The following is a 57,671-nucleotide window of genomic DNA, read 5'->3' on the forward strand; positions in this document are numbered from 1 at the left end:
TTAAATGGCTTGAGTCCAATACAATATCGAACTCAAGCCGCCTAATCAAAAAAGTCTAAACTTTGGGGAGCAGTACAAATATCCGCTTATATCTCCCCAAATCATTTAAAATCAAAAAGTGATCAAATCAGCGTAATCAGTGAAATAAGTTTAATCCTGAGTAAGACAACCTACGCTACAATCGCCATTATCTGAAGGGTTTAAACGAAACGTGTTGCGCCAACGCCAGCATCGGCCGGTCGCCTTCACTATCGCCGTAGGCGTATATTTCGCGGAAGTTTTCCAGGCGGTAGGCTTCGCGGATGCGGTTCACCTTTTCTTCGCCATTGCAGTTGATACCCTGTATTTTACCGGTGATGACTTTATTTTTTACTTCGAGACGCGTAGCCAGGCAAATGATGTTTTCTCTCCGGCACCACGGCGCTACCCAGTCCTGTGCGGAAGCGGATACTACTACCACATGATGACCCTGTTGCTGGTGATTTCGTATAGCCGCCAGCGCTTGCGGGCGAATTAAAGCCGGCAGCTTTTCCCGGCAGAAGCTTTCACAGCCTGCAGAAAAATCGTGGGCAGACATCTCCCCAAAAAAATATTCCAGCACTTGTTCTTTCATCTGCTGCGCCGGCATCATTTTTAATTTGAAGCGCAGCAGTGGCGGCAGCAATTGAATGACGCCGGCATACATGGCGGCGCGGCCCCTGTGATGGCGGATAATTTCCCATAGGGTGTCCCTGGTAGTAATGGTACCGTCAAAGTCGAAAAAAGCGATGGTCACAGGGAGAGTTTTTTGAAAATACCTTCCGGTATTAATTTGATAATGAGCATAATGTATCGCCAATGCCACTTTACATACAGCACATTCTTTTTGCGGTTCACTGCTTTGAAAACAGCGGTAGCTACTGCTTCCGGTTGAGCTGTGAGCAGTGGTGGGAGCGTCAGGTGCTGGGTCATACGGGTGTTCACAAAGCCCGGTTGCACACTCATCACGTGAACGCCACTACGAAAAAGACGGTTCCTTAATCCGCTCAGGTAAGCGGTGAAACCAGCTTTCGCGCTGCCGTAGATATAATTGCTCTGGCGTCCTCTTTCACCGGCTACAGAGCTGATACCCACAATAGTTCCCTGCTTCCTGGCCGCATAGCTTTCGGCTACGATGTTCAATATAGACACGGCGCCGGTATAATTGCTGTTGATAACGGTGGCGGCTTCCTGCCAGTTTTGCTGCGCTTTTTCCTGGTCGCCCAGGTAACCAAAAACGCAGATGGTGATGTCCGGTGGAACAGGGAGGCTGTTATAAAAAGCAGCATGCGATTGGTAGTCGGCAGCATCAAACACATGCGTGGTGGCTTTAACGCCATAACGTACCTGCAGATCCTGTTGTTGAGGAATCAATGCGGCAGTGTTCCTGCCGGCCAGTTGAATATCATATTTTTCAGACGCAAACTTCCGGGCAATGGCAACGGCCATGTCGGAGCCTGCGCCAAGTATTAAAAGGGTAGGCATGAGTGTACTTGGTTAATCAGGGTAAACTATTTTGTCAATAATAAACGCTCCGATTGCAGGGATTCAAAACGCGCGTTGTTGTTATATTGTTTTACAATTTCGGCAAACCTGCCGGCATTAGGATAACTGTTCCAGAAAATTTCCTGCTTCATCCGTGCATCCTTCGACAGGTACAAACGACCGCCGTATTGCAGTACAATTTCATCCAGCTCATCCAGGAATTCAAATAATCCTTTGCGGATGGGGAAGTCCAGCGCCAGGGTATACCCTTCCATCGGGAAGGAAATAAGGCTATCTTGTTTACCAAATACCTTTAGTACTGCGAGGAACGAACCCCAGCCTTTATCGCTGATCCGTTGCAGGATAGCCACCAGGCCATCTTTCTGTTCCAGGGATACTACAAACTGGTATTGTACAAAGCCTGCCTTGCCATACCCGCGGTTCCAGTGAAGGATGGCGTCCAGCGGATAAAAGAAGGGTTCATAAGGGATTACCTTGTGCATCACCTTCTTATAATTCTTCCCGTAGTATAACCAGTTAAACGCCTTTACGGTAAAAGTGTTCAGCACAAAGGAGGGAAGGTTGAACGGGAGCGTGAGTTTTCGTTTAGCCGGAAGGGTAAGAGGGGCTTTCTGTTGCTCCGCACTGAGTTCTTCCGGGGTGGCATGTTCGCCCACAATCAGGATACTCCGGCCAAAAGAATCGCCTTTCTGGAGGCAATCGATCCACGCCATAGAGTAGGTGTAGTGTTTATATTCATCAAACAGCCGGATCACTTCTTCCAGGTTTTTCGCCTTCAGTTGTGTCTGGCGTATATAGGCAGTAGCCACTTTTTTAAGGCCGAATTTCACCCGCGTGATCACGCCGGTAAGACCCATGCCGCCACAGGTAGCCCAGAAAAGATCGTCGTGTTGGGTGGCGGAACAGCAAATGGTTTCGCCGTTGGCGGTGAGTACATCCATATCAATGATGTGACCGGAAAAGGCGCCGTCTACATGGTGGTTTTTTCCATGTACATCAGAAGCCACTGCTCCGCCTACGGTAATATATTTAGTGCCGGGGGTTACCGGTAAGAACCATCCTTTCGGAACAATAATATCCAGTATCTGGTCCAGCGTTACGCCTGCCTGTACATCCATGATCCCGTTGGCCGTGTCAAAGGAAAGCATCTTATCGTATTTCAGCATGGATATGCTGTGCTTCCCCAGGGAGGCATCGCCATAACAGCGGCCATTGCCCCGTGCAATCATGTGGGTATTGGCCACCACGTATTTGCGAAGTTCATCTTCCTGGGTAAAAGCATTTTCGTCGCTGTCAACTGCAGGGAAGTTCCCCCAGTTGGCTAACCGTTTTTGCATTATTCAAAAAAAGTTTTATCTGTCGGTAAATAAATTAATACATAAAAACTCAGGACCCACAGGAGGATGGTTAATTGAATAAAACGGTCTTTATATAGGATTTTGGTTGGAGAACCAGTACTGTTCTGTACGTAAGTTATTTGCAAATATCGTAATAATCCGCCAATTACAAACAGGGTGGTGTAATAAAGACGGTAAGTATGGAACCTGGCCTGGGTTTCAGGAGAAATGGTATACATCAGGTAGGCAACGATGATAACCGCAGAAACAAGCGCCAGCATCACGTTCAGGAAATCCATGTTGTAACCCCGCGACGCTTTGCGCATGTCTTTCCCGGAATCGAGTTTGATCAGGATGTCGTCCCGCCGTTTGGCAATGGCCATAAACAGCGACAACAGGAACACCATAATCACCAGCCACTCCGACAACGCCACCTTGGCGGCTACACCGCCGGATTTAACCCGCAGCACAAATCCGGTTGACACAATGATAATGTCAAGAATGGAAATGTTCTTTAAGCCAAGGCAATACAGGATGTTTAGCACAAAGTAAATACTCAGCACAAAAACAAACTTTTCTCCCACCATAATGGCCAGCGCATACCCAGCGAAAACGCAGATAATAAAGAGTGCAATGGCGGCCGACCGGCTGATGGCCCCCGAAGCCAGGGGACGCATACATTTTACCGGATGCAGGCGGTCTGCCTCAATATCGCGGTAGTCGTTCAGTATATAAATACTGCTGGCAATAAAGCTGAAGGCGAAGAATCCCACCAGGACATCAAGCAGTTTATCAGTATTAAAGATTTCACCCGCAAAGAACAGGGGAATAAACAGGAAGGCATTCTTTACCCAGTGTTTGGGTCTCAGCAGCTTTAAAAATTTCACGGAACCTGGAGTTGTTTGGTAGTTAGATGGGGCTAATTTACAATTTATTCAATTACTTTTGCAGCCATTCATATTACTGAATAGTCAGCAATTACAGCGAATCCCAATCTACTATGCCGAAATTTTCACTGAACGGCCGTCGCCCGGCCATTGCCGAAAGCATTATTATTATCGCACTGGCCCTGGTGCCGTTATTTGTAACATTCCCGTACCGCGTTAATATTTTTCTCTCCTGGGAAGGAGCTTACCGGATATCATCCGGGCAAATTCCTTTCAGGGATTTCGGATCACCACTTGGTTACGGCTTCTGGATCTTCCCGGCCATCTTCTTTAAACTATTCGGACCTGAACTCATTTCCCTGGTAAAGGCGCAGGTGCTCCTGAATATCATGGCCGGCTTTGCTTTCCGGTCCATCATGAAAAGTATGGGCGTGCAACCCGGTGTCAGGTTGCTGTCTGTGCTGGTATTTGTGTTGTCCTATTCCTTCTTTAATTTCTGGCCCTGGTATAATCATACGGTGATTGTATTTGAACTGGTGGGACTGAGCTTCCTGTTCCGGTCCTTCTTTTCGGATAGCCGTTTACGTAGTTACCTGTTGATGTCCGGTGCTGCCTTCTTTATTTTCCTGTCTGTTTTCACCAAACAGGATGGCGGTGGAATGGCGTTTATGTTAAGTCTCCTGTTCCTGGCCTATAACAGTTTCCAGACACGCCGCTGGCTGGACCTGCCCATCTTTGCTGGTATGTTTGCGGTGATTGCCGCCATCATGATCCTGCCGCTGATGCCGGGATTCGGATACTGGTTTAACCACGGGCAGCCGCCACACAGCTCCCGCCTGGCCTTCAACGACTTCACAGACGAAATATTCGGCAGCTCCAATTGGATCAAGGCATATGTGGTGCTGGTAGTGCTGTGTATTGTGGCCAAGGTGAAAGCATGGGGCTCTTGGTTGCAGCAGCGCCGCGAGGTACTGTTTGCTTTGCTTACACTGGGTATATTGGGCGAAGCCGCCATTTTCCAGGTAACAAGCTACACCCCGCCGGATAACAATATCTTCTTCCACAGTTTCGCGTTTGCCTTTATCGCTTCTTATTTATTGGATTTACTAAAGATAAATATCAACTCGTTCCGCCCGTTGTTAGGGGCCACCTTCCTGGTGCTTTTCTGGTGGTCTGGTACCTGGTGGAAATACATAGGCCGTTTCACGGACCGCTTATTTCCGGCACAGGAAACCGTGGCAATGGGAACGCCCGGTCATGAGAATGTGGTAAACCGGCATAACTTTATGCTGAATAACGATACCACCGATGTGCCGGTGTCGTCCTGGGTTTTCTCAAATCTCCGTCCGTTCCGCAAAATATACATGCCCGCTTCCACGGTAAAGGGAATGGAAAAGATCATGGCGCTGCCGGTCGTAGCCGAAAAGAGAGGGGATATCAAAGTACTGAACATGTCCGAGCTGACTCCGCTGGCCGCCGCAATGCCTTATAAATTGGAAACCGGTCCCGATTACCCGTTATGGTATCACCTGGGAGTAGGGATGTTCAACAGGCAACTGGCCACCTTTACTCAAAAGGTAAGAGACCATCATTACGACCTGGTAATATATGAGTACGCCCCTAACTTAAACAACTTTTACCCCTTTGCATTGAGGGGAGAACTGAAGCAATATTACCACCAGGTCGACAGCTTCCTTGCACCCAGAAGACCTACTAATGCAATTATTGAAGTATATATTAAATAAATAATGTAACTTATAAGGTCATCCGGCAAAAATACTGCCCGTTATTAATTACCGCATATTAAAATACCATCATTATAAAGTAAAAAGCAGCTTCAGAAGAAGCTGCTTTTTACTTTATAACAAATTGATAATCATTAATATGACACTCTTATGTTAAAGTGTTGTTCCAATCAGGCAAACACCCTCATTTTAGCTCTTTTTTAATTAACCAGTAAAATAACTTTTACCGGTTAATAATAAGATTTATCTTCGCTGTAGCATCCAAAAAAAACAAAAAAAATCAGCGTAATCAGCGTAATCAGTTTAATCCTGGGAAAGACAAAATACGCGCTAATCAGCAATCCTGGGAAAGACAAAATCCGCTCATGGCATCCTCCAAATCCATCACATCACTCCGGCTCGACGGCGGCATCCTGTGTCTCGATTTTGTGAACACGATCGACAACCGCAAGAAAGGAATATCGCACGACTATCTCAACGGCTTCAAAGAGCTGTTGCAATGGTATGGTCACACCCGTGCTTTATCTCCCAAAATTATCCATACCCTGGAACGGCTGGCGAAGGATTATCCGCAGAAGGCAACCATGGTTTTTGAGAAAAGCATTGTTTTAAGGGAGTTGCTGCACCGGTTGTTTATGGCAGGTATTGCCCGGAAGCAACCTGCTGCGGCCGACAGTATGCAGTTCAATACCTATATCGGGGAGGCCTACGGTAATATAGAAATCAGCTGGCAGGCAGGCGTTGGCACTTTGCAGTTCAATGCCCCTGTACTGGAGCAGGTATATTGGTGGCTGGTAAAATCGGCAGTGGAATTGTATACCTCCGGCAAGCCGGCGGAAGTAAAAGAGTGTCCCGCTTGCGGATGGCTTTTCCTGGACAAAAGCCGCAACGGCTCCCGCAAATGGTGCAGTATGAGCACTTGCGGGGATGTAAGTAAAGTAACCCGGAACTATCAGCGTACCAAAAGAAAGAAACCATGAACAAAAAGACAGGCGTATTGTCCTCCAAAATGATCTTTTGCCTGTTGGCAGTATACATCATATGGGGTTCCACTTACCTCGGGATGAAGATAGCGACGAAAGTAGTGCCGCCGTTTTTGTTGTCGTCGATGCGTTTCCTGGTAGCAGGAGGGCTCTTGCTGTTGGTAGGTTGCCTGCGGGAGAAAACCTGGCCCGGGCGCAGGGAGCTTGTCTCTGCCTGTTTTGTAGGCGTGCTGCTTATTGGCATCGGGAACACCACGGTGGCCCTGGCCGTACATCATATGCCTTCCGGCATTGTGGCGCTGATAGTAGCTGCCATGCCCGCCTGGATCATGGGGATGGACTGGGCATTTTTCAGCAAACAACGCCCTTCGGCCATGACTATGCTGGGGATCGTGGTAGGGTTTATTGGTCTGTTCCTGTTGTTTAACCCGTTTGTTCATCACGAAGCACGACAGTTTCCTTTATGGCCGGTAATCGTTATCGTGGCGGGAAATATTGCCTGGGCGGTTGGAACGCTGCTGGTACAGCGGCTCCCGATGCCTACACAAATTACCAGCACCGCTATCCAGATGCTGGCCGGCGGCGTATTTTCCCTGCTGATGAGCTTTGTGCTGGAACCCGGCGGACTTGCTACCCTGCCTTTGATGACTGCGGAAGCCTGGCAGGCTTATCTTTATCTGGTATTGATCGGGTCATTGGTGGGATATACTTCTTACAGCTGGCTATCGAAAAATGCGCCGCCGCGGCTAACGGCTACTTATGCTTATATTAATCCTATTGTGGCCCTGTTCCTGGGATGGGCTATCGGTAATGAAGCGATTACTTCGCTGGTAGGCATTGCCGCTACTATCGTCATCTGCGGTGTAGTGCTGATGACCCTGGGCCGTAAGTCAAAATAGGGTAGTAGAGATATTTCTACTTCCTTTTCCCCCTGATAATGTTTATCTTGCATTTTCACACATATACAGGTGTAGCCCTTATCCGCTCCGGATAAACCCTGTTGATGAACCATAGCCATTGTAGCAGCATTGTATTTATTTATATATGTAGGTTCCGCTCTTTTGGGTGCATTTTTTGTTTTGTTGGGTGCTATTCCAATTGAATGTAATTAGATAATAGATTATATAAACTGACTATGCGAAAGACCATTATTGTATCGAACAGGCTGCCAGTAAAGATTTCGGAAACAGAGGGGGATTACTCCCTTCAACCCAGCGAAGGGGGCCTGGCAACAGGCCTGGGCTCCATCTACCGCGAAGGAAATAATATCTGGATAGGCTGGCCGGGACAGGAAATCACAGACCAGAAGGAACAGGAGAAAGTAACAAAAAAGTTGCGCAAGATGAACCTGATGCCGGTATACCTGACACAGGATGAAATCAACAACTTCTACGAAGGCTTTTCTAATGAAACACTGTGGCCGGTTTTCCACTATATGGCTGTTTATGCCCACTATGAACAATCCTATTGGGACGCTTATTACCAGGTTAATAAAAAATTCAGGGATATTATTATGAAAGTAGCTGAACCCGGAGACACCATCTGGATTCATGACTACCAATTGCTGCTGCTGCCCGGAATGATCCGCGCAGAGATGCCGGAGATCTCCATAGGCTTCTTCCAGCACATCCCTTTTCCTTCCTTCGAATTATTCCGCCTTATCCCATGGAGGGCCGAAATCCTGGAAGGGATGCTGGGCGCCGATCTGATGGGGTTTCATACTTTTGATGATACGCGCCACTTCCTGAATGCCGCCAGCCGCATCCTGCCGGTGACCACCACCGCCAACGTAGTGTCTTATAACGACCGCGCCATTGTAGTGGAAACATTTCCAATGGGGATCGATTATAACAAGTATGCAGAAATGGGCAATGACCCCGAAGTACTGCAGCAGGTAAAAAACCTGAAGGAAAACTTTCACAACGACCGGCTTGTGCTTTCCATCGACCGGCTGGACTATAGCAAAGGAATCCTGCAACGGCTCCAGGCTTTTGAACTGCTGCTGCAACTCCATCCTGAATATATCGGCAAGGTGGTGTTGTATATGATTGTGGTGCCTTCCCGCGACCAGGTGCCCCAGTACAAAGAGCTGCGCGATGAAATAGATAAACAGGTAGGAAATATCAATGCCCGTTTCCGTACGCTGGCCTGGCATCCTATCCAGTACTTCTACCGTTCATTTCCGCTGGAAACACTATCAGCCCTCTATAATTTTGCAGATATCTGTCTCGTAACACCTATGCGTGATGGGATGAACCTCGTCAGCAAGGAATATGTAGCCAGCCGTAATAACGACGATGGTGTATTGATTCTGAGCGAAATGGCAGGGGCATCTAAAGAATTAATAGATGCCATCATCGTCAACCCAAATAACATTGGCGCCATTACCCGCGCCATCGTAGACGCGCTGAACATGCCGCTCGCGGAACAGCAACGCCGCATGAAACAAATGCGCACCGTGGTTGCCAAGTTCAATATCAGCCACTGGGTGAAACTATTCATGACGCGCCTGCAGGAAGTAAATGAAATGCAGCAGAACATGCTGGCCCGCCGCGTAAACCAGGAAACAGCAGTGCTCATCCGGCAACAATATTTCAACAGTAAAAAACGGATCATCTTCCTGGATTATGATGGCACATTGGTGGGCTTCCAGCCCAATATAGATATGGCGTCTCCTGATCCTGATCTGTACCAGCTACTGCGGGAACTGGCAGCCATACCCGGCAACGACCTGGTAATGATCAGCGGCAGGAACCACGATACACTGGGAGAGTGGTTCGGTCATCTCAACCTCGATCTCATTGCAGAACATGGCGCCTGGCAAAAAACGAAAGCAGGGGAGTGGTACCAGCTGCCAGGCCTCACAGATAAGTGGAAAAAGGAACTGCTGCCTATCATGGAACTGGCTACCGACCGTACACCCGGTTCCTTTATCGAAGAAAAAAGTTTCTCCCTGGTATGGCATTACCGCAAAGTGGAATCGGGCCTGGGCGAATTACGCGCCAATGAACTGATGAATACCCTGCGCTACTTTACAGTGGAGAAAGGATTGCAGGTATTGCCCGGCGACAAAGTAATAGAGGTAAAGAATATCGAGATAAATAAAGGTAAAGCCGCCCTGAGCTGGCTGAATCATAAAAAGTACGATTTCATTATGGCCATGGGCGATGATGTAACAGATGAAGACATCTTTAAAGCGCTTCCCAATAAAGCCATCACGGTGAAAGTAGGCAGCCAGGTATCTGCTGCACAGTATTACTTACGAAGTTATCATGAAGTACGGCATTTGCTGAGAACATTACGCAACAGGGAAAGCGTGTAAATAATAAAAGGAGGGGAGCACAAACTCCCCTCCTTTATTTTATGTATAATCGAACTATAGAAAAATGGGGGTATCCAGTTTCATGGCAATCCGGTAGGCGGCATTCATCAGTCCCACATGACTGTAAGCCTGCGGGAAATTCCCCCACTGGCTGCCGGTGGCAGATTCCACATCTTCACTGAAAAGCAACAGGTGATTAGAATATTGCAGCAGCTTGGCAAATTCCCGCTGCGCATCTTCCAGCCGGCCAACGCAGGCAAGTGCTTCCACATACCAGAACGCACATACGAGGAAAGTGGTTTTGGGTTTACCAAAATCATCGGAGTGACGGTAACGGTAAAATAATCCTTCCGGTGTTTTCAATTCCTTTTCCAATGCGATGAGATGATCGCGTGCCCGTTCAGAGGCAGGATCCAGGTAATTCATCATGATCAGCTGAAGGGTGCTGGCATCGAGGTGCTGGCTTCCGGCAGCGTTGGTATATACTTTTCTTACCGGGTCGTAGCAGCTTTCAATATGGGCGGCAGCGCGGTTTTTCAGTTCAATGGCCTTATCCAGCAGGGATTGATTACCAATGGTGCGAGCCATTTTTTCAGCGGCTGCGCAGCCGGCCCACTGGAACAGGTTCGTGTAGCAGTGAACGTTAGCCATATTCCTGAACTCCCAGATACCTGCATCTTTCTCATCAATCGTTTTTTCTATCTTCTTCAGCAGCAGCTCAATCCACCGGTCAGAATCCTTTCTTTCTGAAAAAATAAAACGGTGGTCAGTATATAATGGAAGCATGGAAATAAGCACCTGTCCATATATATCATTCTGGATGTGCTCAAAGGCCTGGTTGCCGATGCGTACCGGTTTATTTCCCATGTAACCATCGAGGTGTGGCAGGATGGTTTCCGACAGGGTTTTTTGCCCTGTAATGCCATACAGTGGCTGATAGCGGAAATCACCGGAGAAAGAGATATCGGTGATGTAACCGAAGTATCTTTCCATTTCTTCAAAATGACCAATGTGGTTCAGGGCAGTGATAATATAATAGGTATCACGCATCCAGCAATAGCGATAGTCCCAGTTACGCCCACTTTCAGGAAACTCGGGTAAGCTGGTGGTGCTGGCTGCGATGATGGCGCCGGTATCTTCATACTGGTGTATTTTCAGCGCTAAAGCAGAGCGGATCACATAAGGCTGGAAGTAATTGGCAATGGAAGAATGCTTGATCCATGTTCTCCAGTAGGAAATAGTTTCCCGGAGAAACCGTTCCGCGGTACTAGCCAGTGGCGCTTCGAGCGGATGGCCGTAAGTGAGAATCAGGTACCGCGTATCATTGAGTACAAAAAACTCATCATCGATAAGGTAACTGACAGCAATGTTGGTAGTGAGACGGATGTTTTCTTCGCAGCCTGTAAATTCAATATGACTGCTGCCTCTCATAGGGCGCAACTTCGACGCGCCATAGTCGCAGGTAGGCTCACAGGTTACCCGGATCCGGGGCGAGCCTTCCAGTGGTTCCACTTTCCGGATCAGCATGAGCGGCTTAAAAAAACGTTCATACTGAAGGAAGCGGGGCGCAAAGTCGGTAACGCGGTAGCTGCCTTCTGTAGTGGTAATTTCAGTACACAGCACATTCGTGTTTTCCAGGTAATACTGATGGGAAGAAAAATCTGCCTCCGGTAAAATAGAGAAGCAGCCACCTTTCTTCGTATCTAGCAGTCCGCCGAAAACAAAGGAGCTGTCCATGCGGGGCCAGCAAAGCCAATCGATGTTTGTATCCTTATTTACATGCGCCAGAAATGCACAGTTGCCAATAAGTCCTGTCTGATAGGTGTGTCTTTCCATATGGGCCTTACGTTTGGTTTGAATTACATTTTTCTCCCGGAATTGTTCATCCCCCTGGAACAAAAGCTGTTCCAATAATATATCCGGGACAATTATTAACAAAACATATTCCTGTTGTATTCTTGGTGGAAACCCTTATTTTTAAGTATAAAGTTCCACAAAGATGCAAACATTGAAAAAGCAGCAATACCTTCCTCATTTTATAGCGCCGGTAAGCAGTGGGGATACCAAGACCTATCTGCTGGCGGGCGACCTGGGAGGCACCAAAACCAACCTGGCCTTGTTCAGCAGCGTGAATGGAGAACTGGAGCTGATCCGGCAGGAAAAATATGCTTCGCGTGATTATCAGAATTTTTCAGAGATAATTAAGCACTTTCTCAGTGGATGCAGCGATACCCCGCCGCAGCGTATATGCATTGGCGTAGCCGGGCCTGTGGTGAAGGGAAAAGTGGAACTGACCAACCTGAGCCGGGAACTGAGTGAAGAAGAGATCCGGCAGAGCACGGGTGTGCATACGGTGGCGCTGATCAACGACCTGGAGGCTACCGCCTACGGGTTAGCCACACTGGCGCCGCAGCAGCTTACCACCCTGCACAGGGGCGCATCGGAGCATAATGGGAACATGGCCATTATAGCGCCAGGAACGGGGCTTGGTATGGCAGGATTGTATTGGGATGGCCAATATCATCACCCGTTTCCCACAGAAGGTGGCCACACCGATTTTGCACCCAGAACAGACCTCGATATTTTATTGCTCAGGTATCTCCAGGAAAAATATGATGTGGTGAGTTGGGAGCGTCTTATCAGCGGCCCGGGTATAACCGATATCTATGAGTTCCTGCGGGATATAAAAGGCATGGAAGAACCCGCCGAATTGCGGGCAGTGATGGACGCCGGCGATGCGGCGGCTGAAATCAGCAAAGCCGCTGCAGCAGGACGGATTCCCGTTTGTATTAAAACGATGGAGCTGTTTGTCCGCTACCTTGCCAGGGAATCATGCAACCTGGTGTTGAAGATGAAGGCCACGGGCGGCCTGTTCCTGGGCGGGGGAATTCCGCCAAAGATAGCGGCGCTACTGGAAACAGGTGAGTTTTATCATCATTATATGCAGGGCGACCGCATGGCTGAATTGCTGGCCCGTGTACCGATTCATATTGTGAACAACGATAAATCCGCCTTGTGGGGCGCGGCATTTTATGCCGGATTATTAAAAGAATAAACTTATTTTTGGGAGATAGATAACAGGAAATGGTGTCTTCCTGACCCAAACCGTCAGCCCAGGGCTGTCTGATGGCGCCTACAAATATTATAATGGTAGCAAAGCTGCCATATAATACTGCTATTTGTAGGATATGAAACAAACGAAATCTTTGCTGGAACAATTGTCCGTGGCTAACCAACTGCTGCGCTGGACCGTATTGGTAACACCTGTTGCCATTATAGTCGGATCTTTAGTCGCCCTGTTTCTCTGGCTGCTGGATGTAGTCACCGATCTCCGTATGGAGCATGAGTGGCTGATTTTTGGTCTTCCGCTGGCGGGTATACTGATCTACTGGCTCTATCGTATCGGTGGAAATGACGCTGAGAAAGGCAACAACCTGATCATGGAGGAGATCCACCAACCTGGTGGCGGTGTGCCTGCACGTATGGCGCCGCTGGTATTGGTCACCACGATTATCACTCACTTATTCGGCGGCTCTGCCGGGCGGGAAGGAACAGCGGTGCAAATTGGCGGTAGTATGGCCGGCCTGATAGGTAAAAAGCTGGGGCTATCGGCGCCGGATATACGAATTTTACTGATGGCCGGGATTGCGGCTGGATTTGGAGCGGTGTTTGGCACGCCACTTACGGGCGCCGTGTTTGCGCTGGAAGTACTGGCCATTGGCGTAATGCGTTACGAGGCATTGATACCCTGCCTGATTGCTGCCGTTTTCGCGGATATTGTATGCTCCTCGTGGGGTATTAAACATACCCATTACCATATATTGTATAAGACTGATCCCTTTGTGAACTGGCTGCCTTTTGTTCACCAGGACCTCTGGTTACTTGCGAAAGTGATCGCAGGCGGTGTGTGTTTTGGTTTGAGCAGCCTTTTATTCTCCAAACTTATTCATAACATTAAGCATAACGCCAAAGCCTATATTAAAGTACCCTGGATGATTCCTGTGGCAGGCGGCGTAGTAATCATATTACTGAGTTACGTGGCAGGAACTACCGACTACCTGGGACTGGGCGTTCATGGAAAATCTATCAGTATACTGGCTGCATTCGATCCCGGAAGTGGGATTAACGACTGGAGTTGGCTCTGGAAGCTGGTTTTCACGGCCATTACCCTGGGAATGGGTTTCAAAGGGGGAGAGGTGACTCCCCTGTTTTTTATAGGCGCTACCCTGGGTCATACGCTGGCGCTCCTGTTCAACGCACCGGTAGACCTGTTTGCAGGCTTAGGCTTTATTGCCGTTTTCGCAGGCGCCACCAATACACCCATTGCCTGTACCTTAATGGGCGCAGAATTATTTGGCACCGACCACATTTTATACTTTGCAGTGGCTTGTTTTACGGCCTATTATTTCAGTGGGCACACGGGTATTTATGGCGCCCAGCGACTGGAAGTAAAAAAGTTGCGCTAACAATTTTGTCAGTACCATCTTTTTACGTCAGCAGCTTTTAAATTTGCTGAATGACGAATATAACAGGCATGCACCATGTCGCCATCCAGGCGAAAGACTACAAGGCTACAATTAAATTTTATGAGTCGCTCGGACTTAGTTTGTTTCACAGCTGGACCTTGCCGGAGTTCAATATTGAATACGGCGCGCTGCTGCGCATTCCCGGAACATCTTCCTTTGTAGAAATATTTGACAAAGGAGCGAATATCCCCACCCAGGGTCGTCGCGGCGTCAACGGAGAAACACCGGTAGCCGGCGCCTTACTTCATTTCGCGTTTACCGTGAAAGACGCCACAGCAGCTTATGACGCAGCTATTGCCGCCGGAGCTACGAGCTGTGTGCCGCCATCGGTGCTTGTTTTGGGCGAGCCACCTATGACGGTGTATAATTCCCTCGTGTATGGATTGGATGGTGAAGTAATTGAGTTTATTGAAACACTTCCGGGCTGATACTGTTATGCTTTAGATACATAGATCTGTACCTGTTTTGGCGCGGCTATTTCCGTTTATTTTGCGGAGTATAAAATGAAAAGCATGCGTAGATTTCCCCTCAGGAATATTCTGATAGCTGCTGTAGCATTGGCTTTAACAGGCACCTTATTTATTATCTTCAAAAGTATTGACATGGAAAAAGAAACAAAAACGCCGTTGTTCATTAATCCTCCCAGGCTATATGATCCGGCTCCCAATGCGTATTCACATATCGCGGTAGTGCCGGCGGGAAATACTTTGGTTTTTATTGCCGGTCAGGGCGGCGAAACCACTGATGGCAGCCTCGTAAATGATTTTAAAACACAATTAAAGCAGACGTTCAGCAACCTGGATACGGCGCTTAAATCGCAAGGCTTGAAGTTCAGTGATGTTGTGAAACTAACCACGCTGATTGTGGATCACAATGAAGAGAAACTCAAGATCCTCACGGAAGAATCCCTGCATATCTGGCCCGACAAAAAGTTCCCCGTAAATACGCTGATTCCGGTTCCGCGGCTTGCACTGGATAGTATGTTGGTGGAGATAGATGCGACTGCGGTAAAAAGATAATGCTGTAATCGATAACGCGTAGCTGCTTCAGAATAAAACCGTTTGAATGGGAGTGAACTGATCACTCATTTATTCAAGCGGCTTTTTTGTGCGCGACAGTACCGCCTGTAATTGCGAAATCCCATCAGATATGCAGATATGATTTTTATATGCGATTCTCAGCAGGTTCATTTTTAGTGAATTACCCCTTAAAAGTTGCCTAATAACCAGGGTAACTAGAAGCTTTCTTTTTAACCTTTAAGGAATTCAAATATATCCTATAATACGTCTTATGATTGGTAGATATGGAAAATGTTGTAATATGTTTTTAATTTTTCGCAAAAGGCATTCAGTTTGACAACTTTAGTAAGTGCTAATTGTGAAGATATTTAACAGAACATATATATAACTGATGATAAAATAGTATGGAATACGGAATTTTTCACGTCATTACAAAAAATGATGTACGTATAAATTCCTATTGACTATGAAAAGTGATGTATTTAGGCACTTAATCCCGAATGAAAGTAGTTACCCGTCTGTCTGCGTTAACTGTGGTAACAATCCCAAAAGAAAGGCTCTACAGAGAGAAACAGGAGATTACATTTTTACTCCTTATCGTGAAATTCCACGGCACCTATTACAGGTTACTAAATTGTATCCCTGGTTGAATCTGGACAATTTCAATGAGGAAGAACTAGACCGGATGCACAGGATTATTTTAATGCGCCCTGCAAAGGGAGATTTAAACCGCCGTACTTTCCTGCGCTTCCTGAAGTATCACAGCGTTTACGGCACCAGTCCGTATGGTACAAGTCGAATTTTTTTAGGAGACGGTATAGCCAAAGACCCACACAAAAAGGATAGCGCGGACGTTCCGCCTACCAGTATTCGGTTTCTTGATGACGGTTATGTACTAATTGCGCCCGCAGGTAAGCGGTATACGCTAAGTGTACGCTTTGTGGAATCACGGGTATTTTATCGAAAATTAGCGGCTTATATAGCCCTTCCTCATCTGGACGTAACAGACCGCCTTTGACAACTCCCGTAAAGTAAAACGGGAGTAACTCTGCCAACAACTACGGGCTAACGCTTAAAACGCGTTCGTCTTATGAATTATGTTCACGCTATTGATTGGTTACAAATCCACGTCAAATGTCCTGTTACCATACAGGCAAAGGATAATTTTACATACCATACCGAAAAAACCGATTATCAAACAAGACAATTCCGGGAGGTGTACGAAATTAGCGTACTAATGCCCTCCGGTGCCTATGAACGGTGTGCGGTACTTGCTTGCAAGCCGCACGCCGCCTTCCTGGGCGGTGATATGGGACTGCTCAAAATCGAAAACAAATTTTTGTATCAGTCAGAGCTGAAACAGTTTGTAATTGATCTACTGGAACAGTACCATTTTAAATTTCACGCCATCAGTAGGTTAGATTTAGCCCTCGATTTCACCACCTTTAATGGTGGCATGGTACCGGAACAACTAATAAAAAACTTCCTACAAGAAAAGTACCTTAAAAAGCATAAAGCAAAGTTTACTATAGTGGGTGACCATATGGTACGTAATAGTTATGAATATCTGCGTTTTGGGGCTAAAACCAGTGAGATAAACTACTACATGTATAACAAATCTAAAGAGCTGGAAAATAATAAAGATAAGCCGTGGATACGCCAAATGTGGCAACAGGCGGGCTTTAGCCCTGATGCGCAAGTATGGCGTATTGAATTTAGCATGAAAAGTTCGTGCAAGGAATTAATTGATTTTGATTTTGGAGAAGTCGTACCGGTTAAGGCTTTAGCCATCATCGAGAGCGAAAAAAGTTTTATACTTTTTCGCACCCTATTTTTCAAACACTTTTCCTTTGTGGAAAATAACAACGGTACCAGGAAAGACAGGATGGAAGATGTAGACCTGCTAACGCTTGATAAGCCTAACACTGTGGTGTTACGGCTTACTGAAAAGATGGAAAGTTCCCGAATGGATAAAGTAGTAATAAAGCGGATGGAAGCCCATAACCAGTATATAAAGACCATAGATAAAAACTACTTCTTGTACGGGGCTAAAATCCTTATGGAATACCTGATACAGCGTAATTTAATAGAATGGTATCTGCGACACTTCCCCGGTGGCAGTGCTGAACTTTCGGTGCTTGGCAGAAAGGCCGGACTAATCAATGATGAATATCTACAGCAACAACTTTTTGAGTAGGTTATAAATTCGATAGTATGACGCCCATTAGAATTAATGTATTGACACATAAGGATTACCGGGTAATTTTTGGGGTTTCTGAAAAGACCGCTAAAACCTGGATTTCCCAGGATCGTAAAAAGCTAGGAATTAAGCGCATTACAGACCATCATTTAAAAACACTTTACGGAATATCGTTAGAGCCTGAAAGGGGCGAATTAGGGGTTAAAAAGGGCTAATTTGGCCCGTGTTAGTGTCTGCCTGTACGTTGCTTAATGGTTCTTTGTTGAAAATTAAACAAATGAAACTATTAAGCAATTTTACAGGAAGTTCTAAAGATGATATCTACCTGCAAAGTTCCGCCCATGCCGTGGGATTTTGGCTTTCAGATGCGGCCGGTCTTGACTTATCTACTATCAATCTTAAGATTGATTTCTTTTCAAAGAATCGCGGCTCTAAAGAGATTTACCCGCGTATGCCGCTATCTGTGGCGTTTGAGATGAACACTTTTGAAGAGGGCTTTTACCTGCATGATGCCAACATTGCAAAGGGTATGATAAAACTTTCTCCGGATGGTTCCCTACACCTGGAAGAGGGGGAGTACATTAAAATCAGCTTTGAAGGTGCAAAGGAAACAAATGTGATGAACATTAGCAGCATTGACGCGCCTATTCTTTCGGCTACTTACAAGGCCATTAGCGCGGTCACCATCACAGGGCAAACCAAAGATTTGAATGTCCAGGATAGTTCTATGTTGCATTTACCGATTTCAAAAATCGATGAAATAGACATTGTTTATCCTTCCAAAACTGTGAAGTATTCCGGTATTGAGCTGGAATACCTGGGACGGGCTATAAATGATCTGGTAAGCGTAAACGTTGCTGGTACTGCGGTTGTGGCAGGATTTGAAAACTATGTAAGCCTTTCATGTTACGATGCCTATAAAGTAGCCATCACTCCTAAGACTTACGACCCGTTTGTAATCTTCACTGAAAAACACAAATCATTCTAGTATGTCATTTCTCGGAAATTTATTTAAACGCAAGCCTGGCGGCACCGTGCTAGGTAACATCTTGCGAAAAACCGGTTCTACCGTGGCGGGGATCATACCTTTTGTGGGTGGTGTCGCTTCTAAAATTGTCGGCCAGGGTGCAATGATGATTTCGCAGGAAGATGCGGACAAGCGCGACTTGTCGGACGCTGATTTTATGGCGAAATATGGCGTGCAAAAGGACGGCCGCCCTATACCGGTATTCAATACAGCAGGGCAAACACTGTTAACCACTGCGGGAGCTGGCGCGGTGGCGGGTGCCAACGCTGCAATTACTGGCCTTGAAGCTCAAAATGATGTATGGAAGTACCTTAAATGGTTGCCAGTAGTCGGTTTAGCATTCCTCATTTACAAAGTATACACTAACAAGAAAAAGCGTAGATAATGCAAAAGATAAAAGAATTTTTCGCCACTACACCAGGTAAGGTTACAGCTGCTCTTGCTGCTGTCCTGGTGGTTGTTTATTTCATCAAACGTAACAAACGCAGATAATGGCATACTATAACAATAACCGGGGCTATTCCCGTGGGAGTTACGGGAAAAGGGCAAATTATACCTACTCCGGTAGGCCGACACAAAAAAGAAAAAAAAGCGGCTGCAAGATGCGCAGCGGTTGGACTTCTCGTAAAACCGGTGAACGTGTTGATGATAACCTGTTGACCGGCTGGAATAAAAGCCGTACCCGTGGCTTTATTACATTTATTGCCATTCCTCGGAAAGAGAAGGAAACGAGCAATGCAAATTTTGAACATTGGGTTGTTAGCGTTCAATTTTCCACCGGTAAAAAGACGTTTACAGGGTTTTACAACGTGAACCGTAGACTTTTGACAATTCCCGATTTGCAGATGGTTGCAAATCCCAATGCCCCTAACGGCGGCTATTTCGGCACCTTCAAAAAAAGTAAGTAATGAAAAGTTTGTTTAAAGTTCTCAAATATGCAGGCATAATTATTATTGTCCTGGAAGCCGTGAAAACGGTAATGACAAAGGTTTCACAGGAATACCCTGAATTGATGGAATCTAAAGGAATTGAAAATGCTAAGTAGCTATGAATTAAACCTGTTGTTAGCCGTTGAACAGCGGCTTTCCTTTCCTGCTCTAAGTTTGGTTAAAAGTATCGCCTTTGAAACGGGCGGTACTTTCAACCCTGCAATTAAGAACAAACAGAGCGGCGCTACCGGGTTAATTCAATTCCTGGAAAGCACAGCGGAAGGGATTGAAAAAGGGCTTTACCTGCGTTTGCCACATATGACATTCCAGGAACAATTAGGCTATGTAGAAAAGTATTTTTTGCAATGGAAAAAAACCTTTCCGCTGCCGCCCCGTGAGGCGTTTGACGTTTACGCCTTAATGCTTCACCCTGCACTTTTCAATAAACCGGATGAAACGGTTTTCGCTATCCAGGGTACAAAACGTTTCGACTGGAATCGTGCCTTTGACCTGGACGGTAACGGTACAATTACGAAGGGCGAGGTTAAAAAAAAATGGACAACGGCCACAGACAAGCTAATAACCGGTAGTCGTATTCCTATTACAACAGTAACAGCAAACGGCTTTATCCTCATATCTGTTGCCGTTTTCCTGACCGCTATGTATTACATTTTAAATTTACCACGATGAAAAAACAGGACTGGAAAAAGTACCTGATTTATGGCGGGTTGATCTTTATAGCTTATAACCTGTATAAAGGTGTAAAGGCTGCTGGTACTGCTGTTAGTAGTCTTGCGGAGCTGGATGCCCTGGCAAACGCTAGTAACGTAAGCAAAGAGCGGATTGCTGTTTGTAAAGACGTTGCGAGCAAGGTTGAAAAAGCTATCTGGAATTATCATGATCTTTTCGGTATCCTTCCAATTACTGATTGGAAATTTAACGAAGATGAACCCGCTGTTATCCAGGCTTTGAATAGACTAAACACCACGGAGGAAGCGAAACTCACCAGCCAATTTTACGCGCAGGTGGCGCGGGGTAATAGCCTCAATGCTGATGTAAAGAAATATTTAAACAGCGGTGAACAGGCGCAAATAAAGATTACTGTTTTAAATTCTTTGGACTAATGAATAATAATTATATTTTCTCTGATGATTTTTTCGCACACATCAGAGCGCCTAAATACCAACTACAGAAGGTTTCCACGGATACAAAGGGACTTGGTATTTTCCCGCCACTGGATGAAATAAAAATTTCTTTTGTTGAGAATGCACAGATATACTATAGTGCTGCAGAACGTGGGTTAACAGTATACAGTCAGGAACTCATTACGGATAACAACGGGAATGTAACCGGTGCTGTTATGTATATGAATATTCCCGCGGCAGTTCCGCGTGTGCAGCGGGTAAAGGGTTTGGTAATCCCCTGGGCTTTGTCCGAAAAAATAACGCCCTGGGATGTTATGGGTATGGAAGGTAACTTACATGGCCTGGAAGGTTTGAACGGATATAGAGATGATGCTTTTTACGGGCAATGCGTGCATTCCTCGTACTTTTCGCATGATGGAGAAGGTGAAAGCCACCCCTCCGGCGTTATCAGGTTTGGGATAATGTACCAGGTACCACAACCACGGAGAAGTATATACGAAAAAGACACCTATACGTATACTGTAGACTACAAACATTTATACGTTTCACCTGTACACATTTCCGGTTCACTTGTTGAAACATTGAAAACCCAGTGCTGGCCTGGCAATTTGGACTTTTCTATACTGCACAGACCCGCAGGAACTTATGAAGTAGAAAAAAAAGGGGAGCATATTTTGTTTCGTGTTCTGTAGAAACATATATTTGCCGTGTCAAACAACTATCGAAATACAATAACAGCCTGGTCGCCGCCCTGGAATCTTATTAAGTTCTGGGGCTTGGCATCGGGTTGCAAGTACCCGAAACCTTCGGCGCCACGGCAACGATGTTGTTTGACAGTGACCAAGCCCCTTTTATATGAACAACCAAAGCACCCAAAACGTCACCAAACAGCGGCGCCCGATTGAATTGCATGAATGGTTCACGTATCATCAAGCAACTACACATCTTTGGCGTATCACATTAGGGCCTACGGGCCAACCAGAATTTCACACGCTTCCGCATCAGGTACAGCGTTGTTTCTTAACCTTTACCACGCTTTTGATTCCTGTTATCCAGGAGCATATTTCCATTTTTACTGATATTAAATTTTGTTCATGTGAAATCCCACGTATTGAACTTGCTGATATTTACACTCAATCACAGGCACATAACTTGTTTGAAAGAATGTATCAACGGTCTATTTCCTTACCTGGATATAAAAAGTTATCAAGTATCGAAAAGGAGAATGAAACGCTTTTTTATACTGCGATACAAGACCTCATTACACTATATTACAGCCCCCAAATCACGCTGGACCATTGTTTGGAACCCCGGCCGAGGGGGGAAGGGGGGTGACGCGGCCGCAGCGTCCCCCCGGTTTGTTTTTTCGCTTTTTTAACCTCTCAAAATAAGCCTATGGCTGCATTCATTGAAGTATTCCGGTATAATAGCGATTACGGTTTTTACCTGGTTTTCGATTGCTACGAGCAAGCGGGTTTTGCCATGCGAGAAATAATGAAAAAGGGTGCATTTCGTACTGAACCGAATTGTTATCGGTTTAAGGTGTCTACCGATCAAAAAGGCCAGTACGGTAGCGTATTTAGTGACCTTTTATTTTATGCAGATGATTGTTTTCCCTGGGTAGATTTCCTCACAGAAATTTTTGATAGAAAGTACAAGTGGGCACAAATTAAACTGACCAATGAAGCAACTATAAATAATTGGGAAACCGTTGCCGTCGCGCCGACGGTCGCCAGAGCGTTAAAACTTTGGCGGGGGCTGGGTGTCTACCTGGCCTCCATTTTCATTAAAAAAAAGGCTGTAAAGCCTACTACTGATACACAAACAATAGGGATTTTTTACCACAACTAACAACAGGTAATAGGGATTAATTCCCCGGGTGCTGTATCTACTTTGCCCGGTATTATATTAACTTAATGTGATAGTATATTAACGTAAAAAAAGCTAGAATGGACAACCAGGAAAGAGAAAAATTTGCCTTAGAGATAAGGCTGGCTACAGCTGATTTCTTAGTGCGGCTGCGTGATTTTGGTGTGCCTATGCAGTATACCAATATTGAGTTTTCCGTACCTGTAGGGCATCTACCAAACTTTGGCACGGGTCACAAAAATATTACGATAGGTGATAGATTGTATGCAAAGACCACCGATACAATAGTAATAAGAAACGGAAAAGAAGTTGTTATCTCAGCTTTGATTACTGTTCACGAAGAAACACCAAGGCAGACGCCTGGAATGCTGCCAGGTGGTTATTGAAAGATCGTTGTATAATAATCCACTATCTCAGCGGGGCGGCGATTTGTTCGCTGCCTCTTTATTAGTGCCTGGTGCAATCCCCTGAAACCCTTTACCCTGGCTGCTGAAAATTTGCTTTCTCCAGGACATGGACGGCTGCCAGCCATAGGCGCGAGTTTTAGGACTTTTGACCAGGCTAATGGCCTATGAAACCCGCCATAGGCAGCACCTTTCGATTTTGACTTGTCCAAAACAGCTTTTTTTGACAAATTGAACAATTTTTAATCAGAAAACGTTATAACCGGTCATGGCGAAGTATAAGAAAATACGGCAAATAGCACGGCCACTAAATAAAAAACACCTACAGGAATACTTTGAGGACGGAGAAATACAAATTATTGAAAGCTGCCGTAGGCGCGTTTACGCGCAGATTGCCCGAAAAAGTGTTATGGATAAGAACGAGTTCAAAAGAAGATTTTCTGATCAGGTGTATAGCAGGGAAAGAACGGACGACCTTGTAAACATTGTTTTTGAATACTTCATTGAAGAGTCGCTAATTGTCCACTTAGGAAATGATCTATACGAAAATTCATAGGGCCGCCGATCTAGCGGCCTTTTTTTATACCTGGTAGTAGGGTAATAGCATCTTCACAATTTCAGCAACGGGGGCTTTTTTTTGGCTGAATCCGTTTTTTATATATCTTCGGCGTGTTATTGACTTCGTTAGTTCTTTGGCTTGTTGGTAGATAAAAAGGTGTGCAAATCCGTATCCAGTAAAGAGAAGCGCCCGTATGACTAGGAACTTTTATGTTCCTTTTTTATGGTCTGGAATAGTCTTATAATTTATATTATGTTAAGTAAAATAACTCCTCAATAAGACTTCTTTAATAAACATTAGTGAATTCAAAGTTATTAGCTTCGGGGGCAATGACGGTTTTTAGGCCGCTGTCGGCTGATTGAATTAAGGGATGGGTTACTTTAAGTTTCCTCTTCCCTCCCATGCAAAAAAAACGTACCACATCGCAGATCGATTCTTCCGTTTTTTAACGGTAGCTGTTTCCGTTTATTATTCTTTCAATTCTGATTAAACACTCATTGTCTGCTCTTTCTTTAGCAGATAGCTTTGTAAGGCTTTGCTACACAATGGTTCGGAAAAACTTTATACAATCAAGTACAGAACCAATAGGCGAGAATGAATAATTATATCAACTAATTTTTACCCCTTAAAATGTTACAAAATGAAAAGATGTTTTTTCTTCCTGCTACTCACTATGATTGCCTGCTCCAAAACCGGGCCCACCGGTCCGCAAGGCGAACAAGGTATCCAGGGTAAACCTGGTGGAACGGGTGCTCAGGGCCCCCAAGGGCCGCAGGGAAACGCAAATGTTCAGGTATATGAGAAGGACATCTCTACCCTGAAATGGACAGCAGCGGGTACTTACCTTTACATGCAAATTCCAGCCCCCAATGTATTAACAGAAAACGTGCTGAATACAAGTACTATCCTGGTATATGTTTACACCTCTGATTTCAACGGTTGGGGCATCGTCCCTTATAACACGGAAAGAAACATCAGGGTTACTGCAGAAATTGGAGTGGGATATGTACAGCTAAGGAAAGATCAGAATGGAGTCCCCTCAACACAGTCATGGCATTCTAAAATAAGACTGGTGATTATTAAAAATACGGCAACAAACCAGTTGACCCGTCAACAGGAAATCAATATGAATGATTATCCGGTCAGTTTGTTAAAATCATTAGATTAAGTCTAAATATATTCCGGTATTTAACCAGCGGAAGAAGCTTCCGCTGGTATCATTCAGAACCATTTCCGGATACGAACTCCTATCCACACTTAGATTCCGCCAGCACCATTGCAATATGATGCCTATAGTTTTATAAGCCCGCTTTTTATGGCGTACAGTACCAGCCCAATACGCGTTTTAAGATCCAGCTTTTCAAATAAGCTATCCCTGTAGCTTTCCACCGTGCGTGGACTGCAAAACATTTTTTCTGCGATCTCTTTGTAAGTAAGCTCGCTGGCGGCATACTGTAAAAACTCAATTTCACGGGGGCTTATTTTGATATCGAATGCCTTGTCTCCTTCATCCATATGCGCTATTTTAAAAAAGACCTTACTGGTAGCCCAGTCAGGATAATACATTCCTTTATTGACCAGCGCATACAGGGCCTTTTCCAGGTCGGCAGGGTGTATATTTTTATGCAGGTATCCCCTGGCACCAAGCTTAATCATTTTCACCAGGGCATTGTCATCGTCCTGTACAGATAAGGCCATTACCAATACTTCGGGGTGATTTTCCTGCAGCCATGCAGCGGTTTCAAATCCGTCCATTACAGGCATAGAGATATCCAGCAGAACAATATCCGGAATGTTCTTCCGCTGTTTAAACTGGTTAATTAACGCCTGCCCATTCTCCGCTTCATATAATATGTGAAAATCGCGGAAACCTTCCACAATGGAAGCAATTGCTTTGGCAATTAACAGGTGGTCATCTACTACTACAATACTGTACTTCATATAAGGGGAATAGTCCATTTTTCAGTAGGTAGATACAGGGTTAAAATAGTTCCGTTTCCGGGTGTACTTTGCAGCGTAAAATCTGCTCCAATCTGCTGTGCTCTGCGCTTCATGTTTCCGAGGCCAATGCCATTGGGTATTACAACAGTATCAAATCCCTTTCCATCATCAGAGGCCTTCACAAGCAAATGACCATGCTGCAGATCAAGCTGAATAAAGATCCTTTTGCAATGTGCATGTTTCAGGCTGTTTTGAATAAATTCCTGTAAAATACGGAAAAGAATATTTTTCTCCGGCGAAGGAATCGCTATTGTTGATACATTACTTTCCAGGGATAAATAACAAATACCGGCGGCATTCACCTGCCTGCATTCATTTTGCAGCAAGGTAATAAGATCGGCCTCTGCCAACTCCGGATTGTTGAGTGTTTTCGAAAGCTGTCGCAATTCCGCCAATGATTCAGTGATGATATTACCAATGGTGTCTACTCTTTCTGTAATCTCCGATAGCTGCCTGCCTTGTAACAATTGACTCGTGTATAAAAAAGCCAGGGTAAGCTTTTGGCCCACACTATCGTGGATTTCACTACCAATTTGCTGCATGGTACGACGCTGTATTTCCAGTTGCGCATGTAGCAGCTCCCTTTGATGCTGTTCCAGGATACTGGCCTTTTCCATATTATGTTTTAGTTTCTTTTGCTGGAACTGAAACATAAAGATGATGGTGCCGGCAATAAAGATTAACAGTATTACACTTACCAATATAATGAATATGGTCATTTCGGCTTGCTCCATATCATTGCAAGTATAAATGAAATGTACATGAGATAATTCAACCCAAACTGAATATACCAATAAACCATGAATATTGCCGGATAACGGGTTCTCAGGGTATTATGCAACCCGTAAAAAGGCAGTGTGCCCATGTAGAAAATCAGTAACCCCAAACATACCCAGAACATCAGGTTAGTCCTAAATTGAAGCACCTCTTCACTTGCAGCAAGCCGTGCAAAAAAGGCAATAATAAGTATTAACAACATGATATTACCAATAGTATAGGAAAAGGAAAAGAACCATAACTTTTCTTCACTCAAATAAGCAATATCAACAATCCAACTGGTAATATAGGCAGCTGCGGCCACCAGTGGCCAGTTTTTGAGCCTCGCCATGTTATACTTGTAATATTGCCGGAAAAGCCAATAAAAAAACAGAAACTGCAATGGGATGCCAAAATATAAATACAGTTTACTGTTTAGCGCTACGTCTCCCCTCACCTCCCTGATATATTTACCCGCCAACTCTACGATTACGATTGCCGCAAGGTATATCGGAAACCACTTCCAGTGAGAATGGCGCAATTTCTTCCAGTAAACAATACCGGTAACGCAGGCTAATAACTCCACCAGATTGAGCCCCCATCTGATAAACTGGCTATGATCCATGTTGGCTGATTAATAAGTTCCAAATATTGCTTTGTTTGAAGGCGGGGGAGCCATATCTCCATGATTCTTTGTATAGGCGGAGCTTGTAAGGGACAATATGAACATCTCCTTTTTTTCTGCCGACAATCGCGCCAGTTCTTCCTGCCCCTGTTGGGTAAAATATTCACTGAAACGTTTAGGGCTTGTACAGCTATATGTATTTACCGGATCAAAATCCACCTGACTATCTCCTTCCGCAAATGTTGGAACCATAAACAGCGTGTGCTTTTCCCCATAATCGGCAGGTAGCTCTTTGAAATCGTTTTTCGTTTTCATGGTACTTGAATCCGGGTATTTACCATAATAGATTCGTATCCCTAGCTTCATATCACAGTTACTTCTACAGGCAGCGGCTTCTATTTTCCAAATAAAGTTTTTGATAGTTTCCAGATCAAACCAGATGGAATGAGTATCCTCTCTATTCATCAACGCGGTAGCTACTCCGCTCCTCGCTGCTACACGTGACTTTGTTTTATCGCCGTTGTAGTCCTCCGACATAACCTTTGCAAGGTTGGCATCAATGAGGCCTGTAAGCGGAATATTTGAATAATCCTTGCAATGGTTACAGCGCTCCGTTGGCACTTCCGGTCTTGTTGCAACCAGGTAAATAACTGCGCCGAGCAGCGCAATGTTGGTAAAAACGAGGATAGTTTTCATTTAAAGAGGTTTTAAAGTGGATGATTAGGATAACAATCAAAAGTATAAAAAAAGGAGACTAAAAAGGTAGTTGTAGTCGCCCGCATAACATCGAATTACGGTTTGATAGCTTTAAGTGTTTGAACCAGTTAAATATACATATTGTGAGATCAACAACAGTTTGGGTACTTAAGCACGCTGTCTCCGTCTTTTAACGGAAGCTGCTCCTCGCTGTTTATGGGCGTAAGTATGATTTGATCCTCCTCCATTCACCCACTCATCCGAATGTGCTTGATTTTCTGAAGCAATTGCACAATCTTTAAGCGCAATCAAGATCCAATCCATGAACGTAATAACAAAACAACTATGGCTGCCGCTATTGCTGGCAGGTACTATTGGCCTGCAGCTACAGGCACAGCAGAAGAACAATAAAGTCAATCCGGCCGCCAAAGAGGAAACGACGCCGCAATGGTCCGTTGTCCTGAACCCGGATACGGCCGTTACCACCTTTCACGATGTAACAGTAAAAGGTCAGAAGATCCCTTACAAAGCCATCGCGGGCACGCAACCAGTATGGGACCAGGATGGCAAAGTACTGGCGGGTCTCTTCTATACTTATTATGAAAGGACTGATGTAAAGGACCGCGCAGCAAGACCGCTGGTCATTTCTTTTAATGGTGGCCCCGGCACTCCTTCTGTATGGATGCAGATTGCCTATACCGGCCCAAGATTACTCAATATCGATGACGAAGGATACCCGGTACAACCCTATGGCATACACGAAAATCCGGAAACCATCCTGGATATCGCCGATATCATTTACATAGATCCCGCCAACACCGGCTTTTCCAGGCTTGTAGGAAAAGATGTGCCCCGCGAAAAATTCTTCGGGGTGAATGCAGACATCCGCTACCTGGCAGAATGGATCAACACTTTTGTGTCCAGGCAAAACAGATGGGCCTCCCCCAAGTACCTGATCGGTGAAAGCTATGGCACTACCCGTGTTTCCGGCCTGGCGCTGGAATTGCAGAACGCGCAGTGGATGTATCTCAATGGTGTGATCCTGGTATCCCCTACCGATCTGGGCATTTCCCGCAACGGCCCTGTAGATGCGGCATTGCGGCTCCCTTACTTTGCCGCCACCGCATGGTATCACAAAATGCTGCCGCCGGACCTGCAACAGAAAGATCTCACCGCCGTGTTACCGGAAGTAGAGAACTTCACCATCCATGAATTAATACCGGCCATCAGCCAGGGTGGATTCCTGGAAGATCAGCAAAGAAAAAGCATCGCTTCTAAAATGGCCCGTTACTCCGGTTTACCGGAAAAAGTGATCCTGCAACATAACCTCGACGTACCACCGAATTTCTTCTGGAAAGAATTACTGCGTGATAAAGGGTTTACCATAGGCAGACTGGATTCCCGCTACCGTGGCCTCGACCGGGAAGATGCAGGCAATGGTCCGGATTACAACGCCGAACTTACTTCCTGGCTGCATGCGTTTACACCAGCCATTAATATTTATCTCAGGCAAGAGCTGAAATTCAATACCGATCTCAAATACATGATGTTTGGTCCCGTGCATCCGTGGGATAAGAACGGCGACAACACCGGCGAAAACCTCCGTGAGGCCATGGCCGCCAACCCCTACCTGCATGTAATGATCCAATCAGGCTACTACGACGGCGCCTGCGATTACTTCAATGCCAAATACAGCATGTGGCAAATGGATCCAGGCGGCCGTCTGAAAGACCGCCTGTCGTGGCGCGGCTACCGCAGCGGCCACATGATGTACCTCCGGAAGGACGATCTGGCAACAGGGAATAACGATATCCGTGATTTCATCCGGGCGTCCCTTCCCAAAGCCGGACAGGCAGCGAAGTACTAGTACGCGGATGACCGCGAAGGTTGTCTTGAGCACTGATTACGCTGATTATACTGATTTAGGGATTGATCACTTTGGATTTTAAAGGATTAAGGGAGATATAAGCGGATATATTCGCTTATATCTCCCTTAATTATTGTTTAAGAAAATCTAAGAAATCAAAGAAAATCCAAAAGTAAAAATCCAACTAATCAGTATAATCAGCGTAATCAGTGCTCAAGACAACCTTCGCACCGCCGAAGGCGGTCGCGGCTTTATATTTTATAGGTTACGCCTAACGTCAGGTAGATGTTGTACAAGGGGAAATCCATTCCTTTAAAATCGTCGGGGAATATAGGGCGCAATCCCCAGTTGAGGTTGCCGTTGATGCTGAGCTTTTTACCTACGCGATAGGCAGCGCCGCCTTGTAAACCTGCATCAAATGAACGGACTTCTGTACCAAAATCGAAGGTGGCTTCTGTGATGTTTACTTTCTCTCCTAAGGATCCGCCGTTGCGGATATATCCGTCCGAAACATTACCGTGGAAGTTGGCGCTGAACAACCAGGCCACGTAACCGCCCATGTTAAAACGCCACCTGTCATTGGGCGTATATACCACACTGATGGGAAAAAACACATATGCATTACGTACCGTGGTTTCGTTTTTACCGGTAAAGTCTCCTTCAAAACGGCCACCATCACTGGTGGTAATGATAGTAGGAAAATACTGCACTTCATCTTTGGTAAACATTCCTTTATAATCCAGTTTCACCGCTACAGCAGCACCCCACTTTTTTGTTTTGCGGTACGACAGCTCATAGCCCAGCGAAGGAGAGAATTCAGGCCGGTAGGTTTCGATTTTACGGATAGTGTTGGGCAAGCCTACGGGCGCAGTACCACCAAAGTTAAACCCCGCCAGGATGCGATGTTCGAGTACCGGTTTAAAGTGGTGCGCATTCGTTTGCCCGTGCCCGTTATCCTGTGCCAATAACGGCGAGGCAGTGGCGAGCATGCCTGATATCAATACTGGTATTCTTATATTTATCATCATTTGTAATCTTTTTATACTACCCGGTTACTTTATCACTTCCAGGCTATCGAGTACCAGCCTGCTACCGATAGCACCTTTATAGGTATCGCCATCTTTGCTGGAAGAAGCTACAATTGCCATCATCATTTTCTCTGTTCCTGTATATGGCTGTACGGTTTTAAACGGAATGTCAAATCGTGTCCATGTGCTGTGAGGACCGCCGTCCGGTATACTGGCAGTGGCTACTATCCTGTCTGATGTGTGGATGTTGGTGGCATCCAGCCTGGTGGTTCCTTTGAACAGCACTGCATATAAAGAACAGCTGTCTTTCATGCCCGCAATAATATTCCCGGCTTTATCCTGGTATTGTTCTCCCGGCTGATATTTATAGTAACCCACGAAACGCAGTGGCTTACCTGAATAGGGCTCCCCGAATTGCGTGGCCGTTAACGGCGCCGTCATGGCATTTCTCGAATCAAATACACCTATAAAAAGAGAACCGGCAAACAGCTTAATGCCTAACAAGGCGGACAAAGCCGTGCCTTTGCGGGTCACCAATTCAGCGGCAGACTTTCCGTGGTAGGCGTCGGAAGTGGCACGCAGCGGATATTCCATCGGATCTTTCTTTACGCCAGATAAGGCAATGCCAGGGTTACCGGATGACCAGAAAGTACTGCTGCCATGTTCTTCTACGTACTGGTATTTATCTTTATCCTGCAACAGCCAGGTTTCAAAGTCCCATTTCCATATGCCCATCCCGCCAAATTCAACCTTGTAGGTCTTCTTATTTCCGTTAGCGGCAGTAACAACATACTCGCTTACCCGTGAAGAATCCAGGTGCAGTGAGTCGCCGGATGCCGGCAATACCGTAGCTCCCGCCGAAGTGGTAATAGTGGGGGTTACACCGCTCTTAAATGCAGCAGGTGTAAGGTTCAGCATGATCTTTTTGTTTGCCTGATCAATAAAAATATCTGCAGTGAGATATTTTTTTTCAATGATAAATGTTTCAATATCTGCCTCCGGGTTAATGGGAGCGTCTTTAATGCAGGCGTGTAACAAAATAGTCAGCGTGGCCAGATAACATAGTTTCCTTATTTTCATGCCGTTATTTGGTTAAATCACTAGAACAACTTCCAATTGCCAAAAGTTCAATCATGATTGACAAAATAAGAATCAGGCGAACATTCATCTACGCAGCCAAATGCGTCACCGGCGTGCTGGTAGTGCTTGGTCTGTCGTGGTTAGTCAATTACAACGACATCATCTGGGTGCTGATTTCTGTGATGCTGGTACTGTCTCCTGACGGATCAGACGCAGTAACGTTAGCGGTTACACGCATTAAAGCAAATGTGGTAGGCGGTATATCGGGATTCCTGTTGATATTAGTGCATCCGAATATGTTGATGATGATGTGTGCTGCGGTATTTATTACAGTAGTGATCTGCAACCTGCTAAATCTTGAAGCGGCTACCCGTACGGCGCTGGCGGCCACTATTATTGTGATGACCCACGAGGCAGGTGAACATGTATGGGATACTGCCGTGGCAAGAGTATTGTCTGTATTGGCCGGTTGCCTGCTTGGACTGCTGATTACGTTCATCTTCCATAACCGTTATACCAAACAAACCGCTGAAATGATCCTTCCCAAACCCGACCGCGGCGGGGAATAAGATGATACAGAATTACTTCAGAATCGGCTCCTATTTTTGATGTAATAAGGAGTGACGCATGAAGAAAATGATAATATCAACAGGTTTGGCGTTGGGCGCCCTCACCTGCTCTTATGGTGCTGATGCACAGGAAACAGATTCCCTGCCTGCCGGAAATGATTCCATCCGTTTTACCTATCCTGTGCAAAAGAGCCAGCTGCCTGCCTGGCAAACAAAACAATTTCATACCACTATCGCGGGTGTTGCTGTTCCGGTGGCAATGATCAGCTATGGGGTGTTTGCGCTTAATAATCCAACGCTGAGGGACCTGAACTCCACTACCAAAGCGGAAATCAAGGAAGACCATCCTCAATTCCGCACGCATATTGACAACTACCTGCAGTATGCTCCCGTTGCTGCGGTTTATATCCTGAATGCCGCCGGCATCCAGGGAAAACACAACCTGCGGGACCGCTCCATCATCCTGGGGATATCCGCTGTAATTACTGCCGGTACCGTGGAAATTGTAAAAAATCGTACCCATGAAGAGCGGCCGGATCACTCCGACTACCTTTCTTTCCCTTCCGGGCACACTGCTACGGCTTTCGCTGCTGCAGAATTTCTCCGGCAGGAATACAAAGACGTATCCCCCTGGTATGGCGTGGCGGGCTATTTAGCTGCTACCACCACCGGTGCTTTGAGGATGTATAATAATAAACACTGGCTCAGCGATGTGGTAGCCGGTGCCGGTATAGGCATACTGGGCACCAAAGCCGCGTACTGGATGTACCCCTGGATACAGCGGCAGCTCTTTAAGGATCCGGCGCACACGGCGACTAAAATGATCATGCCTTACTATAACCCACAATTTCACAGTGCCGGTCTTAGCTTTATCTTCTTCCCCCGCTAAGTAACTTGATAAGTAAATGATATATCACAACGCCTATAGGGCGCTGTGACGCTGCATCCGTCCCGGATGTGAAAAATACGTATATTAAAATATTAATTGGAGTGTTAACTAAAGAATACATGGGGGTTAACCCCTAAAGCTGGCCTGGTTACAAACACCTGTTTTTTGGCAATACGGTAAAGTTGCAGGTTTATCCTGAGAAATTTTGTGATTTAATTGTTAACGTGCAAAAAAAATGTTCATTTTTGCAAAAGTACCTGTGAAAAACCATTGACCGGTGTAAAAATATCATGCTTTCATTAACATAGAATTTACATTTACCTGTGCAAGACCGCTTATTTTAGCATTGTCAATATGATAAAATAAAAACCCTTTGACCTGGAAGCGACTCAAAATAAGACTGACGCCCTGTTTAATAATCCCCTCCTCAAAAGCTGTTAATTATGTACGTTCCGGTAATCATTTTCTTTTTTTTCCTGTTGTGGTACATTCATTTCCGTACCCAAAGCTTCCGCGGCGCGGCCTTCAAGGAAAAGAGGCCAAAGCCTGTCGCAGGTGAAGATGCCATCCATGCCGTCAGGATAGTAGGCGTTTCCAATAGTGTATTCAGCGTATCCAAATACCTCCGCAGCGTGAAGAACCTGTCGGACAACCGGTTTATGACTGTGGCAATTGACCAGGTGATCACTACCACTATGGGCACCACGCACCAGGCCCGCCTCATTGAAAATCTTGCGCCCGGAGAGGAACGGCGGCTGGGACATACGGATCACGTCAGGGATGGTAAGCACCAGATTTACATCGGGTATGAAATACTGTGGGCACGGTACACCCCTGCCCCGGTATGGCACAAAGAAAAAAATACTGATACCACATCTCCCGCAAAATTATATAATGAAATGCTCAGGCAGCACCAGGACTCGCTGATACAGGAAATGGAGGACAAAAAAGATTTATTGTCCTGATAGCTGTGCCGTTTTCCCCCTGAAGATGCTTAACCATACCATAGAAAAGAAAACGCCCAGTGTAGCGCCGGCGGTCACATCTTCCAGGAAATGCTGGCTCATATACATCCGGGAATATCCCACCAGCATAGCCAGCGCCAGGTATAACAGCGACCAGTACTTATTTTTTGCATAATAGGAAAGCACGGTGGCGGCAGTGAATGCACATACGCTGTGCCCCGAAGGAAAGCTTCTGAAATTATCAAGTACCGATACGCCGGGTACAAAATAAATTTCCTGTAAACGGCTGGCAAAATAACGGTGAGGGCGGGGAAAGCCAATCAATGCTTTCAGCGTAAAACTGATAGCGGCGGTAAACAGGTACGCGGTGGCCAGCATAACGCCTGCCCGCCTGTTAATGACCAGCAGCAATAATGAAATGAGAACCGCTGCGGCAACGCTTCCCAGCTCTGTTATCCGGGGAAATAGGAAGTCGCCCGCCGGCGTATGCAGTTTATTAATAAAAAAATAAGCGTCCTGGCGACTAACTACCAGCCGCATTACCAGCACAGTAACGACTAACAGGGCAAATGGCCATACCAGCCATTTCAGTTGCTGGTATACTTTAATGAAATTATTCAGGAAGGCATTCATGGGATCACGACTGGGTTAATCGGCGGTGATAATTTATTTGTCCGAGATGATAATTAAGATGTGTACTCAGATGTACGAGGAAATGACCGGTAGACATCGTTCCCGAAAAAACCTTTTCCGGATACGTTTTTTCAAGATCTTCTGCTGTTAAACCCGCTATAACGGTAAGGATTACACGACGCGTGGAACTGATCAGCACCAGCAGATCTTCCGTGGGTACATTCCTGTCGCTGAACTCCAGGTCCCTGTTGCGGATATAGCCTGTCTTTCCCAATACCGCGCCTATATAATGCTGCAGGTTACCACAGAGATGCAGACAAAGATTCCCGGCCGGATTCGTAATACCGGGAGGAATCTGCCAGATGCCGGCAGCTGTTTCATATGCGGCAATCTCCTCCTCTAGTTTGCTGAGATCCCGCTCAAATAAATTTATTAAAATTCCGGTTACCATATGTTAAAGATAGGAAAAGCCGCTAATCATCTTTTGATATTATTATAAAAGTTTTCACTAAACATAAACTAACCTGCTTTTGTTTTAAGTACATAACTCAGCAGGATGACTAACGATAGCAGGCGCGAACTTACTCCCTTCCAGGAGAAATGGCATAACATTATTTTTGAGGCGAGCACACCGGCCGGCCGGGCGTTCGATATTATCCTGCTCATTGCCATTCTGATCAGTGTTGTTATTGTAATGATGGAAAGCGTGGCGCCTTTGCAGGAGAAATTCGGACATCTGTTTCATATACTGGAATGGGTATTCACTATTATTTTCACGCTTGAATATCTCTTCCGGGTTTGGTGCAGTTACCGTCCGAAGGCATATATTACGAGCTTCTACGGGCTTGTGGACGTGCTCTGCATCCTGCCTACCTATGTGGAAGCTTTTTATGGTGGTGCGCACTTCCTGCTCACCATCCGGATACTGCGGCTCATGCGGATCTTCAGGATATTTAAACTGGTTCCCTTCCTGAACGAAAGCAAACAACTGTCGTTGGCGCTGCAACAAAGCCAGCGTAAAATATTTGTTTTCCTTTTTTTTATTGGATTGCTAACCGTTGTATTAGGCGCTGTGATGTATGTGATAGAGTCTGACCATAATTCAGGGTTCACCAGCATACCGGTAAGTGTGTACTGGGCAGTGGTTACACTCACCACGGTGGGTTACGGGGACATTGCGCCTGTAACGCCAATGGGGCAGGCGTTTTCAGCGCTCATTATGATTATGGGTTATGCAATTATAGCGGTACCTACCGGGATAGTGACGGTGGAGATGAGCAGGATACGCAGTCGCGATGATGTAGATCGCAGAGTTTGTCCGCATTGCATGCGTGAAGGACACGATGCCAATGCGGACTTCTGCAAATACTGCGGTAATAAACTCTGAATTATTTTACACTGAATAAAGGCTGTACGTCTATCATTGCTTTCTGGTAAGCAGCATCAAAAAGTTCCCATTTACCGGAAATGCCGATGCGTATAGTGCGGCCATCTATCAGGTCGAACTCGGCAACTCTTTTGTTAAAGCCCTGTTTACCTCTTCTGAAATCTGTTATCTCAGATAACGGAAATTCCAGGGTAATTTTTTTACGGGAAAACAACCAACCGATGACACCAAATAACAAAATCATCACCATTGGTTTGGCTTCAAGAACAATTCTCTCGTTTGTAATATACAATGTACCTTGTTTTGCGTTGAACCTGGTCTTCATGTACACCGCATCAATTTTGAATAATATGGTTTCCTGTGGGTTAAGGGGCCATTTAACTTTAATCTGCTTCATGGTAAGTGAGAATATGATTAAATGCAAAAATATAATTTTATTGTGAATCTAAACGCCAAATATGATCCTTACTTCGCTTCTTGATAACGATTTCTATAAATTTACCATGCAGCATGGCGTTATCAAATTATTCCCGAAGGCCCGTGCCCGTTATACGTTCATTAACCGTGGACAGCATGCCTTTCCGCCCGGCTTTGCCGAAGCCCTCCGTGAAGCGGTGAATAACATGCAGCTACTACAGCTTACCCCGGAGGAAAAGGATTACCTGGCTGTTACCTGTCCTTACCTCGACCCTACCTATCTCGATTTTCTGCAGGGCTACCGCTATGATCCGGCCGAAATTCATATTGCACAACAGGGCGAACACCTGGAAGTACATGCCGATGGCTACTGGTACCGCACTATCCTTTGGGAAGTGCCGCTGATGTCACTGATCTGCGAACTCTATTACCAGCTGACCGGCCAGCAGCGGGTAGCCGATGAGGAAGTGATCCGCATTACCCGCGGAAAAATTGAAAAATATAAAGAGATGGATATTACCATCGCGGATTTTGGCACCCGGCGCCGGCATTCCCTCGCCGTTCATAAGCTGGTGGTGAAAACGCTGCGTGAATATGGAACAGGTTGTTTTATTGGCACCAGCAATGTACACCTGGCCATGCGCAATGGGGTAAAGCCCGTAGGCACCCACGCCCATGAATGGTTTATGTTTCATGCGGCTAAATACGGCTTTAAAATGGCCAATATGCTTGGATTGGAAAACTGGGTACAAGTATATCGCGGGGACCTGGGAATAGCGCTTTCGGATACGTACACCACCCCCGTTTTCTTTGAGCAGTTTGATAAGAAATTCGCCCGGCTGTTTGATGGCGTGCGGCACGACAGTGGCGATCCACTGTTATTTGCAGACCGCACCATTGCGCATTATAAAGGTAAAAATGTAGATCCGCTCAGCAAGACCATCATTTTCTCAGATGGCCTCAATTATGAGAAAGTAGCGGATATTGCCGCTTACTGCCGGGGAAAGATCGGGATGTCGTTTGGCATTGGCACCAATTTCACCAACGACGTAGGGTTAACGGCCCTGAATATTGTAATTAAAATGTATGAAGCCCTGCCAGAAGATGCTGCCCGGTGGTCGCCTGTAGTGAAGTTGTCTGATATAAACGGGAAATATACCGGTGATCCAAGGATGATCGAACTGGCAAAGGAAATGCTGAATATTTAATGATGCACCGTTTCCGGATTTGTGTACCTGCACCAGCAGTTACGCAAATCCGGAAACCCCTCGCCTACCAGTTACCCAGGCCGATGCCCGTGTCGCCGTCGGCCACATTTCCGGATTCAAAGCCTTTTTTAAACCAGAACATCCTTTGTTCGGAAGTTCCGTGCGTAAAGGCGTCCGGTACTACCTGGCCGGTGCTGGCCTGCTGCAGGCGGTCGTCGCCTACTGCGCTGGCGGCATTCAACCCGGATTCTATATCTCCCGGATCCAGGAAAGGTTTGATCTTATTGGCACGGTTGGCCCAGACGCCCGCGAGGAAATCCGCCTGCAGCTCCAGCATCACCGATAATTTATTGTATTCTTTTTCGCTTAACCGGGAGCGCATGGATTGTAATTTATCGCTGATGCCCAACAGGTTCTGTACGTGATGCCCAACTTCATGTGCAATCACATAAGCCTTTGAGAAATCGCCCTTTACACCAAATTGTTGCTCCAGTTCATTAAAGAACGAAACGTCCAGGTATACTTTACGGTCGGCCGGGCAATAAAATGGGCCCATCGCTGATTCCGCAAAGCCGCAGCCGGAATTGGTACCTTTTTCAAAAGACACCATACCAGGTACTTCATAGGTTTTGTTGCGCTCCTGGAATCCCTGCTTCCATACCCTTTCGGTACTGCGAAGTACTTTAGAAGACATGACCTCGAAAGGACTTGCATTTTCCTTCGTTAGTTTTTCAGATGTTCCCGCCTGCTCCTGGCCCGGGGCTACCTGTTGAACAGCCTGCATTACCTGCTGCGGGTCCTGCTTAAAGATCAATGCCAGCACTATAATGACAAGGGTGCCAATACCGCCGCCAACACCGATCTTGCGCATGCCGCCACCGGACCGTTTCTCGACGTTTTCGCTCATTTCTTCATCATCAAGACGCATAGTAGATTTTAAATTTAAGGGGTGAAGATTCTTACCCGAATGTACATTTTTCATTGATAATTCCACTCTTTTCCCTCCGGGTAAACAAAAGCATTTTTTACCTGTTAAATAATCATTGCCATTACTCACTTCTATAAACACCCGCGCATATGAAAATAAAGCAGATCCTGCTCGCCACCAGACCAAAAGGATTACCTGTAGCCGGCAACTTTGAAATAGTAGATGCCATATTACCGGAACTACAGGAAGATGAAGTAATGGTAAAACCACTGTACTTTTCTGTAGATCCGTATATGCGTGGCCGTATGAACGACGCCAGGTCCTATATTCCCCCGTTCCAGGTAGGCGAACCCATTGAAAGCGGCGGCGTGGCGGAAGTAACGCACAGCAAAAGCTCCATATTTAAAGCTGGCGATAAAGTAATGAGCAGTGGCCCCCGCCCCTTCCTGCCCTGGGCAACGGCGGCTATTTTCCCCGCCGGGCACCTGCGTAAAATTGACGACAGCATCCCGCTTACTTATTACCTCGGTCTCCTTGGCGTACCGGGGTTAACCGCCTACTTTGGCATGACAGATATCGGCAAGCCCAAACCCGGGGAAACCGTGGTGGTATCCGGCGCCGCCGGCGCTGTGGGCATCATTGTAGGGCAAATTGCAAAAATAATGGGCTGCCGCGCAGTGGGTATTGCAGGCGGCGCTGAAAAGGTAAAACTGCTGACGGATACCTTTAATTTTGATGCCGCCATCGATTACAAAGGCAACGCTAACATAGAAGCCGCAGTGGCCGCAGCCTGCCCCAATGGCGTGGATATTTATTTCGACAACGTAGGTGGCGATATTTCCGATGCGGTGATCAAACAGCTCAACTTCTTTGCCCGGGTGCCGCTATGCGGGCAGATTGCCTTATATAATTCCACAGAAGTGCCTATGGGCCCACGTATCCAGCCTATTATGGTAACCCGGAGCATTCTCATGCAAGGCTTCATTATCGGTAACTACGCCAGCAGGTTTGGCGAAGGTTTCAAACAGCTGTCCGAATGGGTGAAGGCAGGAAAAATAAAATATACCGAAACCGTGGAAGAAGGATTTGATCATCTGCCGGCAGCATTACTCGGATTATTTTCAGGAAGAAACAGCGGTAAGATGGTAGTGAAAGTGTAATTTTGAGTATGACAAATGCTGTTGTTCATACCCGTGTAAAAAAAGTAGCCGCCGGAAGTATTACAGATGCCAGTGATACACTCGCTACAGAAGATCCACTCGAAATAAGACTGGTGCATGGGCCTTCCCATAACCGCCGGCAACAGAATATTTCCGTTACCATGCGTACGCCCGGTGAAGATATGGAACTGGCTACCGGCTTCCTCTTTACCGAAGGGGTGATCCGTGACCAGGCTGCTATCCAGGAAATTATTTTGTCGGAAGATAATAACGGCAGCGTTGCCACCGTTCACCTAAAACCATCCATAGTGGCGCAACTTGGCAGCACCCAGCGGAATTTTGCCGCCACGGCCGCCTGCGGGGTATGTGGCAAAACGGATATAGCATCCATTCATACAGGCGTTCCCGTTAGTAGTGCCACCCTTCGCCTCACCGCCGGGAAATTATTCGGGCTACCTGCCATACTAAGAAATGAACAGGAGCTGTTTGCCTCTACCGGCGGATTACACGCCGCCGCACTCTTCAACAGCGATATGGAATTACTTCTGCTGCGGGAAGATATCGGCCGGCACAATGCCGTGGATAAGCTTATTGGCGCAGCTCTTCAGCAACCATTAACGCCGCTGGACCAATGTATCCTGCTACTCAGCGGCCGCGCAGGATTTGAACTGATACAGAAAGCCGCTATGGCAGGAATACCTGTTATTGCAGCCATAGGCGCACCTTCCAGCATGGCGGTAAAAATGGCCGTCGAATGGAATATCACGCTGCTCGGCTTTCTGAAAGATCAACGTTTTAATATTTACAGCGGAGCAGAAAGAATTGACGTTAAATAAATTCACCTTTATGGATAGTGCAGAAAACCCGGTGCGGTTCACCGGTATTAGACTGGGACCTCCCAAACAAGTAGCCGCAGGCATCCCTGCAGTAGTGTCCAGTATGCGACACATCCTGGAGGAAATGAATGCCTTCCGCGGAATGAAAGCACTGCTGGAACTTAACCAGAAAGATGGATTCGACTGCCCGGGCTGCGCATGGCCTGATCCGGATGATGAAAGATCCGGCATCGCTGAATATTGCGAGAACGGCGCCAAAGCTGTTGCCGAAGAAGCTACTACCAAAAAGCTGCTGCCGGACTTCTTTGCACAGCACAGCATCGCGGAACTCGGTGAATTAACGGATTACGAAATAGGCAAAAAAGGAAGGATAGCCCAACCCATGTACCTGGCGCCCGGCGCCACACATTATACACCCATCGCCTGGGCAGACGCCTACAAAATCATTGCCGGTCATCTTCATAAATTACCTTCACCGGATGAAGCTGTATTTTATACCTCCGGGAGAACCAGTAACGAAGCGGCTTTCCTGTACCAGCTGATGGTCCGCGAATATGGCACCAACAACCTCCCCGACTGTTCCAATATGTGCCACGAATCCAGTGGCGTAGCGCTGAGTGATGCAGTAGGGATAGGCAAAGGATCTGTTACCCTGGAAGATATACACGAGGCTGAGGTGCTTATTATACTGGGACAAAATCCCGGAACTAACCACCCGCGCATGCTCACGGCTTTACAAAAGGCAAAAGCCAACGGCGCTACTATCATATCTGTAAACCCTTTACCCGAAACCGGCCTGCTGAATTTTCTGAATCCACAAACCGTTAAGGGAGTATTAAACATTAAAACACATCTCACGGATATTTTTCTGCAGGTAAAGATCAATGGAGATATGGCCCTGCTGAAAGCTTTGTCGCTGCTGCTGTTGCAGGAAGAGGAACGTGTACCCGGCAGCGTATTTGACCAGGAATTTATAGCCGCAAACACCCTGGGCTACGATGGTTATATCGACCATTTGAAAACGCAGTCGCTCCCGCAACTGATCGCCGACAGCGGCGCAGCGCCGGAACTGGTACACCAGGCCGCACAGGCCCTGTTCCATAAAAAGAAGATCATCGCCTGCTGGGCGATGGGACTTACCCAACATAAAAACGCAGTAGACACTATCCGTGAAGTGGTGAACCTCCTCCTGCTGAAAGGCAGTATCGGTAAACCAGGAGCAGGCACCTGCCCGGTACGCGGGCACAGCAACGTGCAGGGCGACCGGACCATGGGCATTTACGAGCAACCATCCGCGGCCTTCCTCGACAAAATTGACGCCGTATACGGATTTCAGCCGCCAAGAGCACACGGCTATGATGTGGTGAATGCCATCAACGCCATGCACCGCGGAGATGCCAAAGTGTTTATGGCGATGGGCGGCAACTTTCTTTCGGCCACGCCGGATACCCTGTATACCGCGCACGCACTGCGTAACTGTGACCTTACCGTTCACGTATCTACGAAGTTAAACCGCAGCCATGTTGTGCACGGCAAAGAAGCCCTGATACTGCCCTGTCTCGGTCGCAGCGATAAAGACATCCAATACGGCGAACAGCAGTTTGTGACCTGCGAAAATTCTATGGGCGTTATCCAGATGTCGAAAGGCAACCTGCAACCGGTATCCACCCATCTGAAAAGTGAACCCGTTATTATCTGCGAACTGGCTATGGCCTTGCTGGGCGAAAAATCGCGCGTACCCTGGGCGGACTATACGCGGCACTACGACCATATCCGCAACGATATAGAAAAAGTAATTCCGGGCTTCGATAATTACAATAAAAGGGTAAGGCATCCGGGAGGATTTTACCTGCCCAACGGCGCACGTGACGGACAGTTCAATACCTACAGCGGCAAAGCTAATTTCAATATTGCGGAAGTACTCACTACGCCGCTGGCCATCGATGAGTATATGATGATGACCATCCGCAGCCACGATCAGTTCAATACCACCATATACGGGCTGGACGATCGTTACCGTGGCGTATACCATGAGCGGCGCGTAATATTCATGCATCCCGCCGATATTGCCGCCGCCGGATTTCACCCGGGCGATGTGGTGGATCTCTATAATTATCACGGTGGCAAAGAGCGCGTAGCATATGGCTTCATTATTGTATCTTATCACATACCTGAAAAATGCACTGCTACCTATTTCCCGGAAACCAATGTGCTGGTGCCGGTAGACAGCGTAGCAGATAAGAGCAATACGCCAACATCAAAACTGGTGATCATTAAAATAAAATCATCGACTATAAAAAACTAACGCATGCAACCCATTATATGGCAGGCACTATTATGGCCGGCAACTGAATATTTTACATTGCAGGAAAATGGAACGGGGAGGCTCGCCACTGGTTGTATCAACGGAGTAAGGGATCAGCAACCATTTTGTATTCATTATAAAATAGAGATCACCGCATCCTGGCAGGTGTCTTCCTTTCACATTAAACAGGAAGGGCTTACCCCAACAGAGCTAAAGCTGACCTCCGACCTGCATGGTCATTGGTTTGATAAAGATAATAACCATATCGACGCCTTTGATAACTGTATCGACATTGATATTTCACTGACTCCTTTCACGAACACCCTGCCGGTGAAACGCCTGCAGTTTGAGTTGCAGGAAAGTAAACTGCTGGATATGCTGTATATCAACCTGCCGGAATTTGAATTGCAGAAAGTGCAGCAACGCTATACCCGCATTGGCCAGCAGGAATACCTGTATGATAATGTATCTACGGATTTTACAGCAGCATTACCGTTTGATGAAAATGATATTGTGACAGATTACCCCGGTATTTTCCAACGCATCACTTATTAAAGATCAAGGCTGTTTCACGGACCAGCTCTGCGAAAATATCTGCCGTGCTCCAGGCACGCGCCTTTCCGGCTGCCTGTCCGGCCCACATATTTACAAACGCAGTATTATCCAGTTCCCTGGCTACTTTGCGGATCGGCTGCGTTAACGCATTCTGGTAAGGATATTCATTAATGGGTAACCCGGATGCTTCTATTTCTGTGATCAATGTATTACGAACACCCCTTGCCCAACGACCGGAGACTGCCCGCGTAAGTAGTGTATCCGTATCCGTTATATCAGCCAATGCGGCTTTATGTGCAGGTGTAGCAAGACTTTCGTGGGCTCTGAGGAACAGGCTGCCCAATTGAACGCCGGCGGCGCCCAGCATTTTTGCAGCGGCTACTCCCCTGCCATCCATTATTCCGCCGGCTGCTATAACAGGCACGTGCACACGATCCACAATTTGCGGCACCAGCGCGAATGTGCCCGTTTGCGGCAGGGCTCCCGGCAGGAAAGACCCGCGGTGGCCGCCGGCTTCAATGCCTTGTGCGATCACCACATCAGTGCCTGCCGAAGCGAGTATGGTCGCTTCTTCCACTGAAGTAGCCGTTCCCATCAGCAGCACATGATGCTCCTTCAGCAGCCTGAATCCGGCTTCATTAGGCATGCCAAATGTAAAGCTCGCATGCTTTATACCTGCTGCCAGGATAACGGGAAGCTGGTCCCTCCAGGAATAAAAAGGTACTTCATCGAAATTCACCGGCGCAGCGGCAAGCCTGTTGGCGCCATACAGGAATTGCAGGAACTCCTGCATATCATCAAATGTTTTCCGGTCGTAATGCTCCGCCGGCTCATAAACAAAGAGGTTTACGGCAAACGGTTGTTGTGTTAATCCCTTCACCTCCCGGATCAGCGCCGTTATCTTTTCCGGCGGCAGTCCGCCTACCGGTAAAGAACCCATCCCACAGCTGTTGCTCACGGCAGCTACCATGGCGGGTGTGGTGATTCCCAACATGGGCGCCTGTATCAACGGATAAGTGATCCCCAGCATACGGGTGAGTTCATTCTTCCATTCCATGACACAAAGGTTTGGTACTATAAATTTACGGAATGAAGGGGTTTCCTCCGCATGATTTTAGCGGAAGTTCAGCACCGTAGGCGCACGCAGTGCAGATACATCAAAGCGGAAATCAACGATGGTGGTAATTTCCAGCATCAGCTTTTTCATGGGGGCCGGCGCATTGGGATAATAATAGCCGGAAACTTTAATGGTGTTCAAGGAGAGGTTTTCATTACGTACCCGGAAACCGCCTCCCAGTCCGAGGTAAACCGGGTTGCGAAGCAGGTCATCACTTTTATTGGTGATCATGGATGCCTGGAGCGCAGTAAAGAAATTAAATTTGAAGCCGAGGAATTTCAGGGGACTATAGTATACGGTTTCCGAGCCCAGGTTCAGGCGCTGATAGCCGTTGATCATGGTATTTTTATACCCCCAGATGCCGTATTCCATATTAATGTTGAGGGGCTTATTAAAAAACGGATTCGGGCTGTTGAGGTAGTCGGCGTTCAGAAACTGCCGGAACCGTGATTTCCGGATATTCAGCAACCGGCTGTAATATTCAAGGCGGGCATGTATTACGCCGTCTTCCCAGGCATTATTAAGCCAGAAAGTACTCAGCCCGATAGTAGAATTAAAGAGGCCCTGGTTCCTGGTGGTCCAGAATTTCTGCGCTTCAATACCGGTGTAGATCCTCCGCCGGTCCTTCCAGCTTTCCCAGCCGCTGGTGGCGCTGATGTTATATCCCAGGGGAATATCTTCTGTACGGCCAAAACCGAAAAAGTAGTGGGCTTTAAAATAATCAATGCGGTAAGCCTGTAGTTCTAACAGGTACAGGCGGTGGTTATTATAAACGGGATCATCTTTATACCGCATCTGATCCGGCTTTCGCTGAAAGGATAAATTATAGTGCCTGGCCAGCACCGCGAAGTTGGGCTTCTTCCCGATGGTGCCGTCGTGTTTATAATTATTGATAAAGTTATAACCGATCCAACCATCTATTACAGCGTAAACATAGTCGCGGTAAATGCTGTCGCCGTTTTCGGGTAATGAACCCCGGATATTAATGGACCAGTTCTTCGACAATGCAAAACCGCCCACCAGTTTGGCGGAGTTGCGGTACAACGGTTTGTTCAAATTAATAAATACAGCTCCTTCAAAGGCGTTGGTATCCAGCTGGGCATAATTATTCAGGGTAGTATAGCCCAGGCTCACATCTATAAAAGATCCCAGGAGGTTATATTTCGTGTACCTTACTTCCGTGTTCCAGGTGGGAGAATAATCGGAGCGCCACTGCATTCCGACCCGGAGTCCCTGCCCGGCGCCAAACAGGTCGTTGTTGGATACGCTGGCCCTGATATCTTTTGCACTGAACTGCGAGATGTCTACGCCATATTCAAAGAGATCTTTTGTAACTACTTCCACATCGATTGAATCGCCGTCGTTATTTTTTACATATAAACGGGCATCCTGTATAAAAGGCCGGTTACGCAGGTAACGTTCGTTATCGGCCATTTCAAAGGGATCCAGGGGCTGATTTTCCCGGAAGAACAAGGACTGCCGGATCACCCATTCCCTGGAATCGTAGTGCATCCGGTTGGCCAGATGGATCAGCTTCATGCTGGTGGTGAAAGTGGTATCATTGATATTCCGCGGACCAAAAACCTTTACTTTCCTATAGTAGATATTTCTGATCACTTTGCCCGCAAAGGGGGTAAAATACGCCTCACTTTTGATGATGGTGCTGTCGTTATCATTGGAATGTGCCTGAACATCCTGTTTGGTAATGCGTTTTATGAGCGATTGCCGGTACTCTTTATTACGCATGGAATCGCGGTATTCCCCGATTTTTTTGAAGAGGCCACTACTTTTATGGGGGACAGTGTCCGCTGCGAGCGGTGACTGTTGGCCTTCTGCGTATAAACAGACAGGACTATGCAGGCCAATCAGCCAGCATAAGACAGTTAGTGTAGGCCATATTTTGAAATAATTCCTCAATTCTAGCAGCAGGTAACAAGTATATCGAAAAAAAATGAAATAGCAGCAACTGCAATTATTGTACTTACCGGAATGATAATTGTGTAAAATTGAACGGATTACCTGGAAAAGTGTTACAGATATTATTGTTCACCTTAAAGTTTTAGTTATGTTACGCTGGGCACTCATCTTTTTTATCGTCGCTATTATCGCAGCAGTATTTGGTTTCGGAGGCATCGCCGCCGGAGCAGCATCTATCGCCAAGATCCTGTTTTACATTTTCCTGGTGTTATTTGCTATTTCTTTACTGACAGGACTGCTGCGGAAATAGGAATTGAACCGCCTTCGGCGGTTGTAAATTGTCTTGGAGCCGGATTACGTTGATTATGCTGATTTTATTGATTTGATCAACTTAGATTTGGAAGATAAGGAGGATACTGCCTCCACTCTTTTAAAATCAGTTATAAAATCCAAAAGTAAAAATCAAACTAATCAGTATAATCAGCGTAATCCTGAGTCAGACAACATCCGCAACTACTTCATGATGCTGGTTTCCCAGCCATCATACTCTGCATTTACCTGCTGGGCCAGTTCCCAAAGGCTCATTACCACACTGTCGATGGTGGCTTCACTGGCTTTGTCCGAGCGGGAAATACATAATTTATAAGGGAATTCCGGATTATCTGTTTTCTCTTCCCGGGCCAGCGCAAAACCATTTTCCTTGATGTGCTCCCAGTAAGCAATTTTATCTTCTTCTGTTCTGAAGTGAATCCAATGCTCAATGATACGTTCCTTTTCTGACGCATCCCCATGCTGGCGCAGCATACGGAGTACCTTCCTGTTTTGAATGCGCTGAAACTCGTACACATCAGGAAAGAGAAAATCAAAATATAGCTCCCAGTTATTATCTTCCTTTACGCCGTAGTCGTAACGGTAATCAGGAAAATTAATCATTGCATCCGCAATGAATTTATCATGCAGCAAAGTGGTGCCTGAATAAAAGTAAAAATCACGTACGCCATTTGAAAAAGTGCGGCCTACAAAATGCGCATCCAGTTTGGTTTGCAGTTGCTCCACCAAACTATCCTCAATTTCACCCATGACGGCAAATTCATCATTCTGCGGGAATCCGTCCTCACGTGGATTGTTAAGATACACTGTTATATATATGGCATTCGGCTTTTCCTTTAATGGTGCAAATCGTCTCAGATCAAGGTCAAGGCCTATTACTGCTGGACTTTCTTCAATATGGCACGTATAAATATCCCAGTCCGGTCGGTAATCCTTATGCATATAAAAAAATTAAAATAACGCAACAGCTGGCTGTAAAGATACGTTGCTCTGTAATACAATGGAAACGATAAACTTGTATTGACCTCTTTTTTATCCACAAAATTTAGCGTATGCTATGCGTTGGCCTCCACTCAATTACACCGGTTACAAACCAGGCTTAACACTAATTAACACTTGTGGTATTTTCTCTGCATATTTTCTATAACCGGCTACCACAAGGGATTCTGCACAATTCTGTAGTTGAAACAGTGGACTGTAAAGGGTTCCAACCAACCTTTCATCCTAAAAACAGGCAATTCTTCATTCATAAAAGGTAATTTTACAGGGCTATAAATTGTTGGAAGCTATTATGAGAAAAATTGTATCGTTAATTACAGGCTGGCTGTTATTGTTTTGTATTACTGCTGTGGCGCAACAACCGGGTGGAAAGGCCGCCCCCGCCAGTACGGGCGTTATCTACGGCAAATTGCTGGACGCACAAACCGGCAAACCTATTGAGTACGCATCTGTAGCGTTGCTGCGTCCCGACTCCTCCGTGCAGACAGGTATGCTCTCCAAAACCAACGGGGACTTCAGTTTCGAAAATATTGCACTGAATAAATATATCCTGAAGATTAATTTCATCGGTTACGAAACCATATATAAATCAGCGGTGCTGTCGGCTAAAACCAGCAGCTTAGACATTGGTAACATCAAGCTGAAGGCGAATATAAAATCACTCGCCGCCGTGAATGTAGTAGGCGAGAAACCGGCCTTTACAATGGCCATTGATAAAAGAGTATTTAATGTAGAGAAGAACCTCGCCAGTATCGGCGGTACTGCCACCGATGTATTAAAACAGGTCCCTTCCGTGAATGTAGACATCGACGGAAATGTAACCGTGCGCAACGGCGCTCCCACCATTTTTATTGACGGACGCCCCTCTACCCTCACATTGGACCAGATCCCCGCCGATGCCATCCAGAATATCGAAGTGGTAACTAATCCTTCTGCCAAGTATGATGCGGAAGGAATGAGCGGAATCCTCAACATTGTATTGAAGAAAAATAAGAAAGCAGGGATCAACGGCGCCGTAAATGCCGGTGTTACTTCCCTCGGCAGCACCAATGGCGGTATCGACTTCAACCTGCGCCAGGAGAAGTTCAACTTCTTTATTAATTATAATTTCCGTAACCGCAAATCTCCCATGACCAGCCGCCTTTTCCGTAAGAACCTGGGCGCTGATACCACCTCGTATACAGAGCAACTGGAAGATGGTGACTTCTACCGGAAATTCCAGACCGGCCGCATCGGGTTCGATTGGTTTATCGATAACCGCAACACCATCACCATATCTGAAAACATTACCGGCGGTAATTTCAACCGGTACAATAATCAAATACTGAATGAACTGGACGACAAGCAACAAAAAGTACGCTATGGTACAGGTATCAACAATACGCTGAACGGATTCCGTAACTATACTACCCAGCTGGGTTACAAGCATACGTTTGCCAAAGAAGGTGAAGAGCTAACCGCAGATTTCACCTATAACTACGCCACCGGCGACAACAGTTCCAATTACTCCCTGCAGTATTTTGATCTCTCCGGGCAACCGATCTATGATCCTAAAAAGCCTGAATTGCGCTATGGCAGCGGAGAAGGAACTACTAAATATATTACTGCGCAGGTGGATTATGTAAAACCGCTGACAGAAAAATCCAAAATTGAAATGGGGCTGCGCAGCAACACCCGCAAGTTTGATAATTTCACCAATACCTACGGGCAGAATTATCCTTCCGGCGATTTCTCACTGGATACTGCGCTCTCCAATAGCTATCATTACCAGGAACAGATCAATGCGGGTTATGTAAGCTACACCGGCGCCAAAGATAATTTCGGCTACCAGGTTGGCTTAAGGGCGGAACAATCGAACTATGACGGAGAAACAAGACTGGGAGAGAAATCTTCCTATAAGATCAATTATCCGATCAGCCTGTTCCCGAGCATTTTCCTATCGCAGAAATTTAAAGGCGATCATGAGCTGCAACTGAACTATAGCCGCCGGATTCGCCGGCCCTGGTTCCGTGATCTGCTGCCAACCATCGACTACAGCGGGCAAAGCGCCAGCACCGGTAATCCGCAGCTGAAACCGGAGTTCACCAACTCCTTTGAATTGTCTTACCTGAAAGATATTGCGCATAAACACAACCTGCTGGTATCCTTATACTACCGCAATACCAACAACGCTATCACTGATTTTTATGTGGATACTACCCTGAACCTGAATGGGCAGGACCAGCACGTATTGCTCTCCTATCCTATTAATGCCAGCACCCGGAACTCATATGGTGCGGAATTTACGCTGAGAAGCCAGCTCACAGAAATATGGGACCTGACCACCAACGTAAACCTGGCACAGACAAAGATCGACGCCACCAGCAATGGCAGCAATCTCTCCAACCAGGGCCTTACCTGGTTTGGTAAATTGAACAGCAACACCAAGCTGCCGTGGAACCTCACGCTCCAGGTCAGTGCCGAATATGAATCCAAACAAATCCTGCCACAGGGCGAAAGAGAACCTAAATGGTCGGCCGATGCCGCCATTAAAAAAGACCTCCTTAAAAACAAAGCGTTGTCTATTTCCCTGGGGATTGCAGATATATTCAATACCGATCGCAATCTTACCTATACCACGACCAGCTTTTCCGAGCAGGAAAATTACCGCAAACGTGCCACCCGGGAGCTGAGGCTCAATGCTACCTGGCGCTTTGGTAAAATGGACACGCATCTTTTTAAAAGAAAGAATAACAAGTCCAAAGAAAACAACAATGGAGAAATGGGTGGAGGTGATAATTTTTAATTCGTATTTTGTCGTTGCAAACAACACTTATGGATTCTATTTATCACACTATTACCCTGCGGTTCCTTGCGGAGCCATCAGACGTAAACTTCGGCGGGAAAGTACATGGCGGCTCTGTTATGAAGTGGATTGACCAGGCAGGTTATACCTGTGCTGCCAATTGGAGCGGGCAATACGCCGTTACAGTATATGTAGGGGGTATCCGTTTTTTTAAACCCATCGCCATCGGCGACCTGGTGGAAATAGATGCTAAAATCATTTATACCGGCAATACCAGCATGCATATTTCTATTGATGTATTTGCAGGCAATCCCCGTCAGCAACAGAAATCCAAAACCACGCACTGCGTCATGGTTTTTGCAGCTGTGGATGATCACGGCAAAACTGTACCCGTACCCAAGTGGACGCCACAAACAGCCAACGAAATCAGCATGGAAGGCTATGCCAAAAAACTAATGGACCTGCGTAAAGACATCGACGAGGAAATGAGACCCTACATGTAGCGGGGATCGTCGCGGATTTTGTCTTACTCAGGATTACGCTGATTATACTGATTACCTGGATTTTTACTTTTTGATTTTATAAAGGATTAAGGGAGATAGAAGCGGATATATTCGCTCTTATCTCCCTTAATTATTATTTAAGAAAAATCAAAAAATCTAAAAAAATCCAAAAGTAAAAATCCAGGTAATCAGTATAATCAGCGTAATCCTGAGCCAAGACAAAATCCGCGCGCGTTAGCTCGCAAACTGCATATCGCTCAGTGTCCGGTATAGGCCGTCCAGGCCTATTAATTCGCTGTGGGTGCCTTCTTCTACGATGTGGCCTTTGTCAAGCACGATTATTTTGTCGGCCTGGCGTACGGTGGCCAGGCGGTGCGCAATTACGATTGATGTGCGGCCTTCCATCAGCTTGTCCAGCGCGTCCTGCACCAGTTTTTCCGATTCGGAATCCAATGCGGAAGTAGCTTCGTCCAGTATCAGGATGCGGGGATTTTTCAATACCGCCCTAGCAATAGCAATACGTTGGCGCTGTCCGCCGGAGAGTTGAATGCCTCTTTCCCCTACTACCGTTTGAAGACCTAACGGGAACCGCTGTATGAATTCCCAGGCATTGGCTTTTTTCGCGGCTTCCTCCATTTCTTCGGGTGTGGCGCCGGGCTTGCCGTAGGCAATGTTTTCTGCGATGGTGCCACCAAAAAGGAAAACGTCCTGGGGCACTACCGCCATTTGCGAGCGGAGCTGCGACAGCGGAAAGGCAGTGCTTTCCTTGCCATCAAACAGGATGCTGCCGTTTACCGGATCGTACAGGCGTAACAGCAAGGACACGATGGTGCTTTTCCCCGCACCGCTGGGGCCTACCAACGCCACTTTCTGATCGGCATACACATCAAACGATACATCGTTCATAATGGTAAGGTCCGGGCGGGAAGAATAATGAAAGGACACATTGCGGAAGCTGATCTGGCCGTCCAGCTGGTTTTCCGGCGCAATAGCCGTTACCTGGCTGATATCTTCCGCCGGTTCATCCAGTATTTCCAGCAGGTGTTCGGTAGCGCCGATGCTCTTCTGCAGGTTGGTATATACTTCCGCCAAACCCGCGATGGAACCGCCGATAAACAGGGAATACAACACAAATGACAGGAGGTCGGAAGTAGGCATCCCGATGGAAACGCCCCTCCAGATCACTGCTACCAATGCGCCAAAAATACCCATGATAATAAAGGAAGAAAAGGCGCCGCGGAATTTCCCGCTTTTCATACCCAGCCTGGCGGCTTCATTGGTGCGTTGACGGTAGCGCGCAATTTCAAAAAATTCATTTGCAAAAGCCTTCACGTTCAAAACACCCTGCAATGTTTCCTCCACTACTGTGTTGGAAGCTGCTACCTGTTCCTGCACCTGTTTGGAAAAGCGGCGGATAAATTTGCCGAAAACCACGGCGACTACCATCATCAGCGGCAAAATGGCCAGCATAAAGATGGTCAGATGAGGCGAGGTGACCAGTAAAATAACCACGCCTCCAATGATGATGATCATCTGCCGGATAAATTCCGCCAGGGTAGTCGTAAAAGTTTCCTGTAATAAAGAAATATCTGAGGAAATACGGCTACTAAGCTCACCCACCCTTCTTTCCAGGAAAAATTTCATCGGCAGGCGAATCAGGTGACTATAAATAGTTTGACGAAGCGTGGCCAGCGTTTTTTCTGTTACATTAACGAATAATACAACGCGAAAAAAAGAGAAAATAGCCTGTGCTATCAGTACGCCAATCAGCAATACGCCGGCTTTGTTCATACCGTTAAACAGGTATTCATTACTTTTCGGATCTACCAGGTTGCCCAGCAATTTCGGAAAGGCCAGGCCGGCTAAACTGGAAACCAGGAGGAAAATAAAACCTAGAGAAAACTCAGGCCAGTAGGGTTTTACATAACGGAACAGGCGGAATGTTTTTTTCAGAGCGGCTACCTTTATGGGTTGCTTTGGTGCCGGGGGTGTGGTGTCGTTTTGCATTCGGATATAGTCTTTATTAATAGAGGTAGACGAAACGTATCCAAATATATTGCAAAAAGCGGGATAAAATTTATAATGCCTCCGGGGATTGCCTTTCCCTTGCCGGAAAAACAAATACCAGAGGCATTATATGTACGGTTAAGGCCGTGGCGCGTTTTTGGATGAATCTGCGGCACCGGTTCCAAAACGGGAAGAATCTTCTCCTGGGTTAATAGCCCCTGGAGGCATCTGTGCGCCGGGCACGGTGTCTTGCTGTATCATACCGGCTGTATCCATTGTATTTACCGTTGAATCGGTTCCGGACTTATTGCCGTTTCCGCATGCAGCGAGCATTACAGCCGATATACCTGCCAGCATGAGCATGTGTGTTACTTTCATAAACTGAATGTTTAAGGGTGAGGTAATTCATTTATCAGTTAACAAAGCGTTGTCCCTAAACAAGCGTAACAGCTTACTGCCGGGTTGAATCCGGTTTGGTTTTGGTAGTGTCTACAGGTATAACACTGGTACTGTCTACCGCAGGCATAGATACCGCAGCGGAATCGGCTTCACGGCTGGCCTCTTTGGAACTGTTACAGGCAAACAGGAAAATGCTCAACATTCCGGTTAAACAGAGGACTACACATGATTTATAGAAAAAGGCTTCCATGTTGGTCTTTTTTATGGTGATAAATCTCATTCGTAACAGGCATTAAAGCAAACAGTTCAATATCCTGTTACAATTGATAAAGGAAAGAATTGTGCCAACACGTACATTTGTAAGTATATATTTTGAGACGATGAAAGATGTATTGCATATCATAGAAGAAGACCAGATACTGAAAGTGTTGATAGCGTTGGTGATGGGTGCATTGCTGGGTCTTGAAAGAGAGTATAAACGAAAGGCTGCCGGTATGCGGACCATGACCCTCATATGCATGAGCAGCACTGTATTCACCATCCTATCTGCAGAGTTGGGATATCCTCATTCAGCAGATCGCGTAGCCTCCAATATCCTTACCGGCGTGGGTTTCATTGGTGCAGGCGTTATTTTTAAAGGCGATTATACAATAGATGGAATTACTACTGCGGCATCTATATGGATTGCTGCCGCTATTGGTATGGCCGTTGGTATGAGCCAGTACTGGCTGGCCGTTTCAGCCCTTGCCGGTGCGCTGATCGTATTGGTTTCACTGGAGTTTGTAGAAAGAAAAATTGCGGATATAAATGTTAAACGTTATTACACAATTTTTTTTCATGAAGAAAAATTTCCACATATGGATGTTGAAAATATCCTACACGATTTTAAACTGAAGCATAAAAGAATGATGGTCGTGAGAAAGGAACATATTGTGGAAGTCAATTACGCAGTCAGGGGCAGCAAAGAAAGTATGGAGCAGTTTGATAACTTCCTGCTGACGAACCCATTTATCTCCCAATACGAGATACAGGCAAACCCATCGTAAGATTTTTAATTGAGTATTATGCCATCATATGCAGATCTGCCTTTACATTACGGCCAGGTTCCACCCTGGCTGGCCAAGCGGATGAGCCTTCTGGGCGGCGCTATTGTAGAGGCTATTGTGACCGACTACGGTAAAGGAGAAGTGATTAAACGGCTCAGCGATCCCTGCTGGTTCCAGGCGCTGGGCTGTGTGCTGGGCATGGACTGGCATTCATCAGGAATTACCACCAGCGTAATGGGCGCGCTGAAAAAAGCGATCAATCCCCGTTCTGCTGAACTGGGTATCTATATCTGCGGTGGCAAAGGTCGCTACAGTAAACAAACACCTGCTGAACTCACCGCCATTGCCAACAAAACCGGCTTACCCGGCGACCAGCTCGTGTATAGCAGCAAGCTCACCGCCAAAGTAGATAATACCGCTGTTCAGGATGGCTTCCAGCTATACCTGCATTCCTTCATTTTATCAGATGACGGCGAATGGGCGGTAGTGCAACAGGGAATGAATGATGCCAGCAGTATGGCCCGTCGCTATCACTGGCATTCATCCGCCTTTCAGTCGTATACAGAAGCGCCGCATACTTTTATTTATGGGCGCAACCAGGGCAGGATACTTAACCTTACCGACTTACAGGCCGGTGCTACCAAAAGCGGCATCCTTCAGCTTACAAAAGAAAAACCGGTGCACCTGCTGCCCGAAATACGTAATCTTGTAATGCCCTCCCATCATGATGTGAGAGCGGAAAACGTGAACCTGAAAAGGCTTGGTAGCGTGCTCGCCCTGGCGCATGATACCAACCCTGCGGATTTTGAAGCACTGTTGATGCTGGAAGGCGTTGGCCCTAGAACGCTGCAATCGCTTACACTGGTGAGCGAAGTGATTCATGGCACCCCTTCCCGGTTTGAGGATCCCGCCCGCTTTTCGTTTGCACACGGCGGAAAAGATGGTCACCCTTTCCCGGTGCCCACCCGCATTTATGATGAAACCATTCACACCCTGAAAGAAGCGCTGCACAAAGCTAAGATCGGGGAATCGGATAAGAAGGATGCCATCAAAAAACTGTCGGCGCTTTCTCAACAGATTGAAAAAGATTTTGAACCGAATAGCAATTTTGAGAACGTGATAGAACAGGAACGCCGCGATTCGTGGAAATATGGTGGCAGAACCGTTTTCGGGAAAGCCGTAAAACCTCCTGCGCCCAAAGGCGGCGATCAGTTAACCCTTTTCTGAGCAGATCAAATAGCTGAATCCATGATCAATTACAATGAACTCACCGTTCCGGAAGCCACCGTTATACAAAAGGAATTACGTGACTCCGTAAAAATAACACCGTACAACGGCCCTATAAACTATGTGGCCGGAGCAGATATTTCTTTCAATAAATTCAGTACTACTGTATATGCTGGTATTGTAATGATGGAATTTCCATCGCTAAAACCGGTTGGCTACAGTCTTGTAAAAAAAGAAGTGTTGTTCCCTTATGTTCCCGGTTTCCTCGCCTTCCGGGAAGTTCTCGCCCTGCTGGATGCCTGGGTACAACTGCCCGTAAAACCGGATATCCTGGTGGTGGATGGTCATGGTATTGCACATCCCCGCCGTATGGGCATCGCCAGTCATTTCGGAGTGCTTACACAACAACCCACCATTGGCAGCGCCAAGAAAAAGCTGTTTGGTGTGTATGAAGAACCTGGTATGGAGAGAGGCAGCCGGACGCCGCTAACGGATAAACAGGGACAACAACTGGGTTATGTACTGCGGAGTAAAACCAATGTGGCGCCTATTTTCGTGTCACCCGGTCATCTGACAGATATTCCAGGCAGCGTGGAAATCCTTATGCAATGCATAAAAGGCTATCGTTTACCCGAACCCACACGGTTGGCGCACAACGCGGTTAACCAATTCCGGACGGGAGTAATTCCCGAAGGATGGACCAGCCTTTGAATAAACGTAAAGGCTGCAGCTAAAACTTTATCCACGCAATATTTGCTTTTTTCTCCAGGCCCTTGCGCGAAATGAGTACCGTAGCATATATGCGTGTTTGTGCATTGTAATCTGCTGCGCCCATCATACAGGCATATCCTTTTGTTACTTCCGGTGCACCGAAAAGAAACAACCGGTCCATCTTTCCTTTATAAAAACGGTAGCAGACAAAGTTCGCGTCTGCCGCGTATTTCAGGGGCTTACGCACTTTATCCTGTCCGCCGGTGTCGAGGTATTGGAGATAGTCATTGAAAAGTACAAACGATACATCCGGCGAAGGGATATAGTCGTACGACAACCAGGTGTTGGTATTCAGTGCGGCGATTTTATTGCGGAACACCCACTCACTTTTACTGCGGCGCTGCAACTGGAAAGGCTCACAAACACCCGTGATCACCTGGTATTTTGAAACGGCCAGTGTGGAATTTTCCCTTCCCGCTGTATCCAGTAAAGCAATCCCAATATCTCCCAGATTCGTGTGTAATTTATTCAGCTGTGAGTTACCCTGTTTAAAAAACGAGAGACTTTCCATCAGCAACGTGCTGGTTCCGTCTTCGTTTAGGTGTATCTGTTGTGGTGTGCCTTTGTATTCTTCTTTGTAATTGAGGTTCTGCTGCACGTTACGGGAAAGCTCCGGAAACGACAGTTGCACATGTTTCTTCAGCTTACCGGTAGATTCCTTGAAAGTGTTCATGATGATGCCGGAATACCCGTCTTTTTGTTGGGAAGATACATACAGCAGCATCCGCAGCTGTGAAGCAGCCACCTGGATTTCTCCGCCTACATTTCCCAAGCCGGCAGTATAATCCAGCACCTCGTGTGCAAACGTAGCCGAATCGGGCGATAACATGGAGAAGAGCACCTTTGCTCCTGCGTCGCCGTCTTTTCGTTTAGCGTTAAAGCCCACTGTACCCAGGTACACTTTTTCCTTTCCTTTCACTGCCATATCGATATAACTGAAATAGCTATACGAAGAGTCGGGCATGTAAAACAAGCCACTGTTAATTAGCTCATGCCCCGGTGAAAAATGCATGACCCGGATACGTTCGCGAACACTGTCATTTTTCTGAACCGGCGCCCCTGAAAATAAAGCCACAGCATAGTAATCGCTGTTGACATCTTTCTCTACAAATATATCATGGGAAGCGAGATTATCATCTACAAATACGCTGCGGTGCTGTACGCTGGGCAGCTCTCCCAGTTTATCTTC

59 protein-coding genes and 1 riboswitch (1 of these 60 running past the window's edge) are annotated in these 57,671 nt (G+C 46.5%); of the genes, 37 read left to right on the forward strand and 22 right to left on the reverse strand.

The annotated features are described in order from the left end of the window. Positions 1–187: 187 nt before the first annotated feature. Genes AB6805_RS29555 through AB6805_RS29570 form a run of 4 tightly spaced genes read right to left on the reverse strand, consistent with a single transcriptional unit; the run spans position 188 to position 3,748 of the window. Entirely contained in the window at positions 188–775 is a 588-nt protein-coding gene (locus AB6805_RS29555) for an HAD family hydrolase (RefSeq protein WP_370913041.1), read from the reverse strand. Then, a complete protein-coding gene (locus AB6805_RS29560; protein ID WP_370913042.1) occupies positions 772–1,503 on the reverse strand; it encodes an SDR family oxidoreductase in 732 nt (243 codons plus the stop codon). The genes AB6805_RS29555 and AB6805_RS29560 overlap by 4 nt, the downstream gene beginning before the upstream one ends. 26 nt (positions 1,504–1,529) lie before the next feature. Further along, the gene (locus AB6805_RS29565) at positions 1,530–2,861 is read right to left on the reverse strand and encodes an FAD-dependent oxidoreductase (protein WP_370913043.1); all 1,332 of its coding nucleotides are present in this window, start codon (positions 2,859–2,861) and stop codon (positions 1,530–1,532) included. Then, positions 2,861–3,748 (reverse strand): decaprenyl-phosphate phosphoribosyltransferase, encoded by an 888-nt coding sequence (locus tag AB6805_RS29570; RefSeq protein WP_370913044.1) that lies wholly within the window; start codon positions 3,746–3,748, stop codon positions 2,861–2,863. Before AB6805_RS29570 ends, AB6805_RS29565 begins: the two co-directional genes overlap by 1 nt. 113 nt (positions 3,749–3,861) lie before the next feature. On the opposite strand from AB6805_RS29570, the gene AB6805_RS29575 reads away from it, so the two are divergent. The 4 genes from AB6805_RS29575 (at position 3,862) to AB6805_RS29590 (ending at position 9,798) form a co-directional block, all read left to right on the forward strand. Further along, positions 3,862–5,493, forward strand: a complete 1,632-nt coding sequence (locus AB6805_RS29575) for a hypothetical protein (protein WP_370913045.1) — start codon at positions 3,862–3,864, stop codon at positions 5,491–5,493. 365 nt (positions 5,494–5,858) lie between these two features. After that, positions 5,859–6,473, forward strand: coding sequence for a CGNR zinc finger domain-containing protein (locus AB6805_RS29580; RefSeq protein WP_370913046.1), 615 nt, complete (start codon positions 5,859–5,861; stop codon positions 6,471–6,473). After that, a complete protein-coding gene (locus tag AB6805_RS29585; RefSeq protein WP_370913047.1) occupies positions 6,470–7,375 on the forward strand; it encodes an EamA family transporter in 906 nt (301 codons plus the stop codon). Before AB6805_RS29580 ends, AB6805_RS29585 begins: the two co-directional genes overlap by 4 nt. 236 nt (positions 7,376–7,611) lie before the next feature. Then, the gene (locus AB6805_RS29590) at positions 7,612–9,798 is read left to right on the forward strand and encodes a bifunctional alpha,alpha-trehalose-phosphate synthase (UDP-forming)/trehalose-phosphatase (RefSeq protein WP_370913048.1); all 2,187 of its coding nucleotides are present in this window, start codon (positions 7,612–7,614) and stop codon (positions 9,796–9,798) included. A 54-nt stretch (positions 9,799–9,852) separates the two neighbouring features. Here the strand turns inward: AB6805_RS29590 and AB6805_RS29595 are convergent, their stop codons facing one another. Further along, on the reverse strand, positions 9,853–11,736 hold the full coding sequence (locus tag AB6805_RS29595) for a glycoside hydrolase family 15 protein (protein ID WP_370913049.1): 1,884 nt from the start codon (positions 11,734–11,736) through the stop codon (positions 9,853–9,855). A gap of 61 nt (positions 11,737–11,797) precedes the next feature. On the opposite strand from AB6805_RS29595, the gene glk reads away from it, so the two are divergent. The 17 genes from glk (at position 11,798) to AB6805_RS29680 (ending at position 24,644) form a co-directional block, all read left to right on the forward strand. Continuing rightward, a complete protein-coding gene (gene glk, locus AB6805_RS29600) occupies positions 11,798–12,853 on the forward strand; it encodes a glucokinase (protein ID WP_370913050.1) in 1,056 nt (351 codons plus the stop codon). A gap of 16 nt (positions 12,854–12,869) precedes the next feature. Beyond that, a riboswitch (Fluoride riboswitch) is annotated at positions 12,870–12,941 on the forward strand. A gap of 45 nt (positions 12,942–12,986) precedes the next feature. Further along, positions 12,987–14,264, forward strand: coding sequence for a voltage-gated chloride channel family protein (locus tag AB6805_RS29605; protein ID WP_370913051.1), 1,278 nt, complete (start codon positions 12,987–12,989; stop codon positions 14,262–14,264). A gap of 50 nt (positions 14,265–14,314) precedes the next feature. Further along, the gene (locus AB6805_RS29610) at positions 14,315–14,752 is read left to right on the forward strand and encodes a VOC family protein (protein WP_370913052.1); all 438 of its coding nucleotides are present in this window, start codon (positions 14,315–14,317) and stop codon (positions 14,750–14,752) included. A gap of 84 nt (positions 14,753–14,836) precedes the next feature. Continuing rightward, positions 14,837–15,343, forward strand: a complete 507-nt coding sequence (locus AB6805_RS29615) for a RidA family protein (protein WP_370913053.1) — start codon at positions 14,837–14,839, stop codon at positions 15,341–15,343. A 466-nt stretch (positions 15,344–15,809) separates the two neighbouring features. After that, the gene (locus tag AB6805_RS29620) at positions 15,810–16,361 is read left to right on the forward strand and encodes a hypothetical protein (RefSeq protein WP_370913054.1); all 552 of its coding nucleotides are present in this window, start codon (positions 15,810–15,812) and stop codon (positions 16,359–16,361) included. Positions 16,362–16,433: 72 nt separating this feature from the next. Further along, positions 16,434–17,540: a hypothetical protein gene (locus AB6805_RS29625; RefSeq protein WP_370913055.1), complete on the forward strand. Its 1,107-nt coding sequence runs from the start codon at positions 16,434–16,436 to the stop codon at positions 17,538–17,540. Between the two features lie 17 nt (positions 17,541–17,557). Beyond that, positions 17,558–17,758 carry a hypothetical protein gene (locus AB6805_RS29630; RefSeq protein WP_370913056.1) on the forward strand — a complete coding sequence of 67 codons (201 nt, stop codon included), beginning with the start codon at positions 17,558–17,560 and terminating at the stop codon, positions 17,756–17,758. 62 nt (positions 17,759–17,820) lie between these two features. Next, complete coding sequence (locus AB6805_RS29635) at positions 17,821–18,531, forward strand: hypothetical protein (RefSeq protein ID WP_370913057.1); 711 nt, start codon at positions 17,821–17,823, stop codon at positions 18,529–18,531. 1 nt (position 18,532) lies between these two features. Continuing rightward, positions 18,533–18,955, forward strand: a complete 423-nt coding sequence (locus AB6805_RS29640) for a hypothetical protein (RefSeq protein WP_370913058.1) — start codon at positions 18,533–18,535, stop codon at positions 18,953–18,955. A gap of 106 nt (positions 18,956–19,061) precedes the next feature. Further along, positions 19,062–19,478, forward strand: coding sequence for a hypothetical protein (locus AB6805_RS29645; protein WP_370913059.1), 417 nt, complete (start codon positions 19,062–19,064; stop codon positions 19,476–19,478). A 126-nt stretch (positions 19,479–19,604) separates the two neighbouring features. Next, complete coding sequence (locus AB6805_RS29650; RefSeq protein WP_370913060.1) at positions 19,605–20,189, forward strand: hypothetical protein; 585 nt, start codon at positions 19,605–19,607, stop codon at positions 20,187–20,189. Beyond that, the gene (locus tag AB6805_RS29655; RefSeq protein ID WP_370913061.1) at positions 20,186–20,623 is read left to right on the forward strand and encodes a hypothetical protein; all 438 of its coding nucleotides are present in this window, start codon (positions 20,186–20,188) and stop codon (positions 20,621–20,623) included. The genes AB6805_RS29650 and AB6805_RS29655 overlap by 4 nt, the downstream gene beginning before the upstream one ends. After that, on the forward strand, positions 20,623–21,336 hold the full coding sequence (locus tag AB6805_RS29660) for a hypothetical protein (RefSeq protein WP_370913062.1): 714 nt from the start codon (positions 20,623–20,625) through the stop codon (positions 21,334–21,336). Before AB6805_RS29655 ends, AB6805_RS29660 begins: the two co-directional genes overlap by 1 nt. Positions 21,337–21,499: 163 nt before the next feature. Next, positions 21,500–21,979: a hypothetical protein gene (locus tag AB6805_RS29665; protein WP_370913063.1), complete on the forward strand. Its 480-nt coding sequence runs from the start codon at positions 21,500–21,502 to the stop codon at positions 21,977–21,979. Between the two features lie 60 nt (positions 21,980–22,039). Then, complete coding sequence (locus AB6805_RS29670) at positions 22,040–22,495, forward strand: hypothetical protein (RefSeq protein WP_370913064.1); 456 nt, start codon at positions 22,040–22,042, stop codon at positions 22,493–22,495. Between the two features lie 98 nt (positions 22,496–22,593). Next, positions 22,594–22,899 carry a hypothetical protein gene (locus AB6805_RS29675; RefSeq protein WP_370913065.1) on the forward strand — a complete coding sequence of 102 codons (306 nt, stop codon included), beginning with the start codon at positions 22,594–22,596 and terminating at the stop codon, positions 22,897–22,899. 1,217 nt (positions 22,900–24,116) lie between these two features. Further along, a complete protein-coding gene (locus AB6805_RS29680) occupies positions 24,117–24,644 on the forward strand; it encodes a collagen-like protein (protein ID WP_370913066.1) in 528 nt (175 codons plus the stop codon). A gap of 122 nt (positions 24,645–24,766) precedes the next feature. On the opposite strand, the gene AB6805_RS29685 is transcribed toward AB6805_RS29680, so the two are convergent. Genes AB6805_RS29685 through AB6805_RS29700 form a run of 4 tightly spaced genes read right to left on the reverse strand, consistent with a single transcriptional unit; the run spans position 24,767 to position 27,554 of the window. Continuing rightward, on the reverse strand, positions 24,767–25,417 hold the full coding sequence (locus tag AB6805_RS29685) for a response regulator (RefSeq protein WP_370913067.1): 651 nt from the start codon (positions 25,415–25,417) through the stop codon (positions 24,767–24,769). Further along, on the reverse strand, positions 25,414–26,211 hold the full coding sequence (locus AB6805_RS29690; RefSeq protein ID WP_370913068.1) for a sensor histidine kinase: 798 nt from the start codon (positions 26,209–26,211) through the stop codon (positions 25,414–25,416). The genes AB6805_RS29685 and AB6805_RS29690 overlap by 4 nt, the downstream gene beginning before the upstream one ends. Then, on the reverse strand, positions 26,193–26,858 hold the full coding sequence (locus AB6805_RS29695; protein ID WP_370913069.1) for a hypothetical protein: 666 nt from the start codon (positions 26,856–26,858) through the stop codon (positions 26,193–26,195). Before AB6805_RS29695 ends, AB6805_RS29690 begins: the two co-directional genes overlap by 19 nt. Before the next feature lie 9 nt (positions 26,859–26,867). Continuing rightward, entirely contained in the window at positions 26,868–27,554 is a 687-nt protein-coding gene (locus tag AB6805_RS29700) for a hypothetical protein (RefSeq protein WP_370913070.1), read from the reverse strand. 322 nt (positions 27,555–27,876) lie between these two features. Between AB6805_RS29700 and AB6805_RS29705 the strand changes: the two genes are divergently transcribed. After that, positions 27,877–29,421: a S10 family peptidase gene (locus AB6805_RS29705; protein WP_370913071.1), complete on the forward strand. Its 1,545-nt coding sequence runs from the start codon at positions 27,877–27,879 to the stop codon at positions 29,419–29,421. Positions 29,422–29,672: 251 nt separating this feature from the next. Here the strand turns inward: AB6805_RS29705 and AB6805_RS29710 are convergent, their stop codons facing one another. Continuing rightward, the gene (locus AB6805_RS29710) at positions 29,673–30,449 is read right to left on the reverse strand and encodes a porin family protein (protein WP_370913072.1); all 777 of its coding nucleotides are present in this window, start codon (positions 30,447–30,449) and stop codon (positions 29,673–29,675) included. A 24-nt stretch (positions 30,450–30,473) separates the two neighbouring features. After that, positions 30,474–31,529: a PCMD domain-containing protein gene (locus AB6805_RS29715; RefSeq protein WP_370913073.1), complete on the reverse strand. Its 1,056-nt coding sequence runs from the start codon at positions 31,527–31,529 to the stop codon at positions 30,474–30,476. A gap of 53 nt (positions 31,530–31,582) precedes the next feature. Between AB6805_RS29715 and AB6805_RS29720 the strand changes: the two genes are divergently transcribed. The 3 genes from AB6805_RS29720 to AB6805_RS29730 all read left to right on the forward strand — a co-directional run bounded on the left by AB6805_RS29720 (position 31,583) and on the right by AB6805_RS29730 (position 33,952). After that, a complete protein-coding gene (locus AB6805_RS29720) occupies positions 31,583–32,098 on the forward strand; it encodes an aromatic acid exporter family protein (protein ID WP_370913074.1) in 516 nt (171 codons plus the stop codon). A 58-nt stretch (positions 32,099–32,156) separates the two neighbouring features. Next, positions 32,157–32,987, forward strand: a complete 831-nt coding sequence (locus tag AB6805_RS29725; RefSeq protein WP_370913075.1) for a phosphatase PAP2 family protein — start codon at positions 32,157–32,159, stop codon at positions 32,985–32,987. Between the two features lie 443 nt (positions 32,988–33,430). Beyond that, positions 33,431–33,952 carry a hypothetical protein gene (locus tag AB6805_RS29730; RefSeq protein ID WP_370913076.1) on the forward strand — a complete coding sequence of 174 codons (522 nt, stop codon included), beginning with the start codon at positions 33,431–33,433 and terminating at the stop codon, positions 33,950–33,952. On the opposite strand, the gene AB6805_RS29735 is transcribed toward AB6805_RS29730, so the two are convergent. Together AB6805_RS29735 and AB6805_RS29740 are read right to left on the reverse strand one after the other, a co-directional pair. Continuing rightward, a complete protein-coding gene (locus AB6805_RS29735; protein ID WP_370913077.1) occupies positions 33,941–34,585 on the reverse strand; it encodes a phosphatase PAP2 family protein in 645 nt (214 codons plus the stop codon). The genes AB6805_RS29730 and AB6805_RS29735 overlap by 12 nt on opposite strands. Before the next feature lie 4 nt (positions 34,586–34,589). Next, a complete protein-coding gene (locus tag AB6805_RS29740; RefSeq protein WP_370913078.1) occupies positions 34,590–35,036 on the reverse strand; it encodes a DinB family protein in 447 nt (148 codons plus the stop codon). Between the two features lie 105 nt (positions 35,037–35,141). On the opposite strand from AB6805_RS29740, the gene AB6805_RS29745 reads away from it, so the two are divergent. Beyond that, positions 35,142–35,972 carry an ion transporter gene (locus tag AB6805_RS29745; RefSeq protein WP_370913079.1) on the forward strand — a complete coding sequence of 277 codons (831 nt, stop codon included), beginning with the start codon at positions 35,142–35,144 and terminating at the stop codon, positions 35,970–35,972. A 1-nt stretch (position 35,973) separates the two neighbouring features. On the opposite strand, the gene AB6805_RS29750 is transcribed toward AB6805_RS29745, so the two are convergent. After that, on the reverse strand, positions 35,974–36,369 hold the full coding sequence (locus AB6805_RS29750; protein ID WP_370913080.1) for a hypothetical protein: 396 nt from the start codon (positions 36,367–36,369) through the stop codon (positions 35,974–35,976). 61 nt (positions 36,370–36,430) lie between these two features. Between AB6805_RS29750 and pncB the strand changes: the two genes are divergently transcribed. Next, positions 36,431–37,597: a nicotinate phosphoribosyltransferase gene (pncB, locus tag AB6805_RS29755; protein ID WP_370913081.1), complete on the forward strand. Its 1,167-nt coding sequence runs from the start codon at positions 36,431–36,433 to the stop codon at positions 37,595–37,597. 64 nt (positions 37,598–37,661) lie between these two features. Here the strand turns inward: pncB and AB6805_RS29760 are convergent, their stop codons facing one another. Further along, on the reverse strand, positions 37,662–38,525 hold the full coding sequence (locus AB6805_RS29760) for a neutral zinc metallopeptidase (RefSeq protein WP_370913082.1): 864 nt from the start codon (positions 38,523–38,525) through the stop codon (positions 37,662–37,664). Between the two features lie 149 nt (positions 38,526–38,674). Here AB6805_RS29760 and AB6805_RS29765 point away from each other — a divergent pair, with 149 nt between their 5' ends. From AB6805_RS29765 to AB6805_RS29780, 4 genes are read left to right on the forward strand one after another with little or no spacing between them, the layout of a single operon-like run. After that, complete coding sequence (locus AB6805_RS29765; RefSeq protein WP_370913083.1) at positions 38,675–39,685, forward strand: NADP-dependent oxidoreductase; 1,011 nt, start codon at positions 38,675–38,677, stop codon at positions 39,683–39,685. Positions 39,686–39,693: 8 nt separating this feature from the next. After that, complete coding sequence (gene fdhD / locus AB6805_RS29770; RefSeq protein WP_370913084.1) at positions 39,694–40,521, forward strand: formate dehydrogenase accessory sulfurtransferase FdhD; 828 nt, start codon at positions 39,694–39,696, stop codon at positions 40,519–40,521. Positions 40,522–40,531: 10 nt separating this feature from the next. Next, the gene (locus AB6805_RS29775; RefSeq protein WP_370913085.1) at positions 40,532–42,826 is read left to right on the forward strand and encodes an FdhF/YdeP family oxidoreductase; all 2,295 of its coding nucleotides are present in this window, start codon (positions 40,532–40,534) and stop codon (positions 42,824–42,826) included. Between the two features lie 3 nt (positions 42,827–42,829). After that, on the forward strand, positions 42,830–43,381 hold the full coding sequence (locus AB6805_RS29780; protein WP_370913086.1) for a putative glycolipid-binding domain-containing protein: 552 nt from the start codon (positions 42,830–42,832) through the stop codon (positions 43,379–43,381). On the opposite strand, the gene AB6805_RS29785 is transcribed toward AB6805_RS29780, so the two are convergent. Together AB6805_RS29785 and AB6805_RS29790 are read right to left on the reverse strand one after the other, a co-directional pair. Continuing rightward, positions 43,371–44,438 (reverse strand): NAD(P)H-dependent flavin oxidoreductase, encoded by a 1,068-nt coding sequence (locus tag AB6805_RS29785; protein ID WP_370913087.1) that lies wholly within the window; start codon positions 44,436–44,438, stop codon positions 43,371–43,373. The genes AB6805_RS29780 and AB6805_RS29785 overlap by 11 nt on opposite strands. Positions 44,439–44,495: 57 nt before the next feature. After that, positions 44,496–46,244 carry a hypothetical protein gene (locus AB6805_RS29790; protein ID WP_370913088.1) on the reverse strand — a complete coding sequence of 583 codons (1,749 nt, stop codon included), beginning with the start codon at positions 46,242–46,244 and terminating at the stop codon, positions 44,496–44,498. Positions 46,245–46,563: 319 nt separating this feature from the next. Here AB6805_RS29790 and AB6805_RS29795 point away from each other — a divergent pair, with 319 nt between their 5' ends. Then, on the forward strand, positions 46,564–46,725 hold the full coding sequence (locus tag AB6805_RS29795; protein ID WP_079471907.1) for a DUF1328 domain-containing protein: 162 nt from the start codon (positions 46,564–46,566) through the stop codon (positions 46,723–46,725). Positions 46,726–46,928: 203 nt separating this feature from the next. Here the strand turns inward: AB6805_RS29795 and AB6805_RS29800 are convergent, their stop codons facing one another. After that, entirely contained in the window at positions 46,929–47,687 is a 759-nt protein-coding gene (locus AB6805_RS29800; RefSeq protein ID WP_370913089.1) for a DUF695 domain-containing protein, read from the reverse strand. A gap of 349 nt (positions 47,688–48,036) precedes the next feature. Between AB6805_RS29800 and AB6805_RS29805 the strand changes: the two genes are divergently transcribed. Both AB6805_RS29805 and AB6805_RS29810 read left to right on the forward strand, forming a co-directional pair. Then, positions 48,037–50,529 (forward strand): TonB-dependent receptor domain-containing protein, encoded by a 2,493-nt coding sequence (locus AB6805_RS29805; RefSeq protein ID WP_370913090.1) that lies wholly within the window; start codon positions 48,037–48,039, stop codon positions 50,527–50,529. Between the two features lie 29 nt (positions 50,530–50,558). Continuing rightward, positions 50,559–51,032: an acyl-CoA thioesterase gene (locus AB6805_RS29810; RefSeq protein ID WP_370913091.1), complete on the forward strand. Its 474-nt coding sequence runs from the start codon at positions 50,559–50,561 to the stop codon at positions 51,030–51,032. 234 nt (positions 51,033–51,266) lie between these two features. Here AB6805_RS29810 and AB6805_RS29815 read toward each other — a convergent pair whose 3' ends face one another. The 3 genes from AB6805_RS29815 to AB6805_RS29825 all read right to left on the reverse strand — a co-directional run bounded on the left by AB6805_RS29815 (position 51,267) and on the right by AB6805_RS29825 (position 53,688). After that, entirely contained in the window at positions 51,267–53,039 is a 1,773-nt protein-coding gene (locus tag AB6805_RS29815) for an ABC transporter ATP-binding protein (RefSeq protein WP_370913092.1), read from the reverse strand. A 138-nt stretch (positions 53,040–53,177) separates the two neighbouring features. Beyond that, a complete protein-coding gene (locus tag AB6805_RS29820) occupies positions 53,178–53,417 on the reverse strand; it encodes a hypothetical protein (RefSeq protein WP_370913093.1) in 240 nt (79 codons plus the stop codon). 73 nt (positions 53,418–53,490) lie between these two features. Continuing rightward, positions 53,491–53,688, reverse strand: coding sequence for a hypothetical protein (locus AB6805_RS29825; RefSeq protein ID WP_370913094.1), 198 nt, complete (start codon positions 53,686–53,688; stop codon positions 53,491–53,493). A 130-nt stretch (positions 53,689–53,818) separates the two neighbouring features. On the opposite strand from AB6805_RS29825, the gene AB6805_RS29830 reads away from it, so the two are divergent. From AB6805_RS29830 to nfi, 3 genes are read left to right on the forward strand one after another with little or no spacing between them, the layout of a single operon-like run. Further along, a complete protein-coding gene (locus AB6805_RS29830) occupies positions 53,819–54,484 on the forward strand; it encodes an MgtC/SapB family protein (RefSeq protein ID WP_370913095.1) in 666 nt (221 codons plus the stop codon). Positions 54,485–54,502: 18 nt separating this feature from the next. Further along, positions 54,503–55,711: a DUF763 domain-containing protein gene (locus AB6805_RS29835; RefSeq protein WP_370913096.1), complete on the forward strand. Its 1,209-nt coding sequence runs from the start codon at positions 54,503–54,505 to the stop codon at positions 55,709–55,711. Between the two features lie 21 nt (positions 55,712–55,732). Next, positions 55,733–56,422, forward strand: a complete 690-nt coding sequence (gene nfi, locus AB6805_RS29840) for a deoxyribonuclease V (protein WP_370913097.1) — start codon at positions 55,733–55,735, stop codon at positions 56,420–56,422. A gap of 19 nt (positions 56,423–56,441) precedes the next feature. Here the strand turns inward: nfi and AB6805_RS29845 are convergent, their stop codons facing one another. Continuing rightward, positions 56,442–57,671: the 3' portion of a hypothetical protein gene (locus AB6805_RS29845; RefSeq protein WP_370913098.1), read on the reverse strand. It continues 393 nt past the right edge of the window; 1,230 of the gene's 1,623 nt are visible here — the last part of the coding sequence; its start codon lies beyond the right edge, outside the window; its stop codon occupies positions 56,442–56,444.

This window comes from Chitinophaga sp. RCC_12 (genome assembly GCF_041360695.1).
Classification (GTDB): Bacteria; Bacteroidota; Bacteroidia; order Chitinophagales; family Chitinophagaceae; genus Chitinophaga.

Coding starts and splice junctions, on each gene's coding strand:
- AB6805_RS29560 (WP_370913042.1), bottom strand. CDS start 1,503: ATGCCTACCCTTTTAATACTTGGCGCAGGCTCCGACATGGCCGTTGCC.
- AB6805_RS29565 (WP_370913043.1), bottom strand. CDS start 2,861: ATGCAAAAACGGTTAGCCAACTGGGGGAACTTCCCTGCAGTTGACAGC.
- AB6805_RS29575 (WP_370913045.1), top strand. CDS start 3,862: ATGCCGAAATTTTCACTGAACGGCCGTCGCCCGGCCATTGCCGAAAGC.
- AB6805_RS29580 (WP_370913046.1), top strand. CDS start 5,859: ATGGCATCCTCCAAATCCATCACATCACTCCGGCTCGACGGCGGCATC.
- AB6805_RS29585 (WP_370913047.1), top strand. CDS start 6,470: ATGAACAAAAAGACAGGCGTATTGTCCTCCAAAATGATCTTTTGCCTG.
- AB6805_RS29590 (WP_370913048.1), top strand. CDS start 7,612: ATGCGAAAGACCATTATTGTATCGAACAGGCTGCCAGTAAAGATTTCG.
- glk (WP_370913050.1), top strand. CDS start 11,798: ATGCAAACATTGAAAAAGCAGCAATACCTTCCTCATTTTATAGCGCCG.
- AB6805_RS29605 (WP_370913051.1), top strand. CDS start 12,987: ATGAAACAAACGAAATCTTTGCTGGAACAATTGTCCGTGGCTAACCAA.
- AB6805_RS29610 (WP_370913052.1), top strand. CDS start 14,315: ATGACGAATATAACAGGCATGCACCATGTCGCCATCCAGGCGAAAGAC.
- AB6805_RS29615 (WP_370913053.1), top strand. CDS start 14,837: ATGCGTAGATTTCCCCTCAGGAATATTCTGATAGCTGCTGTAGCATTG.
- AB6805_RS29620 (WP_370913054.1), top strand. CDS start 15,810: ATGAAAAGTGATGTATTTAGGCACTTAATCCCGAATGAAAGTAGTTAC.
- AB6805_RS29625 (WP_370913055.1), top strand. CDS start 16,434: ATGAATTATGTTCACGCTATTGATTGGTTACAAATCCACGTCAAATGT.
- AB6805_RS29630 (WP_370913056.1), top strand. CDS start 17,558: ATGACGCCCATTAGAATTAATGTATTGACACATAAGGATTACCGGGTA.
- AB6805_RS29635 (WP_370913057.1), top strand. CDS start 17,821: ATGAAACTATTAAGCAATTTTACAGGAAGTTCTAAAGATGATATCTAC.
- AB6805_RS29640 (WP_370913058.1), top strand. CDS start 18,533: ATGTCATTTCTCGGAAATTTATTTAAACGCAAGCCTGGCGGCACCGTG.
- AB6805_RS29645 (WP_370913059.1), top strand. CDS start 19,062: ATGGCATACTATAACAATAACCGGGGCTATTCCCGTGGGAGTTACGGG.
- AB6805_RS29650 (WP_370913060.1), top strand. CDS start 19,605: ATGCTAAGTAGCTATGAATTAAACCTGTTGTTAGCCGTTGAACAGCGG.
- AB6805_RS29655 (WP_370913061.1), top strand. CDS start 20,186: ATGAAAAAACAGGACTGGAAAAAGTACCTGATTTATGGCGGGTTGATC.
- AB6805_RS29660 (WP_370913062.1), top strand. CDS start 20,623: ATGAATAATAATTATATTTTCTCTGATGATTTTTTCGCACACATCAGA.
- AB6805_RS29665 (WP_370913063.1), top strand. CDS start 21,500: ATGAACAACCAAAGCACCCAAAACGTCACCAAACAGCGGCGCCCGATT.
- AB6805_RS29670 (WP_370913064.1), top strand. CDS start 22,040: ATGGCTGCATTCATTGAAGTATTCCGGTATAATAGCGATTACGGTTTT.
- AB6805_RS29675 (WP_370913065.1), top strand. CDS start 22,594: ATGGACAACCAGGAAAGAGAAAAATTTGCCTTAGAGATAAGGCTGGCT.
- AB6805_RS29680 (WP_370913066.1), top strand. CDS start 24,117: ATGAAAAGATGTTTTTTCTTCCTGCTACTCACTATGATTGCCTGCTCC.
- AB6805_RS29685 (WP_370913067.1), bottom strand. CDS start 25,417: ATGAAGTACAGTATTGTAGTAGTAGATGACCACCTGTTAATTGCCAAA.
- AB6805_RS29690 (WP_370913068.1), bottom strand. CDS start 26,211: ATGGAGCAAGCCGAAATGACCATATTCATTATATTGGTAAGTGTAATA.
- AB6805_RS29695 (WP_370913069.1), bottom strand. CDS start 26,858: ATGGATCATAGCCAGTTTATCAGATGGGGGCTCAATCTGGTGGAGTTA.
- AB6805_RS29700 (WP_370913070.1), bottom strand. CDS start 27,554: ATGAAAACTATCCTCGTTTTTACCAACATTGCGCTGCTCGGCGCAGTT.
- AB6805_RS29705 (WP_370913071.1), top strand. CDS start 27,877: ATGAACGTAATAACAAAACAACTATGGCTGCCGCTATTGCTGGCAGGT.
- AB6805_RS29710 (WP_370913072.1), bottom strand. CDS start 30,449: ATGATGATAAATATAAGAATACCAGTATTGATATCAGGCATGCTCGCC.
- AB6805_RS29715 (WP_370913073.1), bottom strand. CDS start 31,529: ATGAAAATAAGGAAACTATGTTATCTGGCCACGCTGACTATTTTGTTA.
- AB6805_RS29720 (WP_370913074.1), top strand. CDS start 31,583: ATGATTGACAAAATAAGAATCAGGCGAACATTCATCTACGCAGCCAAA.
- AB6805_RS29725 (WP_370913075.1), top strand. CDS start 32,157: ATGAAGAAAATGATAATATCAACAGGTTTGGCGTTGGGCGCCCTCACC.
- AB6805_RS29730 (WP_370913076.1), top strand. CDS start 33,431: ATGTACGTTCCGGTAATCATTTTCTTTTTTTTCCTGTTGTGGTACATT.
- AB6805_RS29735 (WP_370913077.1), bottom strand. CDS start 34,585: ATGAATGCCTTCCTGAATAATTTCATTAAAGTATACCAGCAACTGAAA.
- AB6805_RS29740 (WP_370913078.1), bottom strand. CDS start 35,036: ATGGTAACCGGAATTTTAATAAATTTATTTGAGCGGGATCTCAGCAAA.
- AB6805_RS29745 (WP_370913079.1), top strand. CDS start 35,142: ATGACTAACGATAGCAGGCGCGAACTTACTCCCTTCCAGGAGAAATGG.
- AB6805_RS29750 (WP_370913080.1), bottom strand. CDS start 36,369: ATGAAGCAGATTAAAGTTAAATGGCCCCTTAACCCACAGGAAACCATA.
- pncB (WP_370913081.1), top strand. CDS start 36,431: ATGATCCTTACTTCGCTTCTTGATAACGATTTCTATAAATTTACCATG.
- AB6805_RS29760 (WP_370913082.1), bottom strand. CDS start 38,525: ATGCGTCTTGATGATGAAGAAATGAGCGAAAACGTCGAGAAACGGTCC.
- AB6805_RS29765 (WP_370913083.1), top strand. CDS start 38,675: ATGAAAATAAAGCAGATCCTGCTCGCCACCAGACCAAAAGGATTACCT.
- fdhD (WP_370913084.1), top strand. CDS start 39,694: ATGACAAATGCTGTTGTTCATACCCGTGTAAAAAAAGTAGCCGCCGGA.
- AB6805_RS29775 (WP_370913085.1), top strand. CDS start 40,532: ATGGATAGTGCAGAAAACCCGGTGCGGTTCACCGGTATTAGACTGGGA.
- AB6805_RS29780 (WP_370913086.1), top strand. CDS start 42,830: ATGCAACCCATTATATGGCAGGCACTATTATGGCCGGCAACTGAATAT.
- AB6805_RS29785 (WP_370913087.1), bottom strand. CDS start 44,438: ATGGAATGGAAGAATGAACTCACCCGTATGCTGGGGATCACTTATCCG.
- AB6805_RS29790 (WP_370913088.1), bottom strand. CDS start 46,244: ATGCGTAATAAAGAGTACCGGCAATCGCTCATAAAACGCATTACCAAA.
- AB6805_RS29795 (WP_079471907.1), top strand. CDS start 46,564: ATGTTACGCTGGGCACTCATCTTTTTTATCGTCGCTATTATCGCAGCA.
- AB6805_RS29800 (WP_370913089.1), bottom strand. CDS start 47,687: ATGCATAAGGATTACCGACCGGACTGGGATATTTATACGTGCCATATT.
- AB6805_RS29805 (WP_370913090.1), top strand. CDS start 48,037: ATGAGAAAAATTGTATCGTTAATTACAGGCTGGCTGTTATTGTTTTGT.
- AB6805_RS29810 (WP_370913091.1), top strand. CDS start 50,559: ATGGATTCTATTTATCACACTATTACCCTGCGGTTCCTTGCGGAGCCA.
- AB6805_RS29815 (WP_370913092.1), bottom strand. CDS start 53,039: ATGCAAAACGACACCACACCCCCGGCACCAAAGCAACCCATAAAGGTA.
- AB6805_RS29820 (WP_370913093.1), bottom strand. CDS start 53,417: ATGAAAGTAACACACATGCTCATGCTGGCAGGTATATCGGCTGTAATG.
- AB6805_RS29825 (WP_370913094.1), bottom strand. CDS start 53,688: ATGGAAGCCTTTTTCTATAAATCATGTGTAGTCCTCTGTTTAACCGGA.
- AB6805_RS29830 (WP_370913095.1), top strand. CDS start 53,819: ATGAAAGATGTATTGCATATCATAGAAGAAGACCAGATACTGAAAGTG.
- AB6805_RS29835 (WP_370913096.1), top strand. CDS start 54,503: ATGCCATCATATGCAGATCTGCCTTTACATTACGGCCAGGTTCCACCC.
- nfi (WP_370913097.1), top strand. CDS start 55,733: ATGATCAATTACAATGAACTCACCGTTCCGGAAGCCACCGTTATACAA.